Annotated in this window: 52 protein-coding genes, 2 tRNA genes, 3 rRNA genes and 3 pseudogenes; 37 read left to right on the top strand and 23 right to left on the bottom strand. The window is 56.1% G+C overall.

The window, feature by feature from the left end; all coding sequences use genetic code 11:
- The coding region (locus BDK88_RS00285) for an IS630 family transposase (protein ID WP_130498639.1) at positions 1 to 778 on the bottom strand (778 nt) is incomplete at its 3' end.
- A 57-nt stretch (positions 779 to 835) separates the two neighbouring features.
- Here BDK88_RS00285 and BDK88_RS00280 point away from each other — a divergent pair.
- Positions 836 to 1,105, top strand: coding sequence for an aminotransferase class V-fold PLP-dependent enzyme (locus tag BDK88_RS00280; protein ID WP_130498638.1), 270 nt, complete (start codon positions 836 to 838; stop codon positions 1,103 to 1,105).
- Positions 1,106 to 1,429: 324 nt separating this feature from the next.
- On the opposite strand, the gene BDK88_RS00275 is transcribed toward BDK88_RS00280, so the two are convergent.
- Positions 1,430 to 2,362, bottom strand: coding sequence for an ADP-ribosylglycohydrolase family protein (locus BDK88_RS00275; RefSeq protein ID WP_130498637.1), 933 nt, complete (start codon positions 2,360 to 2,362; stop codon positions 1,430 to 1,432).
- 396 nt (positions 2,363 to 2,758) lie between these two features.
- Between BDK88_RS00275 and BDK88_RS00270 the strand changes: the two genes are divergently transcribed.
- From BDK88_RS00270 to BDK88_RS00250, 5 genes are all read left to right on the top strand, one after another.
- Positions 2,759 to 4,232, top strand: a 16S ribosomal RNA gene (locus BDK88_RS00270).
- Positions 4,233 to 4,373: 141 nt separating this feature from the next.
- A tRNA-Ala gene (locus tag BDK88_RS00265) sits at positions 4,374 to 4,445 on the top strand.
- A 226-nt stretch (positions 4,446 to 4,671) separates the two neighbouring features.
- Positions 4,672 to 7,590: ribosomal RNA gene (locus BDK88_RS00260) — 23S ribosomal RNA — on the top strand.
- A 136-nt stretch (positions 7,591 to 7,726) separates the two neighbouring features.
- Positions 7,727 to 7,848, top strand: a 5S ribosomal RNA gene (rrf, locus tag BDK88_RS00255).
- The 16S, 23S and 5S rRNA genes sit together here with 2 tRNA genes alongside, the layout of an rRNA operon.
- Before the next feature lie 181 nt (positions 7,849 to 8,029).
- Positions 8,030 to 8,104, top strand: a tRNA-Met gene (locus tag BDK88_RS00250).
- A gap of 141 nt (positions 8,105 to 8,245) precedes the next feature.
- Here BDK88_RS00250 and BDK88_RS00245 read toward each other — a convergent pair.
- Positions 8,246 to 8,605: a hypothetical protein gene (locus tag BDK88_RS00245; RefSeq protein WP_130498636.1), complete on the bottom strand. Its 360-nt coding sequence runs from the start codon at positions 8,603 to 8,605 to the stop codon at positions 8,246 to 8,248.
- 297 nt (positions 8,606 to 8,902) lie between these two features.
- On the opposite strand from BDK88_RS00245, the pseudogene BDK88_RS22250 reads away from it, so the two are divergent.
- The 4 genes and pseudogenes from BDK88_RS22250 to BDK88_RS00230 all read left to right on the top strand — a co-directional run.
- A pseudogene (locus tag BDK88_RS22250) lies at positions 8,903 to 9,244 on the top strand (alpha/beta fold hydrolase); the annotation flags it as partial.
- Between the two features lie 50 nt (positions 9,245 to 9,294).
- Positions 9,295 to 9,684 (top strand): alpha/beta fold hydrolase, encoded by a 390-nt coding sequence (locus BDK88_RS21470; RefSeq protein WP_207225232.1) that lies wholly within the window; start codon positions 9,295 to 9,297, stop codon positions 9,682 to 9,684.
- A 36-nt stretch (positions 9,685 to 9,720) separates the two neighbouring features.
- Positions 9,721 to 10,218 carry a hypothetical protein gene (locus tag BDK88_RS00235; protein ID WP_130498635.1) on the top strand — a complete coding sequence of 166 codons (498 nt, stop codon included), beginning with the start codon at positions 9,721 to 9,723 and terminating at the stop codon, positions 10,216 to 10,218.
- A 114-nt stretch (positions 10,219 to 10,332) separates the two neighbouring features.
- Complete coding sequence (locus BDK88_RS00230; protein WP_130498634.1) at positions 10,333 to 10,632, top strand: amphi-Trp domain-containing protein; 300 nt, start codon at positions 10,333 to 10,335, stop codon at positions 10,630 to 10,632.
- Between the two features lie 141 nt (positions 10,633 to 10,773).
- Here the strand turns inward: BDK88_RS00230 and BDK88_RS00225 are convergent, their stop codons facing one another.
- The gene (locus BDK88_RS00225) at positions 10,774 to 11,394 is read right to left on the bottom strand and encodes a peptide-methionine (S)-S-oxide reductase MsrA (RefSeq protein WP_130498633.1); all 621 of its coding nucleotides are present in this window, start codon (positions 11,392 to 11,394) and stop codon (positions 10,774 to 10,776) included.
- Between the two features lie 105 nt (positions 11,395 to 11,499).
- On the bottom strand, positions 11,500 to 12,288 hold the full coding sequence (locus tag BDK88_RS00220; protein ID WP_130498632.1) for a hypothetical protein: 789 nt from the start codon (positions 12,286 to 12,288) through the stop codon (positions 11,500 to 11,502).
- Between the two features lie 758 nt (positions 12,289 to 13,046).
- Here BDK88_RS00220 and BDK88_RS21000 point away from each other — a divergent pair.
- The 6 genes and pseudogenes from BDK88_RS21000 to BDK88_RS21635 form a co-directional block, all read left to right on the top strand.
- The gene (locus BDK88_RS21000) at positions 13,047 to 13,352 is read left to right on the top strand and encodes a hypothetical protein (protein ID WP_242611583.1); all 306 of its coding nucleotides are present in this window, start codon (positions 13,047 to 13,049) and stop codon (positions 13,350 to 13,352) included.
- A 140-nt stretch (positions 13,353 to 13,492) separates the two neighbouring features.
- Complete coding sequence (locus tag BDK88_RS20995; protein WP_165396887.1) at positions 13,493 to 14,005, top strand: hypothetical protein; 513 nt, start codon at positions 13,493 to 13,495, stop codon at positions 14,003 to 14,005.
- A gap of 1,303 nt (positions 14,006 to 15,308) precedes the next feature.
- Complete coding sequence (locus BDK88_RS21465; protein ID WP_207225231.1) at positions 15,309 to 15,617, top strand: alpha/beta hydrolase family protein; 309 nt, start codon at positions 15,309 to 15,311, stop codon at positions 15,615 to 15,617.
- Between the two features lie 67 nt (positions 15,618 to 15,684).
- A complete protein-coding gene (locus BDK88_RS00205) occupies positions 15,685 to 15,978 on the top strand; it encodes a winged helix-turn-helix domain-containing protein (RefSeq protein ID WP_130498630.1) in 294 nt (97 codons plus the stop codon).
- Positions 15,979 to 16,123: 145 nt separating this feature from the next.
- Positions 16,124 to 16,393, top strand: coding sequence for a hypothetical protein (locus BDK88_RS00200; protein WP_130498629.1), 270 nt, complete (start codon positions 16,124 to 16,126; stop codon positions 16,391 to 16,393).
- 158 nt (positions 16,394 to 16,551) lie between these two features.
- A pseudogene (locus tag BDK88_RS21635) lies at positions 16,552 to 16,654 on the top strand (transposase); the annotation flags it as partial.
- A gap of 218 nt (positions 16,655 to 16,872) precedes the next feature.
- Here BDK88_RS21635 and BDK88_RS00190 read toward each other — a convergent pair.
- Positions 16,873 to 17,121, bottom strand: a complete 249-nt coding sequence (locus BDK88_RS00190) for a hypothetical protein (protein WP_130498628.1) — start codon at positions 17,119 to 17,121, stop codon at positions 16,873 to 16,875.
- A 187-nt stretch (positions 17,122 to 17,308) separates the two neighbouring features.
- Here BDK88_RS00190 and BDK88_RS00185 point away from each other — a divergent pair, with 187 nt between their 5' ends.
- From BDK88_RS00185 to BDK88_RS00170, 4 genes are all read left to right on the top strand, one after another.
- Positions 17,309 to 17,488 (top strand): hypothetical protein, encoded by a 180-nt coding sequence (locus BDK88_RS00185; RefSeq protein WP_130498627.1) that lies wholly within the window; start codon positions 17,309 to 17,311, stop codon positions 17,486 to 17,488.
- A 93-nt stretch (positions 17,489 to 17,581) separates the two neighbouring features.
- Positions 17,582 to 17,854: a hypothetical protein gene (locus BDK88_RS00180; protein ID WP_130498626.1), complete on the top strand. Its 273-nt coding sequence runs from the start codon at positions 17,582 to 17,584 to the stop codon at positions 17,852 to 17,854.
- A 243-nt stretch (positions 17,855 to 18,097) separates the two neighbouring features.
- Positions 18,098 to 19,798, top strand: a complete 1,701-nt coding sequence (locus tag BDK88_RS00175; protein ID WP_130498625.1) for a hypothetical protein — start codon at positions 18,098 to 18,100, stop codon at positions 19,796 to 19,798.
- A 138-nt stretch (positions 19,799 to 19,936) separates the two neighbouring features.
- A complete protein-coding gene (locus tag BDK88_RS00170) occupies positions 19,937 to 20,515 on the top strand; it encodes a plastocyanin/azurin family copper-binding protein (protein WP_130498624.1) in 579 nt (192 codons plus the stop codon).
- A gap of 88 nt (positions 20,516 to 20,603) precedes the next feature.
- Here BDK88_RS00170 and BDK88_RS00165 read toward each other — a convergent pair whose 3' ends face one another.
- Positions 20,604 to 21,818: a hypothetical protein gene (locus tag BDK88_RS00165; RefSeq protein ID WP_130498623.1), complete on the bottom strand. Its 1,215-nt coding sequence runs from the start codon at positions 21,816 to 21,818 to the stop codon at positions 20,604 to 20,606.
- Between the two features lie 236 nt (positions 21,819 to 22,054).
- Here BDK88_RS00165 and BDK88_RS00160 point away from each other — a divergent pair, with 236 nt between their 5' ends.
- A complete protein-coding gene (locus BDK88_RS00160; protein ID WP_207225230.1) occupies positions 22,055 to 23,398 on the top strand; it encodes a S8 family peptidase in 1,344 nt (447 codons plus the stop codon).
- 100 nt (positions 23,399 to 23,498) lie between these two features.
- On the top strand, positions 23,499 to 24,329 hold the full coding sequence (locus BDK88_RS00155; protein ID WP_207225229.1) for a glycerophosphodiester phosphodiesterase: 831 nt from the start codon (positions 23,499 to 23,501) through the stop codon (positions 24,327 to 24,329).
- A gap of 511 nt (positions 24,330 to 24,840) precedes the next feature.
- Here BDK88_RS00155 and BDK88_RS00150 read toward each other — a convergent pair.
- On the bottom strand, positions 24,841 to 25,479 hold the full coding sequence (locus tag BDK88_RS00150) for a hypothetical protein (RefSeq protein ID WP_207225228.1): 639 nt from the start codon (positions 25,477 to 25,479) through the stop codon (positions 24,841 to 24,843).
- Positions 25,480 to 25,593: 114 nt separating this feature from the next.
- On the opposite strand from BDK88_RS00150, the gene BDK88_RS00145 reads away from it, so the two are divergent.
- From BDK88_RS00145 to BDK88_RS00115, 7 genes are all read left to right on the top strand, one after another.
- Positions 25,594 to 26,430 (top strand): hypothetical protein, encoded by an 837-nt coding sequence (locus tag BDK88_RS00145; protein ID WP_130498622.1) that lies wholly within the window; start codon positions 25,594 to 25,596, stop codon positions 26,428 to 26,430.
- Between the two features lie 245 nt (positions 26,431 to 26,675).
- Entirely contained in the window at positions 26,676 to 27,761 is a 1,086-nt protein-coding gene (locus BDK88_RS00140; protein WP_130498640.1) for an extracellular solute-binding protein, read from the top strand.
- A 3-nt stretch (positions 27,762 to 27,764) separates the two neighbouring features.
- On the top strand, positions 27,765 to 28,703 hold the full coding sequence (locus tag BDK88_RS00135) for an ABC transporter permease (protein WP_130498621.1): 939 nt from the start codon (positions 27,765 to 27,767) through the stop codon (positions 28,701 to 28,703).
- Entirely contained in the window at positions 28,700 to 29,584 is an 885-nt protein-coding gene (locus BDK88_RS00130; RefSeq protein WP_130498620.1) for an ABC transporter permease, read from the top strand. The genes BDK88_RS00135 and BDK88_RS00130 overlap by 4 nt, the downstream gene beginning before the upstream one ends.
- A complete protein-coding gene (locus tag BDK88_RS00125; RefSeq protein ID WP_130498619.1) occupies positions 29,584 to 30,324 on the top strand; it encodes an ABC transporter ATP-binding protein in 741 nt (246 codons plus the stop codon). Before BDK88_RS00130 ends, BDK88_RS00125 begins: the two co-directional genes overlap by 1 nt.
- Before the next feature lie 356 nt (positions 30,325 to 30,680).
- Positions 30,681 to 30,953: a hypothetical protein gene (locus BDK88_RS00120; RefSeq protein ID WP_130498618.1), complete on the top strand. Its 273-nt coding sequence runs from the start codon at positions 30,681 to 30,683 to the stop codon at positions 30,951 to 30,953.
- Between the two features lie 459 nt (positions 30,954 to 31,412).
- Complete coding sequence (locus BDK88_RS00115) at positions 31,413 to 31,601, top strand: hypothetical protein (RefSeq protein WP_242611582.1); 189 nt, start codon at positions 31,413 to 31,415, stop codon at positions 31,599 to 31,601.
- A gap of 32 nt (positions 31,602 to 31,633) precedes the next feature.
- Here the strand turns inward: BDK88_RS00115 and BDK88_RS00110 are convergent, their stop codons facing one another.
- From BDK88_RS00110 to BDK88_RS00090, 6 genes are all read right to left on the bottom strand, one after another.
- Positions 31,634 to 32,797 carry an ABC transporter permease gene (locus tag BDK88_RS00110; protein WP_130498617.1) on the bottom strand — a complete coding sequence of 388 codons (1,164 nt, stop codon included), beginning with the start codon at positions 32,795 to 32,797 and terminating at the stop codon, positions 31,634 to 31,636.
- Positions 32,797 to 33,459, bottom strand: a complete 663-nt coding sequence (locus BDK88_RS00105; RefSeq protein ID WP_130498616.1) for an ABC transporter ATP-binding protein — start codon at positions 33,457 to 33,459, stop codon at positions 32,797 to 32,799. Before BDK88_RS00105 ends, BDK88_RS00110 begins: the two co-directional genes overlap by 1 nt.
- Complete coding sequence (locus tag BDK88_RS00100) at positions 33,456 to 34,331, bottom strand: COG1361 family protein (RefSeq protein WP_130498615.1); 876 nt, start codon at positions 34,329 to 34,331, stop codon at positions 33,456 to 33,458. Before BDK88_RS00100 ends, BDK88_RS00105 begins: the two co-directional genes overlap by 4 nt.
- Positions 34,332 to 34,885: 554 nt before the next feature.
- A complete protein-coding gene (locus tag BDK88_RS00095) occupies positions 34,886 to 35,443 on the bottom strand; it encodes a DUF4870 domain-containing protein (protein WP_242611581.1) in 558 nt (185 codons plus the stop codon).
- A complete protein-coding gene (locus tag BDK88_RS21630) occupies positions 35,376 to 35,738 on the bottom strand; it encodes a DUF4870 domain-containing protein (protein ID WP_242611580.1) in 363 nt (120 codons plus the stop codon). The genes BDK88_RS00095 and BDK88_RS21630 overlap by 68 nt, the downstream gene beginning before the upstream one ends.
- A 73-nt stretch (positions 35,739 to 35,811) precedes the next feature.
- Positions 35,812 to 36,414, bottom strand: coding sequence for a hypothetical protein (locus BDK88_RS00090; protein ID WP_130498614.1), 603 nt, complete (start codon positions 36,412 to 36,414; stop codon positions 35,812 to 35,814).
- A 219-nt stretch (positions 36,415 to 36,633) separates the two neighbouring features.
- Here BDK88_RS00090 and BDK88_RS00085 point away from each other — a divergent pair, with 219 nt between their 5' ends.
- Positions 36,634 to 37,905: an RNA-guided endonuclease InsQ/TnpB family protein gene (locus BDK88_RS00085; protein ID WP_130498613.1), complete on the top strand. Its 1,272-nt coding sequence runs from the start codon at positions 36,634 to 36,636 to the stop codon at positions 37,903 to 37,905.
- A gap of 344 nt (positions 37,906 to 38,249) precedes the next feature.
- Here BDK88_RS00085 and BDK88_RS00080 read toward each other — a convergent pair whose 3' ends face one another.
- The 3 genes from BDK88_RS00080 to BDK88_RS00070 form a co-directional block, all read right to left on the bottom strand.
- Positions 38,250 to 39,911: an ABC transporter permease subunit gene (locus BDK88_RS00080; protein WP_130498612.1), complete on the bottom strand. Its 1,662-nt coding sequence runs from the start codon at positions 39,909 to 39,911 to the stop codon at positions 38,250 to 38,252.
- 1 nt (position 39,912) lies between these two features.
- Complete coding sequence (locus tag BDK88_RS00075) at positions 39,913 to 40,788, bottom strand: ABC transporter ATP-binding protein (protein WP_130498611.1); 876 nt, start codon at positions 40,786 to 40,788, stop codon at positions 39,913 to 39,915.
- 171 nt (positions 40,789 to 40,959) lie between these two features.
- The gene (locus tag BDK88_RS00070; protein ID WP_130498610.1) at positions 40,960 to 41,625 is read right to left on the bottom strand and encodes an AIM24 family protein; all 666 of its coding nucleotides are present in this window, start codon (positions 41,623 to 41,625) and stop codon (positions 40,960 to 40,962) included.
- A 226-nt stretch (positions 41,626 to 41,851) separates the two neighbouring features.
- Between BDK88_RS00070 and BDK88_RS00065 the strand changes: the two genes are divergently transcribed.
- Positions 41,852 to 42,865, top strand: a complete 1,014-nt coding sequence (locus tag BDK88_RS00065) for a sensor histidine kinase (RefSeq protein WP_130498609.1) — start codon at positions 41,852 to 41,854, stop codon at positions 42,863 to 42,865.
- Positions 42,866 to 42,922: 57 nt separating this feature from the next.
- The gene (locus tag BDK88_RS00060) at positions 42,923 to 44,473 is read left to right on the top strand and encodes a bacterio-opsin activator domain-containing protein (RefSeq protein ID WP_130498608.1); all 1,551 of its coding nucleotides are present in this window, start codon (positions 42,923 to 42,925) and stop codon (positions 44,471 to 44,473) included.
- A 1,021-nt stretch (positions 44,474 to 45,494) separates the two neighbouring features.
- On the opposite strand, the gene BDK88_RS00055 is transcribed toward BDK88_RS00060, so the two are convergent.
- Positions 45,495 to 46,073: a response regulator gene (locus BDK88_RS00055; protein ID WP_130498607.1), complete on the bottom strand. Its 579-nt coding sequence runs from the start codon at positions 46,071 to 46,073 to the stop codon at positions 45,495 to 45,497.
- A 153-nt stretch (positions 46,074 to 46,226) separates the two neighbouring features.
- Between BDK88_RS00055 and BDK88_RS00050 the strand changes: the two genes are divergently transcribed.
- Complete coding sequence (locus BDK88_RS00050; RefSeq protein ID WP_130498606.1) at positions 46,227 to 46,577, top strand: winged helix-turn-helix domain-containing protein; 351 nt, start codon at positions 46,227 to 46,229, stop codon at positions 46,575 to 46,577.
- A gap of 198 nt (positions 46,578 to 46,775) precedes the next feature.
- Positions 46,776 to 48,446 (top strand): ATP-binding protein, encoded by a 1,671-nt coding sequence (locus tag BDK88_RS00045; protein WP_130498605.1) that lies wholly within the window; start codon positions 46,776 to 46,778, stop codon positions 48,444 to 48,446.
- Here the strand turns inward: BDK88_RS00045 and BDK88_RS00040 are convergent.
- Together BDK88_RS00040 and BDK88_RS00035 are read right to left on the bottom strand one after the other, a co-directional pair.
- Positions 48,436 to 48,894, bottom strand: coding sequence for an RDD family protein (locus tag BDK88_RS00040; RefSeq protein WP_130498604.1), 459 nt, complete (start codon positions 48,892 to 48,894; stop codon positions 48,436 to 48,438). The genes BDK88_RS00045 and BDK88_RS00040 overlap by 11 nt on opposite strands.
- Before the next feature lie 377 nt (positions 48,895 to 49,271).
- Complete coding sequence (locus BDK88_RS00035; protein WP_130498603.1) at positions 49,272 to 49,529, bottom strand: hypothetical protein; 258 nt, start codon at positions 49,527 to 49,529, stop codon at positions 49,272 to 49,274.
- A 302-nt stretch (positions 49,530 to 49,831) separates the two neighbouring features.
- Between BDK88_RS00035 and BDK88_RS00030 the strand changes: the two genes are divergently transcribed.
- Entirely contained in the window at positions 49,832 to 50,104 is a 273-nt protein-coding gene (locus BDK88_RS00030; protein ID WP_130498602.1) for a hypothetical protein, read from the top strand.
- A gap of 100 nt (positions 50,105 to 50,204) precedes the next feature.
- Here BDK88_RS00030 and BDK88_RS00025 read toward each other — a convergent pair whose 3' ends face one another.
- Positions 50,205 to 51,938: an ATP-binding protein gene (locus BDK88_RS00025; protein ID WP_130498601.1), complete on the bottom strand. Its 1,734-nt coding sequence runs from the start codon at positions 51,936 to 51,938 to the stop codon at positions 50,205 to 50,207.
- A 165-nt stretch (positions 51,939 to 52,103) separates the two neighbouring features.
- On the opposite strand from BDK88_RS00025, the gene BDK88_RS00020 reads away from it, so the two are divergent.
- Complete coding sequence (locus BDK88_RS00020) at positions 52,104 to 52,331, top strand: MarR family transcriptional regulator (protein WP_130498600.1); 228 nt, start codon at positions 52,104 to 52,106, stop codon at positions 52,329 to 52,331.
- Between the two features lie 123 nt (positions 52,332 to 52,454).
- Here BDK88_RS00020 and BDK88_RS00015 read toward each other — a convergent pair whose 3' ends face one another.
- Both BDK88_RS00015 and BDK88_RS00010 read right to left on the bottom strand, forming a co-directional pair.
- Positions 52,455 to 52,616, bottom strand: coding sequence for a hypothetical protein (locus BDK88_RS00015; protein WP_242611585.1), 162 nt, complete (start codon positions 52,614 to 52,616; stop codon positions 52,455 to 52,457).
- Positions 52,606 to 52,701, bottom strand: a pseudogene (locus BDK88_RS00010) (DUF955 domain-containing protein); the annotation flags it as partial. The pseudogene BDK88_RS00010 and the gene BDK88_RS00015, both read right to left, overlap by 11 nt.
- Positions 52,702 to 53,050: 349 nt before the next feature.
- On the opposite strand from BDK88_RS00010, the gene BDK88_RS00005 reads away from it, so the two are divergent.
- Positions 53,051 to 54,640, top strand: a complete 1,590-nt coding sequence (locus tag BDK88_RS00005; protein ID WP_092936169.1) for an oleate hydratase — start codon at positions 53,051 to 53,053, stop codon at positions 54,638 to 54,640.
- Positions 54,641 to 54,724 lie beyond the last annotated feature (84 nt).

The raw sequence follows: 54,724 nt of genomic DNA, 5'->3' as shown, positions 1-54,724 counted from the left end.
CTAACACCTTGCAGATCTGCTCTTTCTCTTCGGTTTCTTTCCACTGGACCACACTGGTGCCGTTCACTGCGTAGAACCCAACCGCCGAGTCTTCTGTCTTCACTAACGGCCGCTCAACGTGTGGATCATCGACGTACCAGACACGTCGTGAATTATCATACGGTTGTGGTTGTGATGCATCGAAAAACCCGAGAACAGTGCCACCATCTGTACAGATATCGTCGTTGACGATCCACCCTTCTTCATCATCTCCTTCACGTTTGTTGTGGGGTTGATCATCTTCGTCGAGCGCGTCGTCGACGCGCTCTTCGAGAATCTCCTCTGGATTCTCCGGTCGCCATGGACGTTTTGGGCGGGGTTTTGCATACGATAAGCCCAATTCACGGAGGAATTTCCCGAGATAGTCCGGGTGATATTCAACGTCGAACTCCTGTTTGAGAAGATGGCGAATCTCCTGTGATTTCCACGGCTGTCCTTCTCGAAGCATCTCAACCAACTGTTCCTGTTCGTCTTCGTCGAGTTTCGGGGGTCGACCGCCCCCGAAACTCGGCATCAATCCTTCGAGCCCACCTTCGTTCCAAGCATCCGCCCAGCGACCGCCGGTCGCTGCCGACCTGCCCTCACGGTCGGCAGCTTCCGCAATCGAATCGCCATAATAGAGGTTCTTCAGAAAACCCAACCGCTCTTTCCGGCGATCGTCTTTAGCCTCGCGGAGGAGTTCATCAATTTCCTCTTCTGAAAGATGATATTTGATCTCCTTCCGACGATCTTCACCCATCACCTGGTGAGCGAACGTGGCCAACAAAAGTTTTCACGATCATTAACATCGGTCGGTGTGGCGACCATCGAACGTCGAATCGAATCGTTGACGACACTGCTGAAAAACGATCTTCCGGAGGCAGTTCTCATGTCGCCAAGTTCGTTTGAATCGGGTCTTATTGCCCTCGACGACGACACACCTGCTCGCACGGTCGAACGACTGGCAACACACGACATCCAGGTGAAACCGATCAGCGACCCGGATGGAATCCGTCTCTCGCTACACGGATTTAACATCAAACCGGAGATAGAGCGTTTTATTTCGGTCTATCGAGAGATCCAGTAGATGCTGAGAGGTCATGCATCGCGGTGATAGTACCCCTCACGCTTTCGCTACGAGATGCGCGCTTTCCGCTCGTTATTCGGAGTCGTTCCTGTTTCGGTACCGAACGGTAATACCCTGAGCACAACTGTTAGCCAGCGAAACGCAGTAACCGATTCGCGCCCTGTATTCATCACGACTCTTCGAACGGATACGATAATTGGTAGGAATCCCAGCAGTCAATAAACACGTGAAGTGTCCGCTAGTCCCATCATTATAAGTGTCTAATGAAGAGTATTTTAATAGAGCCATCCACCCTGGCCTTGTCAATCAAATCCACTTACTGTATTACTGCCGTCGTTCAATCAGGCTTGTCGCTAACTGACGTAGTTCTTCGACTTCATCAATCTCGGTGACCCATCGCTCAGGAAGTGCATCCTCTCCAAATCGGGCACCTGTAACTGCGCCAGCGACGGCACCGATCGTATCCGTATCGCCACCCATCATCACTGCATCGACGATCGCGTCTTCAGCAGTCTCAGCTGTCAATCCGTGATATAGGCCTGCCTGCAGCGTCGTGACGACGTATCCCGAGTTCTCGAGAGAGATGTCCACCGGTTCGCCACGGCGAGCGTCAGTGACCGGTTCAACGGCGTTCCGAACGTCCCCGGGTAGTTCCGACCCAATCTCATTCAGGACCCTTTCGAGAGGCTGGTCGACATCGGTTAGGAGATTCGCGAGCGTCCGATTGAAAAGTGCACAACTCCACTGACAGCGCGGATCAGCGTGCGTAATCGCTGACGACTGCCGGCTGACCTCGACGAGTTCGGTTGGCTCGTTTCGATACGCGATGGCGTATGGCGCACACCGCATCAGGCTGCCGTTGCCGGCGTTGCTACCTTCCATGCTCGCCTCCCACTCACGCTGGCCAGCTTCGTCCCACGATTCGCCGTTCTGGATCCGTTGGAGTGCGCTCGAGGTCATAATCCCGATGTCGAACGGTCCCGACCGTTTCCAGTCAACGAATCTGGTGGCGATGTCTTCTGGCTCAAATGCGCCGTGTTCTGCAAGGCTCCGGGCGATACAGAGAGCCATCTCCGTATCGTCAGTGATCGTCCCTGCAGGTTGTCCATGGGTTCCATTAGCCAGCATTTCCGTTACGCGTCCGTGTCTGCGTTTGATGCGATCCGGCCTTTGGAATTCGACTGAGCGTCCGAGTGCATCCCCACATGCTAGCCCCAGCAAGATCCCTTGTGCTTGTGATCGGCAGTTGTTCGCCATACATGACACTCTCGCGACTGATTGCTAACTATTGTGGTCGGAAGTGTCTGCACTTGTGACATCAACCGATTCTCGCAGATCGGTAAATATCCCATCACTCGGGAAGCCGCGCCGTTCACGGCATGGAAGATGTCTCCTGATAGCCCGTGTGGTACTAACTACCTTTGAAGTGAAGGTTCATAGGCCTTAAATAGTGGTCGGCGATTGTGTGTTAGTACGACGAAGATGAGGACCCCGCCCCTGCGGTCCGCCGTACAGACGGGTTCTGATGTTAGCCTTGGTAGTTCGGTGATGCCCGATCGGTCGTTCGATCGTGTCACCGAACGTGTGGACCCATGTGTGAGTGTATTTACATTCACCGCCAACACCCCCAGTTTTGCTGGGGAAGAGCATTTCATTCCGGTTGATCCTGCCGGAGGTCATTGCTATTGGAGTCCGATTTAGCCATGCTAGTTGCACGAGTTTAGACTCGTAGCAGATAGCTCAGTAACACGTGGCCAAACTACCCTATGGATCCGGACAACCTCGGGAAACTGAGGCTAATCCGGAATACGGCTCTCAGCCTGGAAGTGGCGAGAGTCAGAAACGCTCCGGCGCCATAGGATGTGGCTGCGGCCGATTAGGTAGACGGTGGGGTAACGGCCCACCGTGCCCATAATCGGTACGGGTTGTGAGAGCAAGAGCCCGGAGACGGTATCTGAGACAAGATACCGGGCCCTACGGGGCGCAGCAGGCGCGAAACCTTTACACTGCACGAAAGTGCGATAAGGGGACTCCAAGTGCGAGGGCATATAGTCCTCGCTTTTCACTACCGTAAGGTGGTAGTAGAATAAGTGCTGGGCAAGACCGGTGCCAGCCGCCGCGGTAATACCGGCAGCACGAGTGATGACCGCTCTTATTGGGCCTAAAGCGTCCGTAGCTGGCCACGCAAGTCTATCGGGAAATCCGCGCGCTCAACGCGCGGGCGTCCGGTGGAAACTGTGTGGCTTGGGACCGGAAGATCCAGAGGGTACGTCCGGGGTAGGAGTGAAATCCCGTAATCCTGGACGGACCACCGGTGGCGAAAGCGCTCTGGAAAGACGGATCCGACGGTGAGGGACGAAAGCTCGGGTCACGAACCGGATTAGATACCCGGGTAGTCCGAGCTGTAAACGATGTCTGCTAGGTGTGCCACAGGCTACGAGCCTGTGGTGTGCCGTAGGGAAGCCGTGAAGCAGACCGCCTGGGAAGTACGTCCGCAAGGATGAAACTTAAAGGAATTGGCGGGGGAGCACTACAACCGGAGGAGCCTGCGGTTTAATTGGACTCAACGCCGGACATCTCACCAGCATCGACAATGTGCAGTGAAAGTCAGGTTGATGACCTTACTGGAGCCATTGAGAGGAGGTGCATGGCCGCCGTCAGCTCGTACCGTGAGGCGTCCTGTTAAGTCAGGCAACGAGCGAGACCCGCACTCCTAATTGCCAGCAACACCCTTGTGGTGGTTGGGTACATTAGGAGGACTGCCAGTGCCAAACTGGAGGAAGGAACGGGCAACGGTAGGTCAGTATGCCCCGAATGTGCTGGGCGACACGCGGGCTACAATGGCCACGACAGTGGGATGCAACCCCGAAAGGGGACGCTAATCTCCGAAACGTGGTCGTAGTTCGGATTGAGGGCTGAAACTCGCCCTCATGAAGCTGGATTCGGTAGTAATCGCGCCTCAGAAGGGCGCGGTGAATACGTCCCTGCTCCTTGCACACACCGCCCGTCAAAGCACCCGAGTGGGGTCCGGATGAGGCCTCGATTCCGAGGTCGAATCTGGGCTCCGCAAGGGGGCTTAAGTCGTAACAAGGTAGCCGTAGGGGAATCTGCGGCTGGATCACCTCCACAGACCGGGACTGGGGCGTTGCCCCAGCCCACCTTAGCGGTATTCCGCACGTTCGATCGACCACCGAGTGGCCGATCGGGCACCTTAGAACTACCAAGGCTAACACAATCTCTCTGTCCACCCTCTCTTAGGGGTGGACGTGGGCCCATAGCTCAGTGGGAGAGTGCCTCCTTTGCAAGGAGGATGCCCAGGGTTCGAATCCCTGTGGGTCCATGCTTCGTACTGCTCATCGAATCGTGCCCCTTAAGTGGGGGACGGCTTGATGATGGAGTACGACCGAACCGATGCACCAGCCCGCGTAAGTGTGGCTGGGAAGGGTTAATGCAGGCCAGCTGTCTACTGGCGTGCAGATGAGACCGTGTGTACGTGTAGTCCAGGCGTCCACTGGACCCGTTCCCGGGTCACTCAACGTTGCGACTCTGTCGCAACGCCGATCCGATGAACGTGGCTACTGTGCCAGCTGGTGGATCGCTCGGCTTGAGAGCTGAAGAAGGACGTGCCAAGCTGCGATAAGCCTGAGGGAGCCGCACGGAGGCAAAGAACTCAGGATCTCCGAATGGGAATCCCCACCGCAATTGCTTCGCGCAATGGGGAACGTCGAGAATTGAAACATCTTAGTATCGACAGGAAAAGAAAACGAACGTGATGTCGTTAGTAATGGCGAATGAACGCGATACAGTCCAAACCGAAGCCTTCGGGCAATGTGGTGTTCGGACTGACTTTCACTTCTCGAAACGCGACACGAAGTCTCTTGGAACAGAGCACGAAACAGGGTGACAGTCCCGTAATGTCGTCGAGTACGGAACGCGTCAGTTCCAGAGTATCGGGGGTTGGATATCCCTCGTGAAGATCGCGGGCATCGACCGCGAAGACTAAACACTCCTCAAGACCGATAGCGAACAAGTAGCGTGAGCGAACGCTGAAAAGCACCCCAAGAAGGGAGGTGCAATAGGGCGTGAAATCAGTTGGCGATGGAGCGACAGAGCACACAAGGTCCCGGACAAAACGACCGCAGCGCGAGCTGCTAGTAGGAAGTTTGGGAAGCCGGTGTTCTGTCGTACGTTTTGAAAAACGAACCAGGGAGTGTGCCTGTTTGACGAGTCTAACTCGATTATCGAGGAAGGCGTAGGGAAACCGATATGGTCGCAGTGCTTTGCACCAGGACCACCGTGTTCAAGCGCGGGGAGTCAAACGGGCACGACCCGAAACCGGACGATCTAGGCGTGGACAAGGTGAAGCGTGCCGAAAGGCACGTGGAGGCCTGTTAGAGTTGGTGTCCTACAATACCCTCTCGTGATCTACGTCTAGGGGTGAAAGGCCCATCGAGTCCGGAAACAGCTGGTTCCAACCGAAAGATGTCGAAGCATCACCTCTGCCGAGGTAGTTCGTGGGGTAGAGCGACGGATTGGGGGACCGCACTCCGAGAGGAGTGCGCCCCCCTGTCCAACTCCGAACCTACGAACGCCGCTTGACGCAGGGAGTCCGGTGCACGGGGTAAGCCTGTGTACCGTGAGGGAGACAACCCAGAGCTGGGTTAAGGTCCCCAAGTGTGGATTAAGTGCGATCGAAGGTGGTCTCAAGCCCTAGACAGCCGGGAGGTGAGCTTAGAAGCAGCTACCCTCTAAGAAAAGCGTAACAGCTTACCGGCCGAGGTTTGAGGCGCCCAAAATGATCGGGGCTCAAATCCACCACCGAGACCTAGCGGCACCAGTAACATGGTGATCCCGTAGGTTGGCGTTCTGTTCGGGTGGAAGCACGGAAGAGATTTCGTGTGGACCGTTCAGTAACGAAAATCCTGGTCATAGTAGCAGCGTGAGTCGGGTGAGACCCCCGACGGCCGAACGAGTAAGGGTTCCTCAGCACTGCTGATCAGCTGAGGGTTAGCCGGTCCTAAGTCAGCCCGTAAGTCGAAGCTGACAACAGGGAAATAGGTTAATATTCCTATGCCAGTGTGCACTCAAAGCCAACGCTTTGGGGCCGCCTGAGCCGGGCCTTCGCCCGGTCGAACAGTCGAAAATCGTGGAAGCCGTAATGGCACGAAGCGATTGAATGGCTGGATAGCGCAAGTCAGGTCAACCGAGAGCCCGTGAAAAGGTGAGCACACTGTCCGTACCGAGATCCGACACAGGTACTCGTGGCGGCGAAAGCCAAGGTCTGTCGGGAGCAACCGACGTTAGGGAATTCGGCAAGTTAGTCCCGTACGTTCGCAATAAGGGATGCCTGCCCTGTTAGGGGCAGGTCGCAGTGACTCGGGCGCTCCGACTGTCTAGTAACAACATAGGTGACCGCAAATCCGCAAGGACTCGTACGGTCACTGAATCCTGCCCAGTGCAGGTATCTGAACACCCCGTACAAGGGGACGAAGGACCTGTTAACGGCGGGGGTAACTATGACCCTCTTAAGGTAGCGTAGTACCTTGCCGCTTTAGTAGCGGCTTGCATGAATGGATCAACGAGAGCGCCACTGTCCCAACGTTGGGCCCGGTGAACTGTACGTTCCAGTGCGGAGTCTGGAGACCCCCAAGGGGAAGCGAAGACCCTATAGAGCTTTACTGCAGGCTGTCACTGAGACGTGGTCGCCATTGTGCAGCATAGGTAGGAGCCGGTACACAGGTACCCGCGCTAGCGGGCCACCGAGGCAGCATTGAAATACTACCCGATGGTGACTGCGACTCTCACTCCTGGCGGAGGACACTGGTAGCCGGGCAGTTTGACTGGGGCGGTACGCGCTTGAAAAGATATCGAGCGCGCCCCAAGATTTCCTCACCCGCGTCGGAGACGCGGGAAAGAGCGCAAGAGCATACGGAAGTCTGACAGTGTCCGGCACAACGACGGACGCTGACGCGAAAGCGTGGTCTAGCGAACCAATTAGGCTGCTTGATGCGGCCAATTGCTGACAGAAAAGCTACCTTAGGGATAACAGAGTCGTCACCCGCAAGAGCACATATCGACCGGGTGGCTTGCTACCTCGATGTCGGTTCCCTCCATCCTGCCCGTGCAGAAGCGGGCAAGGGTGAGGTTGTTCGCCTATTAAAGGAGGTCGTGAGCTGGGTTTAGACCGTCGTGAGACAGGTCGGCTGCTATCTATTGGGGGTGTTACGGTATCTGACGGGAACGTTCGTATAGTACGAGAGGAACTACGAATGGGTGCCACTGGTGTACCAGCTGTCCGAAGAGGGCACGTGCTGGGCAGCCACGCACCACGGGGTAAGAGCTGAACGCATCTAAGCTCGAAACCCACCTGGAAAAGAGATACCACTGAGGCCACTCGTAGAAGACGAGATCGATAGACTCGGGATGTACGCACCAAGGCAACGAGGTGTTGAGTCCGCGAGCACTAATCGGCCAAGCCACACACTCATAACTACAACTATAACGCATTGGATCCGTGACGCGGTGAACGGGTCCGGACGCAAACTGGACTACACGTATATTACGGTCTTGGACACACCACCGATTACGGTTTGACGACGGTTCGAGTCCGTCGGTCGACGTTACGGCGGCCACAGCGGCGAGGTGCCTCCCGTACCCATCCCGAACACGGAAGATAAGCTCGCCTGCGTTACGGTGAGTACTGGAGTGGGCGACCCTCTGGGAAACTCGTTTCGCCGCTTTCATTCATATTATTACGTGGACAGTAACCACGACTGGTAGTTCTCTATTTTATACAAAAATCCCCACAGATCGTGATAGATATTGAGAACCAATTCGGTCAGACGATTCCGAAAATCACTCAAATATTTTATATACAGTAATCAGATAGCAATCCTTAATCGTGGTCGGCAGAGACAGAGAGATAGCGGGATGGGATAGCCAGGAGATTCCGGCGGGCTCATAACCCGCAGATCAGTAGTTCAAATCTACTTCCCGCTATTTCCTGGTTTTGAGCAAACTTCTACGGGCGGAACAGGCCGAGTGCCTCGGGGCTTACCCCCGAAGCGGTTCACCGTAACTTGGTCGATAACCTCTCACGGCGATAAATGATACTTGGTCGAGTGAGACTACCGAATTCGATCAGTGCTGATCTTGCACTTTATCGATTTTACACTGGACACATAAATCGTCAGCAAAACACGAAACGCTATCGTAGGGACAGTCGTACTCATCTACGTTGACAGATTGACGGAGTTTCTCCTGTCGCCAGATACTTTCCCAGTTGTCAATGTCCATGTCAGCAGACGTGAAGACGACATCATCATCATCATCTCGATCTGTGATCTTTGCGACTGTGACCGAATAGTGGTTCTCTTTGACGACCTCGATCGCTTCTTCGTACGAGGAACAGGTGACTGTCTCCGTTCCAGTTTGGTCATCCAAGAGTCGGACGGTAATCGAACCGTCGTATACCTCCGTCGGGTCCAGTCCTGAGGTCATAACGGATACACTCGAAATACTGTGTAAAAGCTTGGGAAGAACACTTTTCTCGAACACTGAGATCTCCACTGCAACCCGAATACTGTGTTCTTTGCCAGTTGCCGATTTTGAAATAGCCAATTTCAGCTTAGGCTATTCTGCTGGTCAATCTCGACACGGGTCGCTCTGGGGTGGTTCGTCTGTCCTCATTCGTGGCCTCGAAGCTTACGATTGTGCGCTTCAAGCGGTTCTGACGTGCTTCCACAATCAGCAGCCCACGACAGGGTCGAAACGAACGGGATCCGCCTGCATACAGTCATGGTCGGTCCAAAAGGCGGCGATCCAGTCGTACTCCTTCACGGATTTCCCGAGTTCTGGTACGGCTGGCGGTTCCAGATCTCAGCGCTCGCCGACGCCGGCTATCGGGTTATTGTCCCCGATCAGCGGGGATACAATCGAAGCGAGAAGCCCTCGGGGATCGATTCCTACACAGTGGATACGCTAGCTGCCGACGTCATTGGTCTCCTCGATACTCTCGGTTACGAACAAGCACAGTTCGTCGGACACGACTGGGGAGCTGGCGTTACGTGGCAGGCATTACTCACCCATTCAGAGCGTATCGAGCGGGCCGTTGTGATGGACGTTCTCATCCGGTGGCGTTCGAGGAATATCTCCGAGAAACGCCGAGCCAAATCCTTCGAAGTGGGTATATGGGCTTCTTCCAGCTTCCGTCGATCCCCGAGTGGACGTGGAGTGCAGCCGACTGGCGTCTCCTACGGTGGTTCATCGACACCTCCAACTATGACGACACCTTCACCGACGACGACCTTGCCCGGTACCGAGACGCTTGGTCGCGCCCCGGCGCGTTCACTGGAATGCTTAACTGGCACCGAGCGCTGCTTCGCGGTTACCGCGAGAAGCCGCCGACGATGGTCCTCTGGGGAGCACAGGATTCCTATCTCGATCCGGAGATGGCGCAACTGAGCATCGAACACTGTACCGATAGCCGACTCGAGGTTATCGAAGATGCGACTCATTGGCTCCATCACGAAGTCCCTGACCGAGTGAACAGCTTCTTGCTCGAGTTCTTGAATCGATAAGAAAAAGCTATATCACCTGGGTCACCGCACTTCTCCATGCCCACGCGTCGACAGTATCTCACGGCTCTCGCGGGAGGCCTCGCTGTCGGTACCATCGCCCGCGCGGACGACATCCGCCGCTACAAAAACCGCTCCTCACTTCGATTCCTCACCGCCCCCGAACAGTTCGTCCAACCGGAAAAAACAAAACACACTCCCAACCTCCGATACTTCATCCGCCGCTTCACCCAACGCACCGATCCAGCATACGGTCTGTATGATGTCGTCACCGATGTTGAAACCGTCCAGCGGACCAAAGAGGGGGACTGTGCGGACCTCGCAAATTTCGTCGCAAGTTGGCTCCTCTATCGCCGAGACACCGACGTTCAATTGCTCGTCCTCCGACCAACAGCAGAGATCGCACAGGCACACGTTGCCGTCATCAACGAAGATCACGTGTACGACGCCACGGGGCACTATCGATCGGTCGACCAGTATGTGGACTACTTCTCAATGAAACCCGTTGCACGAACAACCATCCGTCAGACCGGGTAGGTCCCGTTCAGAGTCGCGAGGCCCCGGTCATGTCTTGACGGCAGTGGTGACCACCGCCGAGCAACCTGGGTACGAAGCCCGATATGCTTTATTGGCAGCCGTTATAGGCTCAGTATGGCAGACGACGAACAAGAATCCGAGACCGAAGCGGAAGCGGAATCGGCAGACAACGAGACGGAACACGAAGGTGAGCGAGTGATGAACCGGGAAGACGGCGCGGAGATCCTGCGAGAAGTCGCTGCCGGTGTCGAGAACGGGACGATCGATATCGAAGGAGAGAACGGCTTCACGGTGGCGGTACCAGAGCGCTTCGAACTGGAAGTCGAGTACGAGGCCACCGACAACGAGGCCGAGCTAGAAGTCGAACTCGAATGGCAGATGGAAGACGGCGAAGCGGTATCGGCAGACGAGTGACTTGAACGGACGTCCCTGTAGAGACCTTCATTTTGGCGAGGGGCGAGAGCATCTTCATTATCGAAATTACGGACGGCGCAAACAAAACAACTCGGGCCCACTGAGGCAGGCTGCTGGATCCACCTGTCGGGCGGTGTGGAGTTATCGCCGTGACCGCGGCTCGTACGACTGATTGACAAATGGAGTACTGACATTGTGGCCAGCAACATGAGCGTTCAGTTTCGCCGCCGCCGGCGACTCTCTGACTGCCTCATCGTCATAGCCTGCCTCGGTGAATACGTCGGTGATCCATCGCTTTCCGCGGAGGTTGAACTTCTGGTGGTATGCCTCTGCCAGATAGAATCGATCGAGTGATTCGAGACGCGTGGCGAGCCCGTCGTGGCTGAGATCGCTCTCGTTCAGAAACGCCAGCAGCTGGTCGTGTTGGGCAACCGTCTCGGTGAACATGATGTTCTGATACTGGCGTTTCTGGGGCTGCTGATACGGGTTGTGTTCCGAAAATGCTCGCTCAAGAAGATCGGTGAACGAGAGCTGTTCGGGATCGTATTCGACCTGAATAACTTCCGTGTGATCGCCAAGAACCTCATAGGACGGGTCAGGTTTTGTCCCGCCAGCATACCCGACGCGCGTCCGCACGACACCATCAACGGCATCGAACGCCGCATCGGGACCCCAGAAACAACCGAGGCCGAACGTCGCCGTCTTCGTGTCTTCCGGTGCCTGACTATCGAACTCCGTGACGACTGTCGGTGTGAGCATGATCGAGATGTGGTGAGGATACGGCAGCGTACATCGACTCTCGTGTCGCAGTCAATTAACCCTGTCTTTGCTTCACACCTGCTTCAACAGGACAGCCAGTATGAATGGCTACATCTCCGTTCCGTACGCGAGGACGGTACGCTGATCGGTACTATCTCCGGTTTCGACGCGCACCGGGAACGAATCGTCCTGAGCCACAGGATATGTCTCGAACACGAGCTCGAATTGTTTCGTTCCACCGGCAGGAACCGTCACAGTACGACTGTCCACGAGCTCCGGATCGTCACCGACGTGCTTGATGACCTCTTTGTCGGTGAGCGACCGCATCGAATTCGAGCAGTAGCCATCCTGGGCGAATCCCTCGACGTAGACGGCGTGTTCGCCGAAGAAGTCGTAGCCGGAGGTCACGCCCATCGTGATCGGATCCACCCGCCCGGGCAACCGGACCTCGAGGCCATCGAACATAATGTCCATGTGGACCTCGCCACCACTCCGGTAGCGTCGGATCTCGCCGAACATCACGTCGCCCAGCGGCGTCCCGTCGACGGTCTCCTCGCGGAGGACTTCCTCCAACGGGCCGTAGACATCGACCGGGTTGATGATCGCGTAGCTGTCCGTGGGAATATGGAATAACGCCTCTTCCTCCGCATCACCCTCTTCTGCTTGTAACCGCGATGGCTCGACGATTGCATTAAACCGCTCTGTCTCGACCCACTCGTCAGTGTAGGGATTCCGGTATGCGACTGCCGTATCGATTGCCTGTGGCAGATCTCGAACGGCTTCACTGAAGCTGAGTGGGTCGGTAACGCCGTGTCGGTCGGCATACCACTCAGGAAGTTTTGCGTCGGTACGTCCATCAAGGCCTGCAAAGATCGTAGCTGTCTCTGGGTCTTTCATCGTAGCATTCACAGGCGCGTTGCGTTCTGAACTGCGCCTGCACCCATCGCTGGCGCAAAAAAAGACGCTCTACGACGGGGATATTCTGCTTTGTTGACTAGCACCCTCTGAGAGTGAACTCTGCGAAATCGAGTTGATGATCAGCGTTGAGAAGCTATGAACCGGTCTGTCTGCAGCGGTGTTCGGACTCGATCGCCGTTATTCATCAGGGCAATTGCCACTGTATTCAAAGAGGAGGTCAAAGGCAGGGTGTTTGTACAACACTTCATCGCAACTACGACATCGTGTGAATAGCTGATGCTTGGCATCCCAGTAATCGGTTCGCTCGATAACTGCGGTACCTCGTCGGCCAAAATGCCCTCCAGTAGTAGCAAAATGATCAAATTCACAACTCCCACAGACTGGGCAGGGATCACTGAGTCCATCCCAGTCATCTCGATCAACGCCTACAATTTCTTTCGTGGTTCCGCCTTCTCTTATCACTTGAATTGAATCTTCCATTTAGAATCGCCTCCACCCCTATGGGCGATAGAAAATCGCATCACATCGCTCATTGACCCAATGAACGAGGACACCTGTAGCCGCTTCACAGGTTGTGGTGGATTGTATCTCGAACGAAAACCGGTTGATGAGAAACCGCATGAGATTCTCGAGCGGTCACTCCAATCTGACAAGGGATCAGTCTGTACCTGCGAGAGAAACAGATTTGACGGGTACTGTTAAGCGGATGACTGTCGAAACCACCATACAGAACTGCAATGGCTCGCGTCACAGATCCACGGCCACCACTTCCGGAGTGGATTCTCGAGTGCTACGACCGGCTGTGTACGCAGGCATGTCGGCCAGACGATGAAGAGGACAGTGTGCCATTGATCGACTACGACGACGCCACCGATATGCTGATCGCCGATGCAGAGTTAGCACTCGACCAACGGGACGTCGAGTATGCACTTACTCGGCTTCTCGAACGGGGCAACTTCTACGAAGTCGAGGCCGAACTCGAGGAGACCCACACCGAAAACAAGGATCTCGAAGAACGGCTCGAGGACTTGGAAGAATCATAGCACCCATCGAAGCACGACTGGACGCCCACGAGAAGAAACTCAACGCCAACAAAGACCGCGTCGGTGAACTCCAAGCACGAGAACTCGAGAAAGGTGCACACCTCCTGGAGGAACACATCGATAATGGGGAGATCGACGTTGTGGATGGCCGCCTCGAGCGCATCCGCAAAGACGATGGTGAGAGCTATTTCCCCCTCCCCGAGAGTGACGACCCACTCGAGCGTGGTGGCAATGTCTCCCTCTCGTATGGGGATCTGCTTCCACTCCAGCAGCTCGCGAAGATGGACGAGGATATGCTCCGGGCAACGACATCGTCGCTTCCGTCACGGCTCGCTGCAAAGCTCTGGAAGGCACGTACCGATCCGGCAGTTGGAGACAATCCCTGGCGGAAAGGGAGCACGAGCGTTCGAGAGTACGTCACCGCTGGCGACATGAAACACTGGATTCGACGACAGGAGAAGGGCATCAGTGACGACTACGCGAAAAAATTGGTCTCGCGAACGATCGATGCGTTACTCGATCTCTCAAAGAGCAGGCTGGCAGTCAAAAAGCGGACACAGCGCAAGAACGGCCTCGAGTACACGGAACGACGCGTCTTGTTGATGGACGACGTCGACATCCCCGGTGAAATGGCCGGCTCCGGAGACACCTGACGTCGACAGGTGAAGATGTCTCCCGACTACCCACACCCCCTGGGAAGGGTCTTACTCTATCCGCCCACCTAATATCCAGCACAAGAGCGGTTGTATGCAGTGTACTGTTAGTCTGTAGTACGTCATTTGATCGGTCGTTGCCGGTCTTACTCCAAGGACTTCCCTGTGGGTGTCCCTGAAGACGTCAGCTGTCACCGGAGTCCTATCGGCTCAAGATCCATTCTACGTCCGTGAGAAGCGCAGGATGGCGAACTGGGCCGTAACGCCGAGCCCAGTAGTTGAGCCTGACCGTCTCAATGCATACGGTCTGAGCGACACAGTGCTTGATTCCAAATTATTGCCACCACCAACCATATGGGAGTTCTGCGTGAACTGGGGTGAATTTGTGCCTAACCTGTGGCCAATCTCGGCAATCGACTAAGTCAGTTCACTGGCCAGTACGATTTGTATGTCATCAGGTATCTCTCGGAAAGCGTTCCTTCGTACAACCGGAGTCACATTTGCTGCGACTATCGCAGGGTGTAACAGTATAGCTGACAATGGCGAATCAAACACAGATACACAGACAACTACTGAGAACTCCCCGCAATCCGGACAACAGAAAGATAATTCTCCGACGTTCGGAAATTTCTACGTCGGCAACGCGGATACAACCAGTAGTACGGTTATCGATGGACGTGCTGAAGTCGTATACACCCAGCCCGCTATGGCTACCGACAAGTCACCCGTCGTGATGGTGCCCGGCCTCGGGTTGTCACCGTACATTTACCGGACCACACCTGACGGGCGACGTGGTTGGATGGAGTACTTCGCTGAAGCTGGCCATCCAGTGTATGTATTCAATCCTCCTCGAAACGTTGATTCAGGCGGGTTAGATACTGCTGCCCTCCAGAACTCTGACTCTGCGTCACTCTCTCGATGGTCTATCGACCGAGCATGGCCGACGTGGGGGTTCGGACCTGAGGTCGGCGATCCGTACGAGGACGTTCGATACCCGGTCGAATCGGTAGACCAACTCGTTGCGTCATTCCCCGCATATGCCAGCACCGGTGGCGGAGGTGGCGGTAGGCAAGGTGGAGGCCAGACGGGCGGACGTGGCGGCGACCAGAATTCCACACCTGCGGATTCCACTGAGACAACAGGTGGAACTCAGACTGGGTCGACTACCGGAGGTGGCGGTGGGAGTCGGTTCGCATCACCTCAGGAAACTGCCGCCCTAGAGGCGCTTCTCAATCGTGTTGGTCCGGCAGTGTTGCTCGTCCATTCAGCAGGTGGTGGATCCGGATTCGCAGTCGCACAGACTGTGCCTAACCTCGTTGAACGGATCGTTGCAGTTGAGCCGGTTGGCGCGCCGACTGACCCGCAAACTGTGGCGGAGATGGGTGGTGATGCACCGTTTATGGGTGTTTATGGCGATTATGTCGACGAGCGTGGACAGACTAGTCGCAAAGAAGCAACCCAGACAACTGCAGATCTCGCAGGAGAGGAAAATTCTGTATCGACGCTGCTTAGCCTTCCGGACGAAGGGATATCCGGAAATACACATCTCATGATGCAGGACGATAATAACGGCGAAATTGCTGATCGAATTATCACCTGGATTGGAGAGTAATTCGGAAAGTAGCATCGCTCGGACTGAGACAGAATGTATTTGGATCGAACAAATGAATACTCGATAGATGCGGCAGTTGCTCTGGTGGCTTATTGGTGGGTCTCGTGGTGGCCGGAACCGTCTCCGGATCCTCCGCGCGCTCAACGACCAGCCACGAAACACCAACCAATTGTCGAATGACCTGGATTTAAATTACAAAACCGTGCAGCACCATCTCGAAATCCTCGCAGAGAATAATATCGTGACTACAGAAGGAGATAATTATGGGCAGATGTACTTTCTCTCAGACAGAATGATGAACAACCTCGACATCTTGGAAGACGTGGCGGAACAGGCCGGAGTTGATGAAGATGATTCGTAACTGGATTGAGAGTCCCCTTGGAACGACGGTAGTGAGTGCCGCCATTGCGGGTGGGATTGCGCTCGTGGTTACACTGTCCACGTCGATTCCCTCTCATGGACCGGCTTCAAGATCGCTTTCCTCACAGGTTGAACTGCTCATTCGGATGGAGGTCTTCTTTACGACCCTGAATCTCGTGTTACTGGTGGCACTCGCAGTCATCTACGTGCAGCTCTATCGCGATCTTCCGAACAAATACACAGCAAGCCTGCTTGTGCTGAGCCTTGCGCTGCTCCTATACGCGTTTACATCAAATCCGTTAGTACACAACATCCTCGGCTTCCGACCCCGCCCAAATATCGGTGCGTTCGTGTTTATCCCCGACTTCTTCATCGGACTTGCCATCCTAGTTCTTCTCTATCAGAGCCAGACCTAATTTCGCGCCTATTCTTCAGCGTAACTCAATGTGGTGCCCCCGTCCCCAAGGAGCGAACGAAGTGAGCGAGTAGGTCGGGGAGGAAATCGACATGGTGCGACACAACCGGCATACTGCGACCGACTGTCTCCCGAATGGGTAAGAACCGTCCACTCTACATGGAGGTCCGACATACCGCACCCGTCAAACTCGTCATCCCAGACGAGCGACGCGACGACCTCCACGAAACAGCCCGGCAATTCCTTCACTGCGCCAACCATACCTCTGAGTCCTGCTGGTCCAACGACTCCTACACCCCCGTGAACGAGGGCACTCACAGCTTCATCCACGAATCGAATAGAGATCAGACGCCGTTCGGACACGCCCATCAGAAAGCTCCAAGCCAAGATGATCCGCTCGAGCGACCTGCCATTACTTCGGTGGCCCGGTAGTGGTTATCACCGCGGAATCGAGCAAGCGAAGGTTCCGATAGATTCGATCTAGCTCCGTGTATGCCTATTGACAGTGAGTGTATCATAGACGACGAAGAGCGAAGCTGGAATAACGAGGATCCATCCAGCGTAAGAAAGTGGTGGCGATTCGAGCAAAGCAAGGTAGCCCCCAACGAGGAGTGCAACACCAGAGATGAGGCGTGTGACGATTCGTTTGAGCGTCAGATCATGATAAAAGTATTCAATTAATGGATCAACAAAGATCGTTTTGAGGAGATCTGATAGAAGGGATTGCATATGACTCACTGCTTGTGTCGGAAATAAAAATTTATCGTTTATATAGGAGCCACTATTGATAGTCGTTATTTTTTGACCGTGGACCCCATTCATTCGATTGACGCACTGCAGGGTGGGAGTTCCAACGCCGCTCGGAGCCCTCTCTTTCTACTAACGTTTATACGTGAAGTCGCAGCCAACGCCGGCGATGTCACTCACTGATCGTCGCGAGGACCTCCTGATTGCCGTTGCACTGACTGAGTTTTCAGTCCACTACGAAGCTGCTGCCCCCGAACTCGCCGAACACGCGTGGCCACTCGCCGCCGATCGCCTCCTTGAGCACGACGTCGCACCTACCGAGGCCGTCGACGCACTCGTGGTTGAATAGTTCTGGATAAAATCTCACTTACTTACGAGCAAAACCCGTATACGACGGATACTGTTAAGCGGATAACTGTCGAAACCACCAGACAGAACTGCAATGGCTCGCGTCACAGATCCACGGCCACCACTTCCGGAGTGGATTCTCGAGTGCTACGACCGGCTGTGTACGCAGGCATGTCGGCCAGATGTTGGCGAAGACAGTGTTCCGCTAATTGACTACGACGACGCCACCGACATCCTAGTCGCCGATGCAGAGTTAGCACTCGACCAACGGGACGTCGAGTATGCACTTACGCGACTCCTCGAGCGAGGCTACTTCTACGAAGTCGAGAACGAACTTCGGGTCACGTCGCCAGAAGAACAGTGTTAGCGACTGCGGGTTCTACAGGCTGAGTAGGGCGAGTGCCTCGGGGCTTGTCCCCGAGGTACTTCACCCTCTGGGTCGACGATTGGCTGGACCATACGAATTCCTCAGAGACCAGACCCTCCTTGCAGATTCTCGGCCGTTTTCTATTTGATCTCCAATCAGTCTGGACCATCGAAATTTATATATGACTGTATTGGCGATCGTTATCGCATCACAATGACTGGTAATAACGAACGTATTCCTTCGGTGTCGTCCCAACGTCAGGCGTTACTGCAGACACTCGGCGTTGGTGCGGCCATCGGAGTAGCAGGCTGTAGCGGCCAGTCAAGTGGCGCCGACCTGCTGTCGGCCGATGATCTGACGTACTTGGCCCCTCGAGAGGCAGACGACTTCGACGCACTCGTTGAGGAGCGAAAACTGGCTGCAATCGAGCAGGTCCTCGCAGTCGAGGGGGCTGGACAATTAGTGTCCGATGCTGTCTCCTCAACGGCGTACCACCGCATCTTCAGCGAGTACGATTTCGTCGAAATACTGGCGCCCCACGAGATGACGGTCTCGGGGAGCTACGATGACGAGACACAGGAAATCGAGTTCAGCGACATCAAGCAGATCCGCGGACTAGTTGATCGCGAGAACGATCAGTTGGTGCAACTCGACATCCAAACGCGAGAGGCACACGTCATCGAGAGATCGAACGAGGAACTCAATACTAACACGGTAAATGTAGCACTCGAGAACGACACAATCTCGAGTGTACTGGAGGGGAAAGACTGGTACGTCCTTGCGGCGGACTACTCGATCATCACGGCCTACTCTGAAGAATATCCCATTGGCGTGGTCACACCAGTCGTCTTCAACTGGAATGACAAGGGAGATGACAGGCGAGCCATTGGCGCTGCCGTGACGACCACGACGCTCAACGACGTCGCAACAGAAAACGAGGTTCTCGACCTATATCAGCCGGCACAGGAGTCACCGGACCCGCTCTCAGGAATCGTCTCCGAAGTCGACGGTAATGCCCCCGGAGACTATCAAGAAGGAGCGATCGAGGTTCCGGGTGAGATGGACGATACTGACTGGGAGATTCGCCGTCCATCACAAACCATCGAGCAGAACAACTGGAAGATTTCCTGGGAGAATACCCTCCACGACGCCTACCGCGTTGAGGCGAGTTACAACGGGAAGCCAGTGTTCGGCGACGAGTCCAAAGTCCCCTGGATGTTGAGCGACTACGAGCCATTCGGTATGGCGGGGCCGGGCGCTCCTTCTGGGCGCCGCAACTGGCACTTCTGGGACACGCTCGGGTTCACGGGGCCTGGCGTCATCGAGAAGCACGACCTGAGCGACGGCTTCCGGATCCGCGGCTCCTACCACACCGGTTCAGTCGATCACTGGGAGTGGCGATTTGGACAGAACTGGGCACCGTATCGCTACTTGATCGACTGGAACTTCCACGAGGACGGGACTGTCGATGTCACCTCGCGCCACCCCACGACCGGCTTCCGGACGACTAACGGGTATCCGAAGTACACGTTCCACTTCGCCGTCGAACCGGCATATGACGCCGCAACTGTCAGCGTCGACGATGGGTCGGGCTGGAGTACGGTATCGTCGGAGTCGCGCTTCGACCGTAGCGACATCGAACGGCTGCGTGTCGAGAGCGCAGACGGTCCCGAACAACTGGTCATCTCCCGACCGGGGCAGCAGAACTACGCGCTCCAGTATGACCCAGAAACCATCGAATACGACCAGACGCTCGAGGGTGTTGCAGGCGAGATGGTCGAAGACAAACAGTATCTTGATCCGGACAATTACCTGCAAGACCGGTCACTCGACGGAGAGCGCGTCTACCTCCGGATGTATTCCTCGCGCGACACAGGCGAAGGGACTCACGCGACGACCGAACCGTTTGCATTCCGGTTCACGATGCAGGCCGAAAATTACTGAGGAATACGGTCTGGAAAACCACCCTTCGACCCGATCTGAGACTGTAGCAATGCCACATTCGCCATCTTGCGCTTGCGATACCACATCGTCGAGTCGTGAGGCAAAACGCACTGTCGACTACCGATATCACGCCCGGACATGAACCCAACCCGCCGAACTGCACTCAAACGACTGGCTGTTGCATCAACCACGGTCGGCCTCGCTGGCTGTACGAACACCGGCGAGAGCGTTCCGTCGAATGATACTGAGAATCCCGACTCTGGGGAGACGAACTCCTCGGACGGTACAGGATCCGACGAGCCCGGCGACTACACCGTGGGAATGTATACCGACCTGTACTATGACCCGGTTGGGCTACACGTCGAACCGGGTGAGACCGTCTCGTTCAAACTGGTAAGCGGTGCCCACTCGGCGACCGCTTATCATCCCGACAATGAGAACGCCCTGAACCGCCGTATCCCGGAGGGCGCACCGGCCTGGGACACGACAGTGGTCGGGGAAATCGACACCCTTCACAACGTTACGTTCGAGACGGAGGGTACCCACGACTACTACTGTATTCCACACAAGATGGTCGGAATGGTTGGACGAATCGTCGTCGGCGAACCCGGCGGTCCTGCCGAAGACTCCGACAATCCGGATCTTTCGTTGCCCAACTCGTCGCGAATCGTCGACGAAGGATCGATCGCGTGGGACGACTGGAAGTCAAACGTGTAATTGTTTTCCGTGGTTTTCGTCCCAACTCACACTGCCCCGGCGAGAGGTCCGCTTTTCTCTTCTTGGCTCTGATCGCCTCTGCGCAGGTTTAAAGATGAGTGTCCACGAAGGCGTTCCAGTGGCCTCGAGCGGTCGCGGTCGCTCCTTGTAGCGTCGGAATTACGCCCCACGTGACACCCCGACGGAGGGTGCTTGCGGTTCGGAAGCTAGAGCCGAAATCGGACTGAAGCTCTCGAAGGTGGTCTGCAGAGCTGGTCGCTTCGACGACGAGGAGATCAGCACCCCTGTCGACGGTCAGTTTGATCCCGTCGAGCTGGGTCGCAAACCGATCTTCGATCTGGTCGACGGTCTCCGCGGCGGCCTCGACGGGGGCGTCACCGTCGTAGGCGATGATGAGGCGGGCACTGGGATCGTCCGGGTAAACGCCGATGGCAGCTGCGCCGACGTCGTTCGTGAGTTCTGCAAGGTCGACGTCATCGGGGAGGACGGACGCGGTCGTGAGTGCCCCCTCAACGTGGTCTGGGACGAGAGATCCGGACTCTGCGGCGAAGTCCCACTCGACGCCCGCAATCCCAGCCGCGCCAGAGAGTTCCGTGAGAACGTCGGCGGCGTACTCGCTCTGGGGACCGAACCGATCGGCCTCGCCCGCGTAGGCATCGATGAGAAGGTCGACGGCCTCATCGGGATCGGTGTCGAGCTCGCGGATGCCACCGACAAGCGCTCGCCCGTCGGACACGGCGACGACGACATTACTGTCCAGACGGTCGTCGCTGACTGCGTAGTGATCGTACTCGTCGCCCCCGTCGGCGGCGAGGTCCGTGACCGTTTCGAGGCCGTCGGTGACGGCCGCGGTATCGAAGGAACCCTCGAGGACGATACCGCCGACGGCGTCCGCGTCGTCAAACTGTCCGGCCCCGATGGCGGCGACACGATCGATGTCGTCAACTTCGATGCCGCTTACGTCAATAGCTGTCCAGGCGTCTTCGACCGGCAGGTCGATCTCCGCGTCGACATCGTCGATGACGCGATCAAGAGACGTGCTTCCGTCGCTAGTCCAGGATTTTCGCACGTCGTCAGCGTCGAGTTCGAGAAGGTCGTCGTGCTTGCGGAGGGCAGCAACGTCGACGTCAACAAACCCAGTCGCGTCCTCAACATCGACCTGCGCGGGGTCGAACAGCCATGACCCGGACGCGTTGCCGGCAGCGGCGACCGACGAGAGTGTCACAGCGCCGAGTCCGGCGCCGACGGCCGTGCTTGCGAGGGAATTATTCGCCGAGTCATCTCTGTCATCTTTGGATGGCATATGACCACGGTTCACTGAATAGATATTAATATCTTTGGGAGAAAGGTAATAATTATACCAAAATAACTCGCATAAAGTGGATGGCTGTATAATATCTAATCTATTTCTCGTCCCAGTGTACAGCTCCTATTTGTTGGCTCATTATCAAATATGGTAAAGACCACCAATTATTATCTATAATTGAAATTTCTTCTACGCTAACTTTTATGTTGACACATGAGTTTTTCTGAGGGTACATGTCAGATGAAAAACGACGCGAGGTCGATAGGCGCGGGTTCCTCACGATCAGCGGTGCAGTGATCGGCGGCATCGCCGCAGGGACGTCGGTCACTGTCGCGGAGTCGACGGAGCGATTCCTCGTCGATACCGGTAATATCGACCGATCCGAACTCGAGTCCGCGGTCGACGAGATCATCCACGACATCGAGGCTATCGACATTGCGGTCGTACGCGGAGCCGAAAGCGACCTTGAGCGCGTCACCGAAGAGTTCGAACCGGACACAGTATACGAACTCGACCTCCCCGCCCAGCGGACCGAGGCCCCCGAGGTCGGCGACGCTGACGTGTCGTCGACCAGTATTGACGCCCTGTTCGGACCGGCACAATGGGATAAGCAGGTCCAGGACATCCCGGAAGCGCACGAAATAACGAAGGGCGAAGGCGCTCGTGTGACGATTCTCGATACGGGTATCGGGACGTTCTTCGGTGATGATGTCTTCCACCCGGATCTGAGCGTCAACACCGATCTCTCGAAGAACTTCACCGAGGACGGCGGCGACGCCGGCGATGCCGGTTTCCACGGGACGGCCGTCGCGGGGACCGTCGCGGCCCAGGGCGTCGGCGTCCTCGGCACCGCACCAGAGGCCGAACTCGTCTCGTGTCGCGTGTTCAGCGGGATGGGCGGCGCCGCCTTCGGCGACATAGTTGCCGCAATGAACTACAGCGTCGACATCGACGCCGACGTCGCGAACATGAGTCTTGGTGCCTATCCCGTCCCGCGGGAGGGGATCGGAAAGTTCTACGGCGGTGTTCTCAACCGCACGACCGCCCGGGCAAACAGCAACGGGACGCTGCTCGTCGTCTCGGCGGGCAATGACAGCGCGGACCTCCAGGATGACGGGAGTATTGTCAGCCTCCCGAACCAAGCCGCCAATACAGTAAGCGTCAGCGCGACGTCGCCGGCAGGATTCGATCCGCTGTTTGGTACCCCACCGGAGGAGCCCGCAGAGACGCCGGCGAGTTACACGAACTACGGCACCAACGTTATCAATGTCAGCGCGCCCGGCGGAGATGTCCGTGAGGACGGTAGTCTCTTCGATCTGGTGCTGACCACCGCGCCGCCGCTGAATATCCTACTGCCGTACATCTACATTTCGGGTACCAGTTTCTCGGCGCCGCAGGTCGCTGGCGCCGCGGCGCTGGTCAGGAGCGTCGATCCCGACGCCTCGACGAAACAGGTCCGATCGATCTTGGAGCGCAACGCCGTCAACGCCAACGAGCTCTCCGGCGACAATTCGTTCCACGGCCGCGGGTTCCTCGACCCCGTCCCGTCGGTCAAAGACGCGAGCAACGCCAACTGAACATTGTGCCAGTTTCATCGGGGCCGGCCCGAGACGTCATGATTTCGGTCGCCGATCGGCGTCCCAAACGGAGAGAACACGGTGACCGGGTGAGACACGAGTGACCCAAACGAATGGCTACACGGACGCAAACGCGGTCGTGAACGGAAACAGAGATACAGATACAGGCACGAACAGGAACGCGTTTGCGGAGGATCAGTCCTCGAGTCCTGCTGTCCGGCGACCGCCCGGGGCGCTTCCGCGGGTCATCGCCCATCGCGGGTTCGCTGATGACTACCCTGAGAACACGACGGCGGCGTTTCGCCGGGCCGCGCGGTATGCCGACGCCGTCGAGATAGACGTCCGCCGGTGTGGATCGGGAGAACTCGTAGCATTCCATGACGCCACCCTCGATCGAGTCACGGACGCTTCTGGGAGGGTCGACGAGACACCGCTGTCTACGCTCCGGAATGTGGACGTACTTGGCACCGGGCAAGGCATCCCGACCCTTCGCGAGGCGATCGCGGCTATCCCCTCGGAAACGGACGTGACCGTCGAACTGAAAGAGCCTGTCGTCGAAGATGCCCTCGAGGCCCTCGACGTTGATAATGAAGTCGTTGTCTCCTCACTGGACCAGTCGATCCTCGAGCGGGTGCGGGCCCGGGGCGGGCCGCCGACCGCCCTGGTGCCGCTGCCTGGAACCGGCGGCATCAAGATGGCAGCCGAGGCCGGCTGTTCGGCGGTCCACCCTCGGCGAGCGACAGTGTTTCTCCGGCCTGGCTACGTCGAGCGCGCCAACCGGGCCGGACTGGCTGTCAACGTCTGGCCCGTGCGGGATGCCGTCGACGCCGCCCGACTCGCGGCGATCGGCGTCGACGGAATCGCAGCCGACAGCGCCGGTCTCGTCCACCGAGACGGCGCCTCTCTTTCCCGGATGGACGGAAAACGGTAGTCCATTTTTTGGACAACCTCCTCGAGTACGATGTCGAACCACGCGAAGCCACCGACGCACTCGAGAGTGAATCGTAGGAAACTGTCACAGAACGAGTCAGACAGGGTATCGCCCCCAGTAGTAAAGTACCACGGGTCGGGTGACCCGTGGCGTTCGTCTCTGGTCACATCCACGAAAAATCGTGGAACGTGACGGCACCGAACTTTAATTCCCTCCGCGCTCACCTGACGGCTCGCGTGGAACCAATATACACCCGAACACGCTCGTGAATCCTACCCCAATAGAGGTCTTCTATCGGTCCGTAGGAACCGTATCCGTGGAGGTCAGCCGCTTTACGTCGGCTCGACACCACCCGGCTCACCGAGTTTGTCTCAGTCGGATTTTGCGAGGTTGTTAACGGTTAGTCCCGCTTCGATATACGACATATTAGCACTTGAGCCTATGGATTCTGGAAGGAGCGTACGCGATTCACCCACGGGTCAGGTGACCCGTGGAACTCTCGCGGCTTTCTTTAGAACAGTTCGTCGAGCGGGCGATCTGCGTCGTCCTCGGTGGTGGCATCCGGGTCTGGTTTCACCGGGGGAGCGTCGAAGAGTCGGCCGCCACCACGCTCCCGGGCAGCCAACACATCGTCAAGTTCGGCTTGCATTTCATCGTCGAGAGTGGGCGCGGTGAAAGCGTTGGCAACGTCATCAGGCAGGGCGGGACGAGGTGCGTTTCGGTGCCGCTCGATTTTCTCAGTTAGATAGAGGTTGTCCTGAAGGGCGCGCAGCACAGGCACGTACCGGAGGTAGTCGTATTCATCGAGTAGAGTGATGCCGTAGCTAGTGAACCGCCAGAACTCGCGTGGATCATTCTGCTCAGCGTCATCACCGTCATAGATCTGTTTTGTCGCGAGTTCTTTCTCCGCGAGGCGATCGAGATGCTCAAGGATGGTCGACCGATTCTTGGGTACCAGGTATTCCAATTCGTCCAGTGTGACGAGATGGTCTGGATGCCCGAGGATTGCCTGGATAATGTAGTAGCGAGTTTCCTGCGTAATAAACCGGTGTGCGCGTCGCTGTTTCTCGAACGGCAGAACGTCTTCCCCACCGAAAGGATCGGTTGGCCTTTCGGGCGGGCCGCGGTGGGCGTCCGCGCTATTGCTCATATGCGTCTTTTCCAGCCGAAGTTATGTAACTGTTCGGATTGACCAGGTTGGGATTAGAGCAGTTAGCCAACTTGCGCATGAACATTTAAGCCAAACACTTCTGTAGGGAGGAACATGAGTGGTCCACGGGTTCCCCAGAACGCAAACGCCATCTACCAAGCTGTCAACCGAATATTCGAGGGAATAGAAGCGCCACAGAGAGACTGGCAGGAAGTCATTCGATACATGAACGAGGAACTGCCACGATTCGAGCAAGCAGATACCAGTTACCTCGTTCTCGGTAGCTATCGGGGCCAGTACGGGCACCGGCTGCGCGAGTTCGCTAACTGCTTGAACATGTCAACCAACTCCGAGTCGATCGTGCTTGGAGACACGCTCGATCTTGATACGGCGGTTATCCCTGAATTCGATATCAAAATCAATCTCCTCGGCGAATTCGCTGACTCTATTGCGGGTGTCTATGAAAAAGAAGACGGCGGAGAGAGTCCTGAATTAGGCGTGTGCAGATCGTTGTTCGCGAGGAAGACGTTTGTGTTCCCTCGAGATTACACAGGCCTCACTCGTGACAACCTCGAGACGCGAGAGGACGTCATCCAAGCAGCACTCAGCATTTACTACACGGATTTCGACAACATCGATGATAAGGACCGAGAGCAAGAAAAGAAGAAACGAGAGTTAGCGTCGCTCATCACAGCCGCACAGCGCGAGGGAATCAACATCACTGAGCGCGAGTTAACCGACATTATTAAAGAGAGAACTGCCAGTGTCGACGAGGAACCGGCAGTGTACAGTTGGGTGCATCTGAGTTTCTTCAAGCGGTGGGAAGCGATGGGGCAGTGCTACCCGTGGACGACGCTTGAAGAACTGCGTGATCTTGCTGACGAGATGCCAGGACCGGTGCGACCACGCTGGGAAACTGAATTTGACGTCGACACCTTCCTTGACGAATAGAACTCTTCTTAGGGTCCTTCAGGCTTAACCCCGAGGCGGTTCATGCTTCGACTCTCGATCACCGTCGCGACTCTGCTTCAGCACTATTGACCCACAACTATTGGCATATCAATAGGTATCCAGGATCCTTTGTCGGAGTAAAAACTGCTACAAACTCCTCATAGCAACGATATTTGATGATAGGTTATTCTAATCAATTGATGTGTTCAACCAGGCGTACTTTTCTTGGCGGTTCGACAGCAGCGTTGGCCGGCCTTGCCGGCTGCATAACGACGACCGATTCCAATCCGTCAAGCGGGGGCGGTAAGCAGTCGTACGAGGTCGGACACGGGGTCTACCAGACGAGCATCAAGGCGTCTGCTTTCCCCGACATGCTGTATTTCTATTGTGTACAGTCAGGGTGGATGAACTGGCCGTCGATAATGGAGTCCTTTGAGGAGAAATACGGTGTCGCCGTCCACGACGACGACCGTTCCTCTGGCGAGGCACTCCAACATATGCGCTCGCACGCGAACAGCCTGACCCACTCGGGGTACAACGGTGGGTATACCTACGGGATCGTCGCTCACAACGATGACTTCACCCAGGCCTACAAGCCGAAGGGTTGGGATAAGGTGCCCGACTCGCTCAAGACCAACGACGGTCATGTCACGGCTACCCGGCGCGTAACGACGGCAGTGACGTACCGGAAAGACATATACGAGGAACGCGGCCTCGAGAAACCGACAACGTGGGCAGACCTCCTCCAGCCAGAAATCATGCAGGACTTGGCGCTCCAGACCCCGCAGGCGGCGGTCGGTCTTGCGTCGGCGCTCTCGGTCAACAACGCCCGTGGAGGGAGCATGGACGATCTCCAGCCAGTTATCGACTACTACAACCGGATTCAAGAGGGCGGCGCGGAGTTCACCGACAACTTCCTCGCGCAGTTCTCCCGGGGCGAGTACGCGACGTTCATCCGATACGACTACTCGGGGCTTGACCTCAAGTACAACAACGACGAGGTCGCTGAGGAGAACGTCGGTGTTTCTCTTCTGGGTGGCGAGAACGGGAACAAGGGCGCACTGAACATGCCGTACGGCTACGCCCTCCTGAAGGACGCACCGAACCCGGAGGCTGGAAAACTGTTCATGGATTACGTCCTCTCGCTGGAAGGCCAACAGCAGTTCCTCGACGCGTACGTCCGGCCGATTCGGTCCTCGGAGCTCGACCTTCCTGACGAGTTCATCGATCCCACCGAGTACGATCGGACCGAGTTCCAGGTCGACTACGGTCAACTGGTCGAACAACAGGAATCTATTATCCAGGAGATCACCCGGGGTGCGAACCTCTGAGAGATGTCCGACCGACACGCTGGCGGTGGCGCTCTCTCGACGGCCCGGTCTATCGGGGTACAAACAGTCGGCACGTTCGAGGCGGCCCTGAACCCGGTCACTGAACGAGACCGCGAATATCGTCGGATCCTCGTGCTATGTGCGCCGTTCATGATGCTCATGTTTGTCGCGGGAATCTATCCCCTGTCGGAAGTCGTGCGCATCAGTCTCTCTACGGCGCAGTACCGGTCGGTTGGGCTCTCACTGGATGCCTATGCGACGCTGTTTGGCGACTCCTACTACCGGCGGGTGGCGTTCAACTCGTTGTGGCTGGCCGCGGGAACGACGCTGGTCTCGGTCGGTCTAGCCGTTCCGATCGCACACGCCCTCGAGAAGTACGACCTGCCTGGCGAGGACTTCTTGGTCACGCTGGTCTCGTTTCCCATCAGCCTCCCAGGTATCGTTGCCGCGTTCATGATCCTGGTACTGTTCGGGAACAACGGACTCGTCACGGCGGTACTTGCCGCCCTCTCCGGTTCCCAACCCCTCGACATCGCCTTCGCGGTCAGTGTGCCGGGCTTGTTCATCGCCTTCGTCTACTCCATGGTTCCTCGGGCGACGCTCATCCTCCGCGGTACGTACGCCGAGGTCGACACAGCCGCCGAGGAAGCCGCCCAGTCGCTTGGCGCAACACCCTTCGAGACGTTCCGGTACGTCACACTTCCGCAGATCAGACCGGGTATCACCGGTGCGATAATCCTCACGTTCCGGACGGGCCTGGCCATCTTTGGGACGCTTATCGTCATCCAGACGCTGGTCGTCTGGACGCTCCAGATTTCCCGGGAACTTGGGCCGGGCTACAACGTGCAGGTCGCCGGCGCGATGGCGACGGTGTACTTCCTGTTTACCTTCCTGTTCACCGTCCTTGGACTCCGGTACACCAGCGCGGAGGTTGGAATATGACGCGGGCACTCTCCCGTCGGTTCGGGAGGCCGGCCGTGACGCTGACCCTGCTGCTGACGGTCATGTTCCTGATAGCTCCTATTGTCCTTACCATCATCGCCTCCTTCGCTACGAACTGGACCGGCGTTTTCCCCTCCGGGTTCGTTACCTTCCAAAACTGGCGTGAGGTGTTGGGGCTTGCGGAGACGATCGGCTCACAACGAAGCATGGGTTGGGACCCCCTGTTCCGTTTCCCTATCGGCGGCGAAAAAGCCCTCACGCTGATGGTTCCAGCGGAACTGGCGTTCAGTATCGGACTGGCGCTGGGGGGCGTCCTGATCAATCTGGTCGTCGGTGTCCCAATCGCCTACGCCGTCTCACGCTACGAGTTCCGCGGCAGGGAATGGGTCAATGCCGTGTCGGTCCTGCCGCTTGTCCCGGGCGTCATCCTAGGTGTGGCGTTCCTCCGGGCCTATCCGGTGCTCTCGGGGACGAGTTTCGGGCTCATTGTCGGCTACTCCCTGCTCAAAGCACCGTTCATGGTGATGGCGGTCCAGAGCGAGTTCGAGTCGATGCCACTCAGGCAATTAGAAGAGTCCGCTCGATCGCTCGGTGCGTCCTGGCCGCGGACGTTCCTGACGGTCATCGTCCCGAACGCTCGCTCGGGCATCATCTCGGGTGCTATCATCTGCTGGACGCTCGCAGCGGCGGAGTTCAACTTCTCGTACATCGTCTGGGCGAAGGGCACGCAACCGCTCGCGCTGTTCCTGCAACGCCACATCTCGAATAGTTCGTTCACCAAAGCAGCGGCGGCCGTGTCGATGTTCTTTTTCATCATCGTCGCGATCACCGTCTTTTTACAGCAGGTGGGTCGCCGCGGATTCGAAATCAGAGGAAGCTAATGGCAGACGTAACACTAGACGCAGTTCGGAAAGAGTACGACGACACAACGGCGATGGACAACGTCTCGCTCACCGTCTCCGACGGGGAGATCCTGGGCGTGCTCGGCCCCTCCGGATGTGGGAAGACCACGACCCTGCGGACCATCGCTGGCTTCGAGACACCAACCAGCGGATCGGTCAGGTTCGATGATGAGGACGTGACGAACGTCCCACCCGAGAACCGCAACGTTGGCTTGGTTTTTCAGGAGTACGCGCTGTTTGATAATATGACCGTTGCGGAGAACGTAGCGTTCGGCCTGAAGATGCGCGGCGCCGGGAAACGCGAGCGACGGGCACGAGCGGATGAATTGCTCGAAATGCTCGATATTGGCAGTATGGGAGACCGCGATCCAACGACCCTCTCCGGCGGCCAGCAACAGCGCGTCGGATTGGCACGTGCGCTTGCTATTGAACCAAATATCCTCCTGCTCGACGAGCCGATGACGGGGCTCGACGCCCGACTGAAGACCCGTCTCCAGACCGAAATTGGTACGCTCCTAACCGACCTGAACGTCACCGGGCTTTACGTCACCCACGATCAGGAGGAGGCGATGGTGATGTGTGACCGCGTCGCCGTAATGAACGACGGTCGGGTTGAGCAGGTCGGGACGCCGCGCGAGATCTACGAGTCCCCGGCCAATGAATTCGTCTCGGAGTTCGTCGCGCTGGACGCACCTGACCTGCCGTTTGTTCAATGGTGATGTATCGTGACGTGGGATGATGCCGTCCAAGTCACACTTCTTAGCCGTGGCGGTGAGGGTGCCAAGCCCCCGCCCTCACGGAGCCGCTGAAGGCGGCGAGTAAAGCGGGGTGGTTCACCAAGCTAGATCTTCAACGCCCACATTTCTCACTGCGAAGTCTCTGATCCCATACGCGCCGCGCACGACTGGCAGCTGGCCGCCGATCGCCTCCTCGAGTAGGATGTCAAACTACGCGAAGCCATCGATGTACTCGAGAGAGGATAGTCTCAGATAAAATATTACTCGAATACGAGCAAAGCCCGTATTTGACGGATACTATTAAGCGGATGACTGTCTAACTGCCTTACAGAACTGCAATGGCTCGCGTTACAGATCCACGGCCACCACTTCCGGAGTGGATTCTCGAGTGTTACGATCGGCTGTGTTCACGGGCTTGTCAGCCAACTCACGGAGAAGACAGTGTTCCGCTGATCGGTTACGACGACGCCACTGACATCTTGGTCGCCGATGCAGAGTTAGCGCTCGAGCAACGGGACGTCGAGCATGCACTTACCCGCCTCCTCGAACGAGGCTACTTCTACGAAGTCGAGAACGAACTTCGGATCACATCGCCGGAAGAACAGTGTTAGCTATTTGTCAAGGAGCTGTCTTGAACGACGGTCGATCGGCGCACCAAGCCAGTCTCGGGTCCATTCGTCTTTAGCTAAGACTGATAGTAATATTCAAAGCTGAGAATATAACTAAAAGTATTGGGAAGGCCAATTCCGGCCGGTGAGACGCTGTTCATCGTGAAACCAGGTGATAAGAAACGCTGAGAATTGGTGTCTTCGGCGTTTTGGCGAGGTGTACGAGCGAAATTCGATCGAAGATCACGGCTAGATAGTATTACTGTGAGTATTAGCTAAAGACGGATGACCAAAAGAGTCGTCCACCGCGTTCACTACGAGCCCGAAACGTGAGCTCAGTAGCGTGTAACCCTACCGATGCTGACCGTATCGTGAATCGCCTCGGGGTCAAGTGGTTCGAGAATCGAAGATTCTCGTCATCACGGAAATCGGACATTTCTGAACGACCTTGGGGTATTCGCCTTGTTTGCTGATAACGGCGTCGCCGCCCCTGCGGACTGGCCGAACAACGAGATGTTCGGTGATCAGGTCCTCTTGTCACCGCCAGGAACTGAGGCGAACGCCGAGGCGCGCAAAGCCGACGCTGTTGACGACGACGAACTCAATTACTACGACTGGTGGTCCGTCACCCGCGACCAGCAACGGCACTAACTAATCGCATTTCAACGGGACCAAAAGTTTGGTCAGCCGCGGAGTGCTTCAACGGGCCGATCGTTGGCTGCCTTCCACGCAGGGTAGAGCCCACTCACCACGCTCGCCCCGACTGCAAACAGAAATCCGTACACCAGATACCTGGCGCTCTCCCACTCAAAGACAATCACCGCGTCACCAGCAAGCACTTGGAATAGTGCGAGTCCAATGACGAGCGAAATGAGCACTCCGGCGAGACCGCCGATCGCGCCGAGAAATGCTGCTTCAATGAGGATCATCCGAAGCACCTCGCCGCGACGAATACCAACCGCCCGGAGGACGCCAATCTCACCGCGACGCTCGATTGTACTCATCAGCATAACGTTGAGGATGGCCACGCTCGCAACGACCAGCGAGATCGATCCGATCCCGAGTAACGCGAGGCGAAGCGTGTTCATGAATGAATTAATATTTTCTTGGACATCACTGTAATCGGTGATACTCAGTTCTTCGTCGACTTCTCCGTTGTGAGTCTCCTCATTAAAGTGGTTCCGGAGGATCGTCGCAATCTCGGTGGCTGCATCACCATCTTCGGTTACAATGGTCACCGAATCGTAATTCTCCCGATCAGAAAGTGCTGACTCCGGCACAACGAGTTGTCCTCGTCCTCCTCCTCCGAATCCTTGATCGGATTCAATGAGTCCACGAACACGGTACATTTGCCCGTTATACTCGATGGGATCGCCAATCTCAATTCCGAGTTGATTGGCTGTGCTATCGGTAAGTAATACACCGGATTGGAGTCGTTCGGGAGACTCACCGGCCGACACGTCATACAACACGTTCGCCTGTATCAAGGCGATTACACTGACGTTTTCTTCTTGTCCATTCCGTGAGCTAATAGTAGTCGCGTCGGAATACTGGGGGACGACGTCGACATTGCCGGCGACGTTTCGGACTTCATCTACCTGATCAGCGGTCACGCCAGCAGTTGAACTGTCTTCACCGGACGTGATTGTCACCTCGTTCGTGAGACTACCGAGGTCGGACGTCGCTTGCTGTTGGATCGCCACGCCTGTAATACCGAGCGATGCGATGGAGATCACACCGATCACGATCCCGAGCGACGCCAACGCTGTTCGGATTCGATTTCGACCGAGATTCCGCCAAGCCATCTGAGCGCTAGGGAACCGCCACAGTAGTTCCGTGATTCCCATTACTGAATCTCCCCGTCGATAAGCCGAACAACGCGATCCGCGTACCCGACCATCTGCTCGTCATGGGTTACTGAAACGATGGCGATATTTTCGTCCTCCTTGAGCCGAGTGAGTTCCTCGAGGATTGTCCGGCCGGTGTCTTGATCCAAGTTCCCCGTCGGTTCGTCCGCGAGCAGGATATCTGGCTCGTTGATCAACGCACGTGCGATGGCGACGCGCTGGCGTTGGCCCCCCGACAGTTGGTCTGGCCTATGATCGAGACGATCGCCAAGTCCAACGCGGTGAAGGAGGTCCACTGCACGGTCGTGACGGTCAACCGATGTATCCCACATCGTTGGAAGTTCAACGTTCTCCGTCGCCGTGAGCATCGGTAGGAGGTGGAAGTCCTGAAATACGAAGCCGATCTCCGACCGGCGTTCCTCCGTGAGTTCGTCCTCCGTGAAGTCGGTCACGTCGCGGCCGTCAAGCCGAATATGGCCCTCCGTTGGCGTGTCGAGTAACCCAATCATATTGAGCAACGTACTCTTCCCAGACCCCGAGGGACCGGTTATCGTGACCATCTCTCCACGCTCGGCACGGAAATCAACATGTTTCAGCGCTTCGACCGTCTCGTGACCGGTCTGATACCGTTTCACCACGTCGGTAAGCGCGATGACGCTCATGGATTACGCCACCGATAGATGCCGAACCCAACGATGCTGACAACAAGTACTGCCAGGACTGTACTAATCGATGTCAAAGGGAGGCCCGATCCGCCAGGAGACTCCTGTCCGGTCGCGGTGTCGGTCGTCTGACTGCTGCGGACCGCAGCTGAACTTCCCGGAGAGACATCGACCAATTGTGTTGTCGTCACTCGATCGTTATCGACGATGTACATGATCTCGACGGGAACTGACGACGTCGCTCCCTCAACCTCCGCCGTCAATTCGAAGGTGGAGAACTCGCCGGCCTCAACCGTTCCAATGTAGTAGTCACCCAACGGAGACGTGGGACTCACGTTGTCGGTGTCCTCAACGCTAACGAGGACTGACTCAGCGTCGGTGTTCCCAATGTTCGCCGAATCGCCTTGGATCGTCACTCCGGAGCCACTCTGTGTCGTTTCGATACTCGTGAGTCGCATTTCGCCCGCCAACGGATAGTCAACGACGTGAGTGGTGGTAGTCGTATAGGTCTCTTCCTGAGCTGTATAGGTGGCAGTGACCGTCACTTCCTCCCCGTTCAGTCCCTCCGTATCGAAGGCCACAGAGCGGCTGGTGTCAGGCTCGGTCTCAAACAGGTACTTCTGAGCAATCGTCTCCTCGTCAGCGGTTGCAGTCAGTTCGATGTCGCTCACGTTCACGTTCCCGTAGTTGGTGAACTCGACTGCAGTCGATTTGTTGTCATCAGTGGTCACCGACAGATCAGCGTTGACGTTTAATTCAGACACCGCTATCGAGACAGGATATTCGTAAGCTTCGGTGCCCCCGTTCTCTCCTTGGACAAGCACGTAGACGGTCAGCGACTTCATACCGGGATTGTCGAAGCTGACCGTCATCGGAACGCTTACCGAACCCCCCGGAGCGAGCGAACCGATGTCTTCAACGCGTCTGTATGTCTTCGCGCTGTTTGACTTCCGCACTTGCACTCTCTTAATGTCGATAGTCTCGTTACTGGTCTCGAGGGTCGACACTTCGGCAGTGACCGTGACGGTTTCGCCGGTTACCGGTTCATCGTTTGAAACCGAGACATCTGAGATATGTACTTTTGTTTGGTCCGCCGATACGCTCATCGCCGTTGCTCCCACGCTACTGACAACTACGAGAGCGGTGACTGCCAAGATTACCCACCGCGGTCGGCTCATTTACCAGCCCTCCTCGTCATCTCACGGACTGTGACCACGCTCTGCAGATGGGTGCAAAAAGAACAGTTAACAGACAATATCAAACGTGATCGACTTCTCATATACTGTAAATAGCAGCAAGTAAGTAAAATACTTGGCCGAACTAAGTGGGCTTACTTGCCCTCTTCGAGGGCGACGACGATCGATGGCTGGCTCTTGTTGTCGAGGTCCCCTTCGACTGTACCAGTCTCGAGTCGATTTATCCCTCGTCAATACTGCCGGACCAGATACACGACCGTCGCGAGCCAGAAGGTGCCTGCAAAGGCGTAGATCGCGTCACCGAAAGGATTCTCCGAACCGAACTGTAGCGCTGTCAGAATGTATGTCAGTGCGGCACAAGCGAGCGGACTGCCGACATACGGTAACCAGCTCATCGTTGAATTCGAATCCGACTTGGCATTCGCTCGTGCGTCGCGAATGAGGACAACCGGTGTGATTATCGACAAGATGAGCAGGAACATGACCAGTGCGAACCCGATGGCAAAGACGAGGCTGCTTTCTGGCTCTCCTGCTATACTAGTCCAGAAGAGATACGCGAACGTGATTGGAACTGTCGCAGCGTACCCGATGAGGTTCGCCCGCCAAGCGACGGAGCCGTCTGTTTTTGCCTCAAGGAAGCTGATGAAATCTGGTGCGAGTGGATACGACCAGGCGCTGCCGAAGATTGCTTTTCCCGTGGCGATCAGGCCGAATGCGATGTTAATCAGCACCCCAAACGTGAACATGAAGAAGCCTGCTGCAAAAAACGAGGACAGATCCCTGTCCAATCTGTTGGAAGATCGTATTGTCTGGGGCCCACGAGTCGATCGCCAGTCCAACAGCGACTATCCCCAGCAGGGCGGCGAACGTTCCGGTAAATAGTAACTGCCAGTTGAACGCATTTCGGGCGTTTTCTCGTGTGAAGTCGCGTTTCGATACTAGGTATATGACTGCTGGAAAAACAAATCCGGTTCCCAGACCCAGTAGGTGAACGAAGATACCGCTTAGGGTTCGTTCAGTCAAGAGGTTCGGTCCCGGTTGTGTCTGTGAATCGGTCGATGTGGATCGGTGTTCGTTGGACATAGGTGCGTGATGGTCGGTTCGTTTGTGTGACCGTGCTGGGTAGCAGGTGCTTTGTCAATCGATTCGTCGTGAATTACTTGGATTGGATGCTATCGGGAAGAAGGCTCCTCGTTGCCCCTCTGTTGGTCCGAATCATTCGAACCAGTCGCTCAGCGAGCAACAGGGCGAAACACACCACAAAGAGGGTTCCACCAGCTTCCCAATATCCGTTCGTACTCTGTACGAGTGAGTCGCTTGAGATGACCGGTGCAACGATCCCGATCGCAAAGAGGACGAGTGTCAACTGAAAGCCTGCAAGCACCAGCGTTCGGATGGCGTCCGGATTTCGAAGACGAAGAAAATCGCTGACGGAGAGGGTCTCGAGAGAACTCTCGAACGCGAGTGCGTCTTTCCCTTCGGGTGAGAGTGGCCAGCTCGACTCCGGGTGGTTGATATAGTACAGCGTAATCGACTCTGGATACGTATCGTCGGCGATCACGTCCTGCTCGCGGAGTTCGTTTAGTCGGAGCCGAACTGTCTCTTTGCTCACCTCCGGACGGGCTCGAGCACGAATCTGCTCGGCCGAAAAGTATGGCCGCTCGGCTTCGAGCATCGTCTCGACGACGTGGCGCTGTGTGAGCTTTTTGTCGATATTATGTTCAATTCGGTTCTCGATCCAGGGCGGGAGCGTGGACATCGTGTCAGTGATCTCACTATGATTGGATGGGGAGTTAAACCCACATCCGAATTTGGCGGGCACCAAACCGGTTCACAGGCGGTACGAGGCGGATGCCCCGACCCTTGAGGTCGGGGAGGAAGCCGACACTCGATGAAACTCACCACGCTCGATGGCAAGGCCGACTCCCCACCCATACGTAAACCGTTATTAGGTGACAGCCGTAAATGTGAACCACGGATGGACGACGCGCCACGACGCACCGTCCCCATCAAACTCGATGTGCCCGAAGAGCGTCGTGGCGACCTCCATCGAACCAAAACCCAATTTCTGCACTGTGCCAACCGCACTAGCGAGTGGGCATGGCGGTACGACGACTACTGCATCACCAGTAAGTCAAAGGCTGAAAACGCCCTGTACGGTGAGCTGCGTGAGGAAACCGACCTCACCGCCAACCTCGTCCAGAAGGGCATCCGACGCGCCATCGAAGCCGTCACAGGTGGCGTCGAGAAACTGAAACAGGGCGAGAAGACGAGTCAGCCCGAGTTCGACTCGTGGAGCGTGGTGTACGACAAGCGGAGTGCGACGTTCAACGACGACCACGCCACGCTCTCCACGCCGAACGGCAGAGTCACCTGTGAATACGTCCTTCCACTCGAGGACGAACGTGAGGGTACGCCGTTCGGTCGATACTACGAGAGAGACGACTGGGATGCCTCCAGCGCCACGCTTCAGTACGACGAGCAAGGCGACACGTTCTACCTGCACGTCACGCTGAAAAACCCGGACTACGTGGTTGACGGAACGGAACGTCAAGAAGCCAGTCACGATGATGAAACCCCCGAGAACGGAGTGGTTCTCGGCGTGGACTTGAACGTGACTGGCGCGTTCGCCGTCACCAGTACCGGAGCATTCCTCGGGAGCGCAGACCACCTCACCCACAAGCGCGACCAGTACGAACAACGGCGTGGACGCCTCCAACAGGTGGGCACTCGGTCGGCTCACCTCACGATTCAGTCTATCGGCAGTCGGTTCTCGAACTGGTCGCTTGACTGGCTCCACAACCGTGCGAACGACCTTATCGAAGAAGCCCAAGACGCGGACGTGGACGGCATCATCTTCGAGAACCTCAACCATATCCGCGAGAATATCGCCAATGGCTCGAAGTTCCAGCAGTGGGCGTATGCGAAGTTCATGGAACTCGTGGAGTACAAGGTCGAGTCCACGGAGTTGTTCGTGGACACGGTGAATCCCGCGTACACGAGCCAGCGGTGTTCGAACTGTGGGTTTACCCACGAGGACAATCGTGACGACAAGCAGTTCGCGTGTCAATCGTGTAGGTACGAGGTGAACGCGGATTACAACGCAGCGAAGAACATCGCGAATCGGTATTGCGGGTATATCTATCGCGGGCAGAAGTCTCGCGGTGAATGGGCTACCAGTCAGCTAGCCCTCAAGTCAGGGACGTTGAACGTGAACGGCGACTACACGCCTACCGAGTTACTCGGGTAGAACGGGAGTTCACTGACAAGCCTCGGGGCTTGACCCCGAGGCGGTTGACGAGGGCGAATACGATCGGTTCAGTGGGCTACTCGATTTCGACACTCGAAACGTACTCACGGCGAACCGCGGGGGAATCGATGTGTGTATGTCTATCATTGAATAACCGAGTGGTTGATATGTTCGGCGAAAAGTGTTGTCTTCGATGAAGGTACTGGGGAACCCCAGGGTGCTAGTGAACCGCCTCGGGGTCACGCTCCGAAGCACTCGCCTTGCTCATCTGTAGAATACGTCAGCGACGAGCAGCGGAAATACTGGCGTGAGCTTTGGACGAACTGGATACTAGTCGTGTCAGCTTACGCTACCTCTCGTTTCCGGCGGATGATTGCCATACCAAGAAGTACGATACTCAGCGCGACGAAGACGAACGGCACACCCATTTCAATACTCTGGGTCGTTGATCCAACGAAGTCAACTACTACTCCGCCATTCAACGGACCGATGTACCACAGGACGAGATAGAGAATTTCGAACAATGTGGAAGATCGAGTCCAGATTCCTGCTGCGATAGCGAGCGACGGTGCGAAGAGTACCCCACTTGCGAAGCCAATGAGCGTTCCGATTTGCCCGGTTGCGAGGAACAGGATGAGGACGCCACTACTAAGCGAAATGGCTACGAGGACACCGGCGATCCATTCAGCGATGAGTTGTCGAATTGGATACTTCGACGCTAGAACCAACGCAGTCAGCCGGTGCGTCACCGTTCGAGCGCCCATGGCCGACCAGACGAATATTGGCCAGACAAACGTGAGTGGAAGCACGACCCGTCGGAACGGTGTGAGCGAATTCTCAGCAGGGCCAGTAGTGACAAGCGTGACGACCGGCGCACCGGCGAGCATGACTGCAATGACGTACCACCACCAAGGTTGGCCGCGTAGTGCGAGGCGCACTTCTGCAGCTACGAGTCGGCCGAAACCACCCGCCTTGCGGTCAGTGACCGGAGTCAGCGACATGGATTCAAGCGCGGTCTGTTCGGTTGTGGGTTTCGAGTCCTCCGACTTGCCACGTAGCGTCGGCAGCACGGATGTCAGTCGCGAAACCCACCCGGATTTCTCCGACGATTCGGTCGACGTGAATCGGTCGAAGGGGACGGTTGCAAGCGTTACAAGGACTATCGCCGGTAGGAGGAGCGCAGTTCGCTGTGCGTAAATCCAGAGCGGCCACGTCTGCCCGTCGTAACGAAACGGCACCAGCGTTTCGTCGGCCTGAATCGTCCCGAACGATGGCGCGCCACCATTGTACTGCGGAACTTCTGCCAGTAGTGCATCCACTGTCAAGTCGTACACTGCGAGGCTTCCCAGCGCGTCCGTAGCCTTGACCCAGACTTGAATTTCTCCAGGCATTGCACCCTCGGTGGCAGCCAGACTTATGACTGCGAGCGGCATGAACACGAAGAAGTAGACGGCGTTCCCGAGCGTGCCATTCAGCCACTCCACCGTCTCAAACACGAGTGCGAGTGCGCCGATGAGTGCACCGAGTGGTAGTGCAAGTAAGATCAGTGGTTTCACCAGCGCGACCACGTTCGTCGGTCCGACGCCGTGAACTGCGTGGTTGACTACCGTCGCGAAACCGAGGACAACGAGGATGACGACGCCGAGTGCGATGTTGCTCAGCCACTTACCGAAAAGGTAGGTCAGGTCCGTGACGGGCGTACTTGCGACCAGTTCTTCGACATCGTGCAGTCGATCGCGACGCAGCGAATTTTTCATGAGATAGAAACCACCAAAGAGGAATACGGCCGACCCAGTCAGTCCGGCTTTGAGGCCAATAAACGCGGCAGTGTTGACGCCGCCAACGTGTCTCATAGCATCTTCGTTACCGATCTGGTATACGAGCTCAATCTGGCCGACATTGACTAGATACCCGAAGTACGCGATGACGGCGAGGACGACCAGCAGTCGCCGTGACCGGACCCGTTGCAGGAAATCCGCCCGTGCGATGTGGTACAGCTTTCGCATCTCAAACCTCGTGTTGCTGGTCGATCGCGTCGAGATACGCGTCCTCCAGCGTTGGTGGGACCTGTTCAGCGTCCTCTGTTGGCGGGCTTTCGGCGATAAGTCTCACCTCAACCCCGGCCGACCGCTGGACTGTGCTACATACCTGATACTGGTCTCTGATCGTGGACAACTCTGCACGTGGGACAACGAATTCATAGACCATCTCAGCGACGTTGTCGATGAGCGCTTCAACGGATGTATGGGTTAACAGGCGACCGTCGTCAAGAATCGCGATCTTGTTCGCAGTGGATTCGACGTCTGGAACAATATGCGTCGAGAGAACGACGACACGATCGGTTGCAGTGTTCGATAGCGCACTTCGCAACCGAACACGTTCTTCGGGGTCTAGCCCGACTGTCGGTTCGTCAACGATGAGTAGTTCGGGATCGTTGAGCAGTGCTTGCGCGATGCCGACTCGTTGGCGCATCCCCCCGGAGAACGTCTTAAGTTTCCGCGTTCGGACATCCACGAGATTCGTAAGTTTGGTTAGTTCGTCGATTCTGGCGCTCGCCGTCTCTGCGTCTAGACCACGGAGCGCAGCCATGTACTCGAGAAACTCTTCGAGTGTCAAGTCGGGATAGATGCCGAAGTCCTGCGGGAGATAGCCGAGTACTGGTCGGACGGCGTCGGGTGATTCAACGATGTCGGTGCCGTTCCACGAGACGGATCCCGTCGTGGGTTTCATTACCGTCGTTAGTATCTGCATCAATGTCGACTTGCCTGCACCATTCGGTCCCAACAAGCCGTGAATGCCCTCGTCCATCTCGAGAGTAATGTCCCTGATACCCCAGATGTCTTCTGCGTATTGTTTTCCGAGCTGATTAATGCAGAGCGCCATGAAAAGTCAATCATACAACAAAACATATAATGATGGTGAATTGTCATAGTCTAGATCATATATGATGATTCAGATCTTACGCTCTTCGGAAGAAAATTGTTGGTCGGATAGGGCTGGCGCTTTGAACTTTACCTTCGTAAAGCCGAAGCGGAATATTTGCGAGTTTCGAGACTAACTTTCTCCAGCGTGTTCCTCGTACGGTTGAACGACAACGTATCCGGTGTCGCCATCAAACTCCATCTGGAAGCGTTCGCCGGACTCCTGACCGATCATGTCGGAGAGGTTCTTGTTGACTTGAACGTTTGGGGAAGTTCCACTCCAGGCGACCGTCGCACTCGGGTCAGTCGAAACGGGTGGTTCGAGGACAATGGGATCGCCGTGCGTGGTGATCGCGACGTATCCCGGGCCTTCGAGGTAGACGTTTGTGAACCCGCCTGCGAATGCCCCGGCGAGCGTATCCATGGAGGAAATCTCGTATGAGACGTTCGGGTCGAACGCGAGGATGTCCTCGCCGTTGACGGTGATCGAATCATCGGAATCGAGTTCAAGGAGTTGGACTTTTTTCTCGCTATCAGCGAGGTAGGCGTGTCCCTGTCCTTCGACCGACATCACAGGCGTGCCCTCACTGGTCGCAGCTTGCTTGATAAATCCAGTAATTCCGCCCTCCGCGGATGATTTTCCGGTGAACGATAGATCGCCCGTAAACGCGATCATCGAACCGGCTTTCGCTTGCACTGATCCGTCGACGGCGATGTCGAGTGTGTAGCTATTCTCCAGTTGGAACGGTGCATCAGTCTCCATTATTGCGTTTTCGGATGCGAATTGATCGATTTCCATAGGGAACGAAGCCATTATGGCTGACTTCATCAGTAATTCATGGAGAAAGTGAGGTAAATATGGAGGCCGTGTTTCTGAGCCAGAAACAGCGAACAACACTAAACGTCTCTCTGATTCAACAATGGTGTATGAACAGGTCTCGAAACCTGCTCCGTCGGTGGTGCGTTGACCAGCCAACCAGAAAGGTAAACACCCTCTGTCCCTCCCCAGAAAACACAGGGCACCGATGACGGATGAGCACTGCGTCACGATCACGCTCGAGGAATTTCCCGATCCAGTCATCGCCTACGCTGTAGAGGATGACGAACCCCTCATTATAACGGCAAATGAGGCTTTTGAGACGGTTTTCAAGAGCTTCTCGTCTGAGATGCCAGTGACAACACTATTTGATCACTTTGGCGTTGTTACCGCAACCGCTACTGGGGATCCAGTAACGCATCTCATTCGTGGCAACAGCGTCGGTATTTGCCTCGAGGGACTCGATGAAACAGGGCCGTACTTCGCTAGAATATTCCCGTCCGACGATAATACCGGGTACATCGTTTTTACAGATCTAAGTGAGTGTCACGATCTCATTGGAACATCCACCGTCGATCAAGTTAGCAGTTTAATTAGCCACGACCTTCGTAATCCGCTGGATGTCGCCAAAGCACATCTCCGAGCAGCACAGGAGACGGGAGATCCCGAGCACTTCGACGCGGTCTCCAACGCACACGACCGGATGGAACAGATTATCCGGGACGTACTCACCGTCACACGCGACGATATCGCTGTGGATCCGTCGGAAAACGTCTCGATCGAAAGAGCCGCGAACAGGGCGTGGGAATCCGTCGAAACCGACCACGCTTCTTTCAATGTGACTGACCCACTCCCGACTGTGACTGCCGACGCTGATCGTGTTCGGAGGCTGTTCGAGAATTTGTTCCGAAACAGCGTGGAACACAGCGTGGGCACTGGCGATTGGCCGACGGAACACGGGCATGAGACGAGTGCAAGGAACACGGTGACTATCACCGTTGGTGCACTGGAGAACGGCTTCTATGTCGTCGATGACGGGCCAGGTATCCCTCCGGACGAGCGGGATGTTGTCTTTGAACCGGGATACTCGACTCGAGACGGTGGAACAGGCCTTGGCCTCGCGATTGTCGATCGAATCGTCGCTGCACACGACTGGACGGTAACCGTCACGACAGCTACGAATGGTGGTGCGCGGTTCGAGATTCGGTTCGACAATCAATGAGTGAACCAGATGTCAGAACACAGCGACCGGTGTCACCCGGAGGCAGTGCTACTAGCTATGGATGATCGACTCCAACGCGCCCCTATTGGTATTCTGTATGTTTCGTCCGATGGGATTGTAACCGATATTAACAATACCGCCCGGACGCTGATCGATGCCACGGATGACGCAGTTGGATCCACTCTCGCAGAAGTATTCCCTCGTTCCGTCGAGGATTCACTTTTGATTGCCCTCGAGGGAGAGTCTGTCACTGACACATCGTTTGAGGAGTATTACCCCAACTTGGATCGGTGGCTCGAGGTTTCTGTTGTCTCTACCGCCGATGAAACCACAGTCTATGTGCAAGATGTGACGGACCATCGACAGCAGGAACAGTCTCTTGAACGACTTCGGCAAGAGCGGAAGCGGACGGCTGTCATCGAAGACGTACTTTCGGAAATCCTCGCAGCACTTGTTGGTGCTACCTCTCGAGAAGAGATCGCTAAAACGATCTGTCACGAACTCGGTGACACTGCACTGTACGAATTCGCCTGGGTTGGCGAGCGAGATGTCGGAAGCGATGAACTTGTCACTCATGCTGTCGCGGGCGAGACTGGCGAGACCTATGCGGCTGTCTGTGACGCGCTTGAAGACGATACGGTGACGACGCCGGAAGAGAATGCAGTCGAACGTGGTCGTATACAGACCGTGCAACCACTCGCGGAGAGCACTCAGGTTCCTGAATCAGTTCGGATCGCTGGGTTTGCAGACGGTGTGCAATCAGCACTGGCGATCCCCCTCTTGTACGGCTCGAGTGTACACGGCGTGGTTGGCGTCTATGCAAGCGGTACCGCGGCGTTTTCGGACCGAGAGCGTACCAGTTTCGAAACGTTAGGCGAAGTAGCTGGCTTTGCAATCACTGCTGCCCGGAACCGGAATCTATTGCTCTCCGATACCGTAGCGGAGATCACTTTTGAAATTGGTGATAGCTCGGTCTTGACCACGCTTAGTCAGGCACTCGACTCGAAATTAGAACTGAAAGGAGTCGTTCCGCAAGGGGACGATACGTTACTTTGTTTCGTCTCAGTTGAGGACGCTGACGTCGAGGACATCAGCGACATGGCCCTGAATAACGATGGTATCGACGAGAGCAGAGTCATTCGTGAGTCGGAGGTCGGTGGCACTGTCGAAATCACAGTGCAGGAGCCAACACCCTTACTTACAATCACATCGCTTGGTGGAACTGTCCGACGAGCGAGTTTCGACAGCGGTTCCGGACAAATCGTCGTAGAGTTCCCGCCGGACGGTGACGTACGCCGTATGGCAGAGACGATCAGCCGTGAGCACGATGCGGAGTTTGTTGCAAAGGAGGAACGAGAACGTTCTGTGACGACCGCTCGTGAGTTCCAAGACGCACTAACCGATCGGCTGACGGAACGACAAAAGACCGTCCTTCAAACTGCATACCTCGCGGACTACTTCGAGTCGCCTCGAGGAAGCACAGCAGAAGAAGTCGCAGCCGATCTTGGTATTACCGGCTCGACGCTGCTCTACCATCTCCGCGCAGGACAACGGAAGCTACTCGACGCGTATCTCGATGAAAATACACAATCCACGGAGGGACACTGAACGGCTGACTTCCGCGATTATACGCTGAACAGGCGCAATACCACGGCGTTCACGCCGTGGATACGCGCCGTCACTCAATGATACGTTCCACCGACAATAGCATAGCCGAGTTTCCAATCCTAAACATTCAACTCACAGGAACCCCTACACAATGGCAAGGTCAGGTCGGAACGGAGCGGATTTCGAACGACCTTCGGAGGTCGTTCGAGAGAGCTTTGCTCTCTCGTGATGACGAAAATCAAAGATTTTCGAACCACGGCCTGTCCGCCCTCGTAACGAGGCAGTATCCGAAATGCCGACGCGGTGAACGCAAATCCACGGAGGGTTCGTCTTGTGCCCGTCGGCCTGAGCAAGCACGACGATACCTCCAAGTCTGTCAACGTGTCAGTGACTCCCTGCTGGCAAAAACAACAACTGGGAGTCAATGACGCTGAGGATAGGAGTAACGGCGGTTTGGCACCGTCCTCAGAAATCGAAGATTTCTGATGGGCTGCACGAGAACTCCGTTCTCGTGAACGCCAGTCAGCCACCGACCACGACGACTGGGTTAGATGCAAACTCCCGTAAAGTGGCGGTATCCATGGTTGCAAACCTGAAACTCCCACCGCTCGGGATTCCTCCGCGTTCACGCGGAGGAGGATGTCAACGGAGGCGGTCTCCTCGTAGGACAGTGTCTCTCGTATCTTGTGGTGATTCTCCTTTCCGCGGGGACTGGAACGGTCACAGGGAGTGATGCAGTTCGTATCATTGGCGGTGTTCTTGTCGCCAATCTCTTCCTCCCAGGGATCAGTGCGCTTGCTGCGTTACGAATTCTCCCTGCTCGAGACTATTGGATACCGGAGGGAAATGGACTGAATGGCCATATTGCACTCGGAATTGGCGTCATCTGGTATGCAGTCATCACCTCTCTTGGCTTCATTTCCATTGGCCTTGTGCTGATATTTGCGAATCTGCCAACGTGACTGTCCTCCCAGATGTCACAGCGGCGCCCATTACGTTGGAAGATCACGATCAGGTTTGTTCAACGATATTCTCGCTCAATCTGATCGAATTGGTGGAGAAGTTCATCATCACCAAGCAGTCGTCGTGCCCGGTGTTCGAGTCGTTCTGCTCGGTCCACGAGCTCCGCGTATCGCTCGTTACTGCTGCGCTGTTCTGCGCTCAGTTCTCCCTCGAGCACCGCGCGTTTGGCTTCAGCACTGAAGTACTCGCCGAGCGTTTCATACGAAAGGATCTGTTGCTGCTGGTCAACTACGGCAAGCACGTCCTCACGGTCGACTGGCTTACACAGGTAATCGTCGAAGGGTAAATCTAAGACGTCGAATCCAGGATCGACTGCAGTAACCATGACGATTCGCCCATAGAAGTCGCGCTCGACGAGTTCCTCGAGCACATCATCGCCGGATAGACCGGGCATATGCCGGTCAAGAAGAACAATATCAACCGGGGAGTTATCGATAATCGAGAGGGCTTCCTCACCGCTATAAGCCGTCTCAACCTTACAGCACCCTCGCAGTCGAAGCGCGTATGCGTCTGCGACTTCCTGCTCATCGTCGACAACGAGGGCACGGAGATTCTCCAAACTGTCATTCCCAGGCATCTGTCTCGATCGCTTACCTATGACTTAGGGGTGAGTCCCCATAACTGATGGCCTTCTCCACAGCGCTGTATCTGCACTCCTAGAGTCACGTGAATACGGCAGTCGGAATACCTAGCACCGGAATCCAGTAGGATAGGTGATGTCTCCAATAATATGTCCGCCCACCCCAAGGCCCCCCAAGCAAAACAGCAAACAGACCAGACAGAACCTGACCTCACGACGGAAGAGATCTTTGAGCTCTTTGGAGACGTGTATACCCGTCGTGTCTTCGAAGTCGTCGCAGAGCAGCCGCGAAGCGGCCGTTCCGTCGCCGAAGCCGCTGACGTCTCACGACCGACTGCGTACCGTCGTCTTAACGACCTTCGAGATGCTGGTCTTGTCCGAACCGAGACATCTATCTGTGAAGACGGACATCATCGGGAACGGTTTGAGGCAGTTGCCACGTCACTCTCGATGTCCCTCGACGAAAGTGGAATCGAGGCGGTAGTGACAGTCACTGATTGATCGAACAAACTTGAAAAGGTTGTTTTTAGCATAACACTGTTAAAAAGCGGTGATTCTGTCACCGCTGCCTCCTTCGATTGTCCACAACAGACGGATCACTCGGCCAGCCCGCACTTGGTGTCTTCTCGGTAATCGGAGATAAACATATCATTGGATATATAGTATCTCGAGAACAAATCCCAGTCAAGGATCCGAGGAATGGCACTTGGCTCGACTCTCAGTGTGCTCACTCCCAACGCTGTCGCGGTCATCCTTCTCGGCTGGGCAGCATGGACAGCGTTCCAGTCTCGAGAGCAACCGAGTGCGGAGCCGTTCATTGCGCTCCTTGCTACCCTAACACTGTGGTCGATCTTGGCATTCGCGTCGAACCTTCCGGAGTTGTTGCTTCCAAGCCTGGTTTCTACGATCTTGGATCTGGGTCAATTCGGTACTGCTCTCCTTGTTCCCGGTATTTGGACCGTGTATGCACTCAGCTACACAGGTCGCGGAACTGGGCTGACGTGGCGACGGATTGCGCTGTTAGCTGGAATCATATTTCCCGTTCTCGTGGTCGGTTTCGTCATCGCAATCCGCCCTCCTATGTCTGTCATTGAATATGTCGCGGCAACGATGCTGGGGACTGAACTACTGTATCTGTTGGTACTGTTTCTGTATGCGACGTATCTCCTGGCCGATCTCGGTGGCAGTCACGCCCGTGTTTCCAACACCCAAATAGCAGTACTGACAACCGGTGTCGGAGCACCGTATCTAGTCGGCCTCGTTGGGAACAATACCAACGTTGCAAACGGTGCAGTGGTCGGTCTCCTCTTGTCCGGCGGCCTTCTGACGGTCGCCATGCGACGATACCCGGTGATGACCGGGTTCCCAAAGGCTGACTATATCGCTCGCACACGCGTCGTTGAAACTCTCCAGGAAGCTGTTGTCGTGCTTGATTGGGAGGACCACATTCTCGACTGTAATCAGGCGACTGTAGATCTATTCGACCACACCGCGGCAACGATGATTGGTGAACCGATACGATCAGTAATCGATGGGCTCGAGCAAACAGAATTGACCGCAGGAGCCACAGGTACCGTGACTCTCCAGACAGCGAAGGGACGTCGCCAGTTCCAGTACAGTGTCTCCGCCGTTGACGAGGCAGATACCGATGGGGAAGAGGACCCTGTTGCCAGTACCGTACTCTTTCGGGATGTGACCGACCGACAAACTCGAGAGCAGCAACTCACAGTCCTCAACCGAGTTCTTCGACACAACGTACGGAACAACTTAGATGTCGTACTCGCATATGCCGACCACATCGACGAGGACGAAGTTCAGAGTGGGGTACGAGAGAGCGCAACTGAACTGCTTGAACTCAGCAAAAAGGCCAGAGAGGCCGAAGAGGTCATGACAGCAGGTACCAACCCGCCGGAGCCAGTCAACCTTGCAGACGTAGCGAAAACGGTCGTTGATCAGTTCCGAACCAGTGACGTTTCGGGCGAACTATCGATCAACTGTCCAGACGAGCTATGGATTTCCTCTCACAGAACTGTGGTCCAACAGGCCCTCTCCGAATTAGTAGAAAATTCTCTCACACACACGAGCACAGATCCACCGCAGGTTGAAGTCAGTGTTCGAAAGGATACGCAAGCAACAGCTGAGATTACCGTCGCGGACAACGGCCCTGGGCTGCCCGAGCGAGAGCAACAAATCTTGGCCGCCGGCACGGAAACACAACTCAAACACGGGCAGGGAATCGGGCTCTGGGTTGTCAACTGGGCTGTTACCCAATTAGGTGGTGATCTGCAATTCAACGCGAATACTCCGGAGGGTAGTATCGTTACGATATATCTACACGACATGAAGAACGAACAGTCGACTACGACCTGACGACTGTTGTCCCTGCTACTCTATCGCCGAGACGTTTGCGCTGATCTGAAACGATCATCCCAACGATCCCGACAAGGTACAACGCAGGTAACCAATCGACGAGACGCAATACGTTCCGTATCAGTGATGACCCAAGCGTCAGGGATGCCCCATTCTCAGTCGTTACACGGATATTCACCAGCGCTTTCCCGATCGTCTTTCCGAACTGCCACTCAAATACCGTGTGGTAGCCAAGCGCCAGCACGAACCACAGTCCAAGTGCGATAGACGCTGGAGCACCGGTTAAATCTGCGTTCAGTCCTTGGGCTCCGGTTTCAAGCTCACCGGTAAACGCACCTGTGATGAGGATCGCAACGAACAGGAGTGCGATCCACACGAACGAATCAATTCCGATAGCGACACCTCGAATACCGATTCCACAGTATTCGGGACCATCTGTTTCTTTCATGTCCACTCGATATGTGGATGGGTGGGAATAAACAACCAAGAGCAGTGTTTCTCCACTGGAAACACGCCGAGAAGTGCTCAAAGAAATAAAATGAGTGTCCGCATTTCTTATTCAGTAACACTCCTCAATACTTTTTATTAACGTGATTTGTACGATGCGCTATGATCGATACTCTTCGTAAGACTATGTTCTATCTCTACGGTGTGCCCGCCTACGACGTCTCGGGGTTCTGGACGACGTACCAGTTTACGCTTATTGTTCAATCGATCACACTCGCCTGGCTGTATAATAGCACGCGCGGGTCAGTTCTGCGCCCAATGCTATACCATTCACTTGGGAACCTTCCTGCGCTCGTCTCTCTATCAGGACGAACTTCGTCACGTGCCCTCGAAGATGCCGGGAACGACGAACGCGACGACGAGTACGAGCACAGCGAGTACCAGAAGCAGGACGGGTCCCAACTGCGGGCCGAGGCCGATGGTCTGTGCGACGCCATCGGCGATGGGTTTCGTTTGTGCTTTGATCCCGTTGCCGGCGACGCCAGTTGCTCCAGCGCCGATAGCTGCGGTGATGGCCGCTGGTGGCCCACCTGCTTTCAGTGCTCTCGCCGGACGTGAAGATGGCTGTCCAGCCATACTTGTCGTGTCGAGACCCTGAACGCTAAGTAATTCCACTCGTTTCGCACTCAGACACACTCGTGGCTGCCTGTATGGCTTTGTGTGTGATGGCAGGAACTGTTGCCGAACTCGAGACCGGCCTGCAGTGATGCTTTGCTGCGTTCGGGAATACCTTTGGTATCTGTCTCTCCGCGCCGCTCAACAACATGGTGGAAATGGTCAGTTCAATTTAACAAGGGAGTACACTGTTCCTGCGAGAGGAGCGCATTCGACGGATACTGTTATGCGGATGACTCCCGAAACAACGAGACAGAACTGCAATGGCTCGCGTCACAGATCCACGCCCACCACTTCCGGAGTGGATTCTCGAGTGCTACGACCGGCTGTGTACGCAGGCATGTCGGCCAGACCACGAAGAAGACAGTGTTCCGCTGATCGACTACGACGATGCCACCGACATCCTAGTCGCCGATGCAGAGTTAGCACTCGAGCAACGAGACGTCGAGCACGCACTTACTCGCCTCCTCGAGCGCGGATACTTCTACGAAGTCGAGAACGAACTTCGGATCACATCCCCAGAAGAGCAGTGTTAACGACTCTTCGAAGAGCGAATCTGTATCCGGAGATCAGCACACGATACCGAGCTCGAGCCGCTGCACTCTACTCGAGTGGATCTTCCACTTTGCCGCTCTATTACCGAACTTGGCCAGAGGCGACGGCTGCGCTCTGCTGGAGGTCTACCTCATACTTGTCAAACACGGACTCGAATCCCTCGTCGACGACCTGCTGGGCAAGCTTCGCGAACGAACTTCGATTATCCGGATCCTCCACGAGCGACCGAAACGTACTCTCGAAGTGATGCCCGTGCGAGGGTCGATCACGACTCGAGGTTTCGTGAGCGGCTTCGTGTAACACTACGAGATACAGGTCGTGCATCCAGACCGCACGCTGGCGGCTCGTCACTGCCGAGTCGGTGATCACGATGTAAGTCCTGCCGTCGGTCCAGGCATCGGCACTTGCCTCGCCATAGTACACATCTCGCTCAATCCCAAGTTCCCGTGCGAGCACTCGAGCGAAGCGGAGATACCGTCGCTGATCAGCGTTCAACTGCGATTCGTCCTCAACCCGATGATAGCCTGTCCACACACCTTCTGACTCTGCTTGCTCGCCAACATCGAACGTCTCCGGTACCGCTATCGATGTGTCCTCATCAGTGGCGAGGTCGCGAAGCCGCTGCGTCGCCGAATCACTCGTATCGAGGACGACGTAACCACGCTCGACGAGTTTGTCCGCGCCTTTTTCGGCACCGCCGACCCACCCGATTTTCGGGGCCGCCTGGATCTCCTCGAGACTGATGCGGGACTCGGTCGCCAGCTGGAACAGCTTGCGATCGGCCCACTGCTCGTCCGATGACTCGGATGCCATCGCCTCGATCATTACCTCCCGACTCTCGGCGGTCAGCCGATCGTCTGAAACCTCAGCATATAGATCGTCACGTGTCTGCTCGAGTGCGTTGTCGATCCGCTGCCAGCGGTCACAGCCCGACTGGATGTCGTTTCGGGCAAAGTTCAGCGTCAGATTCCCTTTCGAGACGACGACCCCGCCGAGTCCGTACTCGCGTTTTGTCGTCACGTACAGACCATTGCTGTAGATATCGAGTCCCTCGTGGGGCGTGTACTCGAGTGCGAGGATCGCATCGTCAGTTTCGCGCGTGAGTGATGGGTGTGGAGAGTCAGCCACCGCTTCGAATGGATCGCCCTTGTCAACCGGTTCGCCGTTGATCACGACCGAGACGCCGGTTCGGGATTGCACGTACGCGAAGCGCTTGCGAAGATCGCGAACGTAGCGCCGCCAGCGGTAGCTGTCCGGATCGGGCACTTCATCTTCGTAGTGATCGATCTCGACGAGCATCCCCTCGAGATGATGCTCAGCGTCCACGAGATGGCCATCGCGCCCACTGACGTCCGCCCACGGTCCTGAATCGCGTCGATCTCGGTAGTCAAAGCACAGTGCGGCGTTGTGACTCCAGATGTGAACCGCGCCCTTCGCGATGATCGCACCCTTGCCGATGCCCCACTCGCCGATTGTCTCGTCGTCTGCTCGTTGCTTGCTTCCTGCACCCAGCACTGAGAGGTTTCGCCGCCCGTCGGTCGACTCGAGATCGACACCAGCGCCGTCATCGAGGATGATCGATCGTTCAGGCGAGATGCTGACCAACACACGGGATGAACCCGGACTGTCGATGCCGTTTTGGACGGCTTCGCGAATTGCGTCTGTGAGATCCGCCATTTGGTCTTCGATGAGATACGTTGCAACCCGCTCGTCAGCCGTCATCGTCACGGTCTCGTCAGTCGATGGCTGACTGCCCGGTCTCGAGTCAGTTGACTCGCTCGTGGCGAACTCCGAAAGCGTCGGATGGTCTGTCATGGTGTCCACCCATCTGGCACCACAGAAATCACACCGTGCGGTCACTTGGGAACAGGAATGAACTCCGGTTCGACTTGGCGTAGTCTCTCGGTGCTCTCGAGGAACGAGTCGAACTGTCGAAGCGAAACGACCTATAGCGTCTACTTCGAAAAAGTCCTACAGACAGTGAGCAGCGCAAAAGAACGGCTCGAGGACTTACCACCGAGTGCAAAGTTGGTCTACAAGACGCTGGAATTCGAGGGAGAGTGTACACAGAAAGAACTGGTCACGGAAACCAGACTTTCATCTCGGACTGCTCGATATGCGATCTCTCGGCTTGAGGAACAGGAGTTAGTTGAGCAACGAGTGTCCTTTCGAGACGCCCGTCAGAAGCTCTATTCGCTTGCGAAGTAGCCATAGTCCACGTGGACTCCTGAAAACCCTCTGACACCCTTGTCTTGGTAGTCTGTTCTACGAAGTTTTGAGCACGGCCACATCGGATGATGTCACCACCACACGGAACTCACTAACCGAGAATCAAACCTCGAGATCAGTCTCAGTCTGTGGGCCCGTCAAGTCTACAAGCCGCTCGAGGGCTTCGGCGACGATCATCCGCTGTAGTTGGTACTCTCCTCGATCGAGGTCCTGTTCCTCGAGTGCAGTGATGATCTCGAGCAGAAGCGATCGGTCATTCACCATCGGTCACCTCGCTGACGACGTCGATGATCTCCTGGGCGGTCGAACTGATCCGCTCGAGGCGATCGGGGATCGTTTCGGATTTGTCACGTGGCACGTGGCATTCTGAGCAATTCCGGCGCGGCCAACGTCGTCTCGTCGGCCACATGATCAATAGCGTGGTATGATCATTGATTGCCTACTAACGGATTAACTACCTGAACAGGTGGTTATACCAAATAAAGTTAGATAGACTGTATGAATTACGGTATATATTTTGGAATACATTATGTACTTGACCATCCCCAGTTTAAGTGTGATGAAACGTCAGGTGCACCTGTTAGGTCGGCAGCGATCCAGAAGTATATCTATGACTCCACTACCCGCACTTCAGACGAATACAGACGGTATGACGGCCTATGATCGTTCCCGAACGAACGCGTCGCTGGGGGGATTGCATGTTTGGTGAACAGACACCACACGTCGCTGACCGCGAAGCCCACGTCGTTGGCGGTGGCATCGCCGGCCTGGCCGCCGCGGCGTTTCTGATTCGCGATGGAAACATGCCTGGCGAGAACGTTCATTTCTACGAGAAACTTGACGTCGTTGGCGGGGCAATGGACGGTGCAGGCAATCCCGACGAAGGGTACGTTATCCGCGGTGGGCGCATGTTCAACTTCCCCGCCTACGAATGTACCTGGGACCTCTTCCGGACGATCCCTTCCCTCGAGGACCCCAGTATCTCGGTCAAAGAAGAGATGAACGAGTTCAACGAGATCCACGAGTCATATGCGGAGACGCGGCTGGTCGAGGATGGCACCCGTCTCGATGCCTCGCAGTTCGAACTGAAGATGCACCACCGGCTCTCGCTGGTTCGACTTCTGCTTACACCGGAGGAACGACTTGGAGACACCCGGGTCGAAGAGTGGTTCGACGACGACTTCTTCGAGACGAACTTCTGGTACTTGTGGGCGACGATTTTCGCCTTCCAGCCGTGGCACAGCGTCGCTGAGGTCCGCCGGTATATGTACCGTTTCTTGCACGTCTTCCCCGGTCTACACACGTTAGAAGACATCGACCGGACCAAGTACGATCAGTATCATTCGATGATCCTGCCGCTTCGGCGCTGGCTCGAAACTCGTGGCGTCGACTTCCAGCAGGACTGTCGCGTGATCGATATGGACATCGTGACTTCTCGAGTAGGGCGGACTGTCGAGCGGCTCCACTACGAAACCGGAGACGGCACTGAGAGCGTCGAGGTCGATTCCACGGACCTAGTCTTTTTCACCAACGGTTCGATGACCGATGGCTCGGACCTCGGGGCATGGGACGAAGCACCCGAAACGAACGAGACCGGCGCGTCCTGGGAGCTGTGGCGGTCGATCGCCGAGGACAACACCGGATTCGGCGACCCCGAGGTCTTCGCGGGCAATGTTCAGGAGACCAAGTGGGAGTCCTTTACCGTCACGTTGCACAACACTGATCTGTTCGATCATATCGTCGAATTCACTGACGAGGAGCCGGGCAACGGGCTGGTAACATACGTCGACTCGTCCTGGCTTCTGTCCACTGTCGTCGCAGCCCAGCCGCACTTCCCGAACCAGCCTGACGACGTGAAACTCTTCTGGGGATACGCCCTGTTCACAGACCAAGAGGGTGACTACGTCGAAAAGAAGATGTCCGAATGTACAGGACGAGAGATCCTCGAAGAGCTCTGTTATCACCTGCAGTGTGAGGATCGCCTGCCGGAAATCCTGGAGGACGTAGACTGCGTGCCGTGTATGATGCCGTTCATTACGGCTCACTTCCAGCCCCGGACGCCCGGCGACCGGCCGCTCGTCGTCCCCGATAGCTCGAACAATCTCGCATTCCTCGGGCAGTACGCCGAACTCCAACGTGACGTCGTGTTCACCGTCGAGTACTCGGTGCGGACGGCGATGACCGCCGTCTATGACCTGCTTGATCTCGATGAGGAGATTCCACCCGTGAGCAAGCACTACCGCGAACCGGGCGTGCTCGCAGATGCAGTGAGCGCCTCGTTCGATTGACTGGCAACGGCTGTGCTGTTTCCCGTCATGTGACGATCTCGTTGAGCGAATCGTCGAGACGACCGACGGGAGTATCCCCTTTCG

The organism is Natrinema hispanicum, from assembly GCF_004217335.1.
Lineage (GTDB): Archaea > Halobacteriota > Halobacteria > Halobacteriales > Natrialbaceae > Natrinema > Natrinema hispanicum.
The sequence above is the reverse complement of the archived record's forward strand: the minus strand, read 5'-3'. Positions and strand labels throughout refer to the sequence as shown.

What these genes read in the sequence shown, in the direction of transcription:
- BDK88_RS00275 (WP_130498637.1), bottom strand. Translation starts at nt 2,362, where the DNA reads ATGGCGAACAACTGCCGATCACAAGCACAAGGGATCTTGCTGGGGCTA.
- BDK88_RS00245 (WP_130498636.1), bottom strand. Translation starts at nt 8,605, where the DNA reads ATGACCTCAGGACTGGACCCGACGGAGGTATACGACGGTTCGATTACC.
- BDK88_RS21470 (WP_207225232.1), top strand. Translation starts at nt 9,295, where the DNA reads ATGGGCTTCTTCCAGCTTCCGTCGATCCCCGAGTGGACGTGGAGTGCA.
- BDK88_RS00235 (WP_130498635.1), top strand. Translation starts at nt 9,721, where the DNA reads ATGCCCACGCGTCGACAGTATCTCACGGCTCTCGCGGGAGGCCTCGCT.
- BDK88_RS00230 (WP_130498634.1), top strand. Translation starts at nt 10,333, where the DNA reads ATGGCAGACGACGAACAAGAATCCGAGACCGAAGCGGAAGCGGAATCG.
- BDK88_RS00220 (WP_130498632.1), bottom strand. Translation starts at nt 12,288, where the DNA reads ATGAAAGACCCAGAGACAGCTACGATCTTTGCAGGCCTTGATGGACGT.
- BDK88_RS21000 (WP_242611583.1), top strand. Translation starts at nt 13,047, where the DNA reads ATGGCTCGCGTCACAGATCCACGGCCACCACTTCCGGAGTGGATTCTC.
- BDK88_RS00205 (WP_130498630.1), top strand. Translation starts at nt 15,685, where the DNA reads ATGCGGCAGTTGCTCTGGTGGCTTATTGGTGGGTCTCGTGGTGGCCGG.
- BDK88_RS00200 (WP_130498629.1), top strand. Translation starts at nt 16,124, where the DNA reads ATGGAGGTCTTCTTTACGACCCTGAATCTCGTGTTACTGGTGGCACTC.
- BDK88_RS00190 (WP_130498628.1), bottom strand. Translation starts at nt 17,121, where the DNA reads ATGCAATCCCTTCTATCAGATCTCCTCAAAACGATCTTTGTTGATCCA.
- BDK88_RS00185 (WP_130498627.1), top strand. Translation starts at nt 17,309, where the DNA reads ATGTCACTCACTGATCGTCGCGAGGACCTCCTGATTGCCGTTGCACTG.
- BDK88_RS00180 (WP_130498626.1), top strand. Translation starts at nt 17,582, where the DNA reads ATGGCTCGCGTCACAGATCCACGGCCACCACTTCCGGAGTGGATTCTC.
- BDK88_RS00170 (WP_130498624.1), top strand. Translation starts at nt 19,937, where the DNA reads ATGAACCCAACCCGCCGAACTGCACTCAAACGACTGGCTGTTGCATCA.
- BDK88_RS00165 (WP_130498623.1), bottom strand. Translation starts at nt 21,818, where the DNA reads ATGCCATCCAAAGATGACAGAGATGACTCGGCGAATAATTCCCTCGCA.
- BDK88_RS00160 (WP_207225230.1), top strand. Translation starts at nt 22,055, where the DNA reads ATGTCAGATGAAAAACGACGCGAGGTCGATAGGCGCGGGTTCCTCACG.
- BDK88_RS00150 (WP_207225228.1), bottom strand. Translation starts at nt 25,479, where the DNA reads ATGAGCAATAGCGCGGACGCCCACCGCGGCCCGCCCGAAAGGCCAACC.
- BDK88_RS00145 (WP_130498622.1), top strand. Translation starts at nt 25,594, where the DNA reads ATGAGTGGTCCACGGGTTCCCCAGAACGCAAACGCCATCTACCAAGCT.
- BDK88_RS00135 (WP_130498621.1), top strand. Translation starts at nt 27,765, where the DNA reads ATGTCCGACCGACACGCTGGCGGTGGCGCTCTCTCGACGGCCCGGTCT.
- BDK88_RS00130 (WP_130498620.1), top strand. Translation starts at nt 28,700, where the DNA reads ATGACGCGGGCACTCTCCCGTCGGTTCGGGAGGCCGGCCGTGACGCTG.
- BDK88_RS00125 (WP_130498619.1), top strand. Translation starts at nt 29,584, where the DNA reads ATGGCAGACGTAACACTAGACGCAGTTCGGAAAGAGTACGACGACACA.
- BDK88_RS00120 (WP_130498618.1), top strand. Translation starts at nt 30,681, where the DNA reads ATGGCTCGCGTTACAGATCCACGGCCACCACTTCCGGAGTGGATTCTC.
- BDK88_RS00110 (WP_130498617.1), bottom strand. Translation starts at nt 32,797, where the DNA reads ATGGGAATCACGGAACTACTGTGGCGGTTCCCTAGCGCTCAGATGGCT.
- BDK88_RS00105 (WP_130498616.1), bottom strand. Translation starts at nt 33,459, where the DNA reads ATGAGCGTCATCGCGCTTACCGACGTGGTGAAACGGTATCAGACCGGT.
- BDK88_RS00100 (WP_130498615.1), bottom strand. Translation starts at nt 34,331, where the DNA reads ATGACGGTCAGCTTCGACAATCCCGGTATGAAGTCGCTGACCGTCTAC.
- BDK88_RS21630 (WP_242611580.1), bottom strand. Translation starts at nt 35,738, where the DNA reads ATGTCCAACGAACACCGATCCACATCGACCGATTCACAGACACAACCG.
- BDK88_RS00090 (WP_130498614.1), bottom strand. Translation starts at nt 36,414, where the DNA reads ATGTCCACGCTCCCGCCCTGGATCGAGAACCGAATTGAACATAATATC.
- BDK88_RS00085 (WP_130498613.1), top strand. Translation starts at nt 36,634, where the DNA reads ATGGACGACGCGCCACGACGCACCGTCCCCATCAAACTCGATGTGCCC.
- BDK88_RS00080 (WP_130498612.1), bottom strand. Translation starts at nt 39,911, where the DNA reads ATGCGAAAGCTGTACCACATCGCACGGGCGGATTTCCTGCAACGGGTC.
- BDK88_RS00075 (WP_130498611.1), bottom strand. Translation starts at nt 40,788, where the DNA reads ATGGCGCTCTGCATTAATCAGCTCGGAAAACAATACGCAGAAGACATC.
- BDK88_RS00070 (WP_130498610.1), bottom strand. Translation starts at nt 41,625, where the DNA reads ATGGAAATCGATCAATTCGCATCCGAAAACGCAATAATGGAGACTGAT.
- BDK88_RS00065 (WP_130498609.1), top strand. Translation starts at nt 41,852, where the DNA reads ATGACGGATGAGCACTGCGTCACGATCACGCTCGAGGAATTTCCCGAT.
- BDK88_RS00060 (WP_130498608.1), top strand. Translation starts at nt 42,923, where the DNA reads ATGGATGATCGACTCCAACGCGCCCCTATTGGTATTCTGTATGTTTCG.
- BDK88_RS00055 (WP_130498607.1), bottom strand. Translation starts at nt 46,073, where the DNA reads ATGCCTGGGAATGACAGTTTGGAGAATCTCCGTGCCCTCGTTGTCGAC.
- BDK88_RS00050 (WP_130498606.1), top strand. Translation starts at nt 46,227, where the DNA reads ATGTCCGCCCACCCCAAGGCCCCCCAAGCAAAACAGCAAACAGACCAG.
- BDK88_RS00045 (WP_130498605.1), top strand. Translation starts at nt 46,776, where the DNA reads ATGGCACTTGGCTCGACTCTCAGTGTGCTCACTCCCAACGCTGTCGCG.
- BDK88_RS00040 (WP_130498604.1), bottom strand. Translation starts at nt 48,894, where the DNA reads ATGAAAGAAACAGATGGTCCCGAATACTGTGGAATCGGTATTCGAGGT.
- BDK88_RS00035 (WP_130498603.1), bottom strand. Translation starts at nt 49,529, where the DNA reads ATGGCTGGACAGCCATCTTCACGTCCGGCGAGAGCACTGAAAGCAGGT.
- BDK88_RS00030 (WP_130498602.1), top strand. Translation starts at nt 49,832, where the DNA reads ATGGCTCGCGTCACAGATCCACGCCCACCACTTCCGGAGTGGATTCTC.
- BDK88_RS00025 (WP_130498601.1), bottom strand. Translation starts at nt 51,938, where the DNA reads ATGACAGACCATCCGACGCTTTCGGAGTTCGCCACGAGCGAGTCAACT.
- BDK88_RS00015 (WP_242611585.1), bottom strand. Translation starts at nt 52,616, where the DNA reads ATGGTGAATGACCGATCGCTTCTGCTCGAGATCATCACTGCACTCGAG.
- BDK88_RS00005 (WP_092936169.1), top strand. Translation starts at nt 53,051, where the DNA reads ATGTTTGGTGAACAGACACCACACGTCGCTGACCGCGAAGCCCACGTC.